This window comes from Nocardia thraciensis (assembly GCF_054782435.1).
In genome coordinates, this window is the sequence record NZ_BAAGSM010000023.1 from 457,180 (window position 1) to 514,648 (window position 57,469).

The window sequence follows — 57,469 nt, forward strand, 5'->3', positions numbered from 1 at the left end:
GGCAGGAGAAGCCGTCGGCGAGGATCACCGTATCCGAGGACGCGGCGCGCAACGCGGGCAGCAGCTGGGTCTCCGCGACGGCGACCGACACGTCGTAATGTCCCCGCTCGGCACCGAAATTGCCTGCCAGACCGCAACATCCGCCGACGGCCCGCACCTGCGCGCCCGCCCGCTCCAGCAGGCGGCGATCGGTGTCCCAGCCCAGTACCGCGTGGTGGTGGCAATGCGGCTGGGCCAGCACCCGCACGCCGGACAGGTCGGGAAGCCGGTATTCCTCGTCACCGGTCAGCAGCTCCGACAGGGTGCGCACCGCCCCCGAAACCGCCCGGGCCTGTTCGGTTCCCACCAATTCGACGAGGTCGGAACGAAGTACCGCGGTGCACGACGGCTCGATCCCGAGCACCGCCATCCCCTGCTCGACATAAGGGTGCAGCGCGGTCACGGTCTGTTCCAACCGCCGCCGCGCGCCGCCGAGCTGGCCGGTGGAGATCCAGGTCAGCCCGCAGCAGACATTCCGCTCCGGGACGTGTACGCGATAGCCCGCCGCGCGCAGCACCTCGAGCAGCGCGGTCGCGACCGCCGGGGTGAAGCTGTCGGTGAAGGTGTCGACGAACAGCACGACGTCCTTGGTCCCGGTCGCCGTCCCCCGGCGCGCGGCACGCCACGCCCTGCGGTCCGCGGACGCACCGATCGCCGGGATATCGCGGCGCGCGTCGATGCCCGCCACCCAGGCGACCATCGGATGAGTTACGCGAATCCCGCTGAGCCGGTTGGCGAGACGAGGCACGCGTCGCGCCAGGCGCAACCACAGCGGCAAGCGGCCCAGCGAATAATGCGACCGCGGCCGGACCTTTCCGCGATACCGCTGATGCAGCACCTCGGCCTTGTACGTCGCCATGTCCACACCGGTCGGGCAGTCGGACTTACAGCCCTTACAACTCAGGCAAAGGTCAAGGGCCGCAATCACTTCCGGCGCCGACAGACCCGCCGCACCGAGATGCCCGGTCACCGCATCCTGCAGAATCCTCGCGCGTCCCCGCGTCGAATCCTTCTCCTCGCCGGTGGCCTGAAACGACGGGCAGATCACCGTGGCCGACGGATTGGGAGCGACACAGCGCCCCACACCGGTGCACCGGTGCACGGCCCCGAACAAACCGTCGGCGTCGTGCGGATAGCCGAACGCCAGCGGCTGTGGCGCCGAAGGGGCTGGTACATAACGGATGTCGGCGGAGGCGGGCAGCGGGTCGACGATAATGCCCGGGTTCAGCAGATTCCCCGGATCGAAGTGCCGCTTCACCCGCCCGAACAGCTCCAGTGCCGCGGGCGAATACATATGCGACAGCAGCGCGCTGCGGGCGCGGCCGTCGCCGTGCTCCCCCGACATCGAACCACCGTAGGCGCCAACCAGTTTCGCGGCCTCGTCGAGGAAATGCTCGAACCGTTCCCGGCCGCGCGCGTCGTCCAGATCGAAATCGATCCGCACATGCACGCACCCGTCGCCGAAATGCCCGTACGGCACCCCCGTCAGCCCGTACCCGGTCAGCAACTCCTCGAACTGCGCCAGGTACTCCGCCAGATGCTCCGGCGGCACCGCCGCGTCCTCCCAGCCCGCATGCGCCGGACGACCACTCGGCGTCCGCGCCACCAGCCCCGAACCGTCCTCCCGGATCTTCCACAGCGCCGCGGCCTCCGCGGCCGACCCGACCAGCCGCCAGTCCAGCGCCCCGCTCGCCGCCGCCACCGCGGAGACCATCGCCTCGAGCGCGGGACGGTCCGCCCCGGCGAACTCGACGAACAACCACCCCGCGCCCCTGGGCATCTCGGGCACGGCGCCCGGCCGCAGCGCCCGGACGACGTCGGTGATCCGACTGTCGAGACCCTCGCAGGCGATGGGAGAGAACGGGAGAATGGCGGGCACGGCCGCCGCGGCGGCGACCATGTTCTCGAAACCGAGCACCCCCATCACGCGGTGCGGTGGATCCGCCACCAGCGTGACGTCCGCCTCGAGCACGACGCCGAGGGTGCCCTCCGACCCCACGAACAGCTTCGTCACGTCGAACCGGTTCTCCGGCAGCAGCGGATCGAGCGCATAGCCGGAAACCTGACGCCCGAAGCGCCCGAACTCGGACCTGATCGTGGCCAGCGAGCCACCCACCGTGGTCCGCAGCGACTCCAGCACCGCCGGGGCGGCGGCATCGGGCCCGGCGAGACTGCCCAGTCGCAGATGCTCCCCGGCCACGGTGAGCACATGCAGCCCGCGCACATTATCGCTGGTCCGCCCGTACCCCAGCGCCCGCGACCCGCAGGCGTTGTTGCCGATCATCCCGCCGATCGTGCACCGCGAGTGCGACGAGGGATCCGGGCCGAAACGCAGGCCGTGCGGCGCCGCACTGCGCTGCAGGCTGGCGTGTGCGACACCGGGTTGCACACGCGCCGAACGGCTTTCGGCATCCACGGTCAGCACCGAATCGAGATAACGGCTGTGATCGAGGACGATCCCGGTTCCGATCGCGTTACCCGCGATCGACGTTCCCGCCCCGCGACTCGTGATCGGCACGCCGTTCGCGGCACACGCGGCCACCACCGCCTCGACGTCCTCGCCGCGACGCGGAAACACCACCGCCCCCGGCGACACCCGATAAACCGACGCATCCGACGAATACAGCGAGCGCGTCAACGCACTGTCGTCGACCCCGATCCCGAGACCGTCCAGCGCAGCGACGACCCCGGCCACAGCATCGGCACTCGGGCGGGGACGGGACACATCCACGGCAGCTCCTCACGGTGTCGGTCCGAACCTCGATCGGCCCTCCGGGCCCACCCCGACTGTATCGGCCGCCCCCACCGCACCCCTTGCCACCTGCGCCGCACAACGATCCGCGGCGGGCCGTCCCCGTCGACGATGTAGTCCGCGAACGTCGTTCCGATTTCGGGAGGAACCACGATCTTCCTCGCACTGCGACGGAATTGAACCCCGACAGCAGAGCCAGAACGTCCGAATGGTCCGGACGCGTCACCGAGGCCGGCACTTCCTCCGCCGGCAGGTCAGGACGGTGGTGCAAATCACGATCTCGGGGGGCTTTTATGCATGGCGGGAGGTTTGCCGCGAGGTTAGCGTGGGTACCGCGAGCGCAGAACTTGATCATGATCCGCTGCAGGCGGAGGCATGCGGTCGACGCCAGGCAGGTCGAAACACCCGGTTCGGCAGGCCTATTCGTCAAACCATCGGATATGCGCGAGCTGTCCAACCTCATGCGGTACGCCGACGGCTACTCGGCGGCGTCCTCGCATGGCCCGAAGCAGCACCGTTCGAAGATCGATCCGAAGCGAGGTGGAGTAGTGATGGACCGGCACAACGATCGACCGATCGTCGTCGGAGTCGACGACAGCCCGTCCGCGATACCCGCCGCGCGCTGGGCCGCGGACCTCGCCGCGCGCGAGCGGACTTCGCTCCTGCTGGTCAGCGCCGTACCGGCCCCCGACTATCCGGTGGCGGCCGGAGGCCGGGCGGAGCGGGATCTGCTGCGGACGTTCTCGTCGGTGGCACGACGGCGGGCCGAGCGGGTAGCCGCTGTCGTCCAGCGCGACCAGCCGAGCCTGTCGATTCGGCAACTGCCCAGGGTCGGCGACCCGGTCCGCGAACTCGTCGCCACCAGTGCCGATGCCCGCATGGTCGTGGTGGCCGGCCCCGACGCCCGCCGCCTGCCGACCCTGCTGACCGGATCGACCGCCGAACGGGTCGCCGAGAAGTCGCACTGCCCCGTCGCCGTATGGCACGGCCGCGTCGACGAGCCGCTGTCGGACCGGCGCCCGGTGCTGGTGGACCTGGGCGCCTCGGTCGGTACGGGTCCGATCGGCAACGCCTTCGAACTGGCCGAACTGCTCGATGTCGACGTGATCGCCATGCGCGGCGCGGCACCGCCCCGGCGGCAATCCGCGCGCCTGTCACCGCAGCAGCGCAACGCCGTGCGCGCCGAGCAACTCGTCGCGGGATGGCAGCGCCAGTACCCGAACGTGCGCGTCACGAACGTCGTCGAACCGGACGCCTCGGCCCGGACGCGGGCCGCACGGGCGGGTAACGCGCAGCTGGTGGTCTCGGGCGACCGCGGCGGCAACCGCCTGACCGGCATGCTGTCGCGCTCGATGAGCCAGAACCTGATGTATCGCGCCCCCTGCCCGATGATCGTCTGCGACAGCCACCAGCTGATCCAGCCGCCGAGCGTGCGCCGGTTCGGCGAATCGTCCAGGGGCAGTGGCAGATCGGCGGAGCGAGCGCGCAACACCGACGCCGAGCTGACGACGACGGGCCCGATCGGCTGAAGCACTCTTCCGCGCCGGTCGCCCCGGAGCGCCGTGACCGCATCGGTAGGCCGACTTTTCCGACGCTGACGACCTTGTACCGCTGGCAGCGATATGGTTGCGCTGGACGGCGGAGATGGTGAACGATCCGGGCGCGCCGACGTCGTCCACCCGACCGCCTCGGTCGCGAACTCGGTGCCGACGACTCATCCACCAGCGCTAGGAGATCCATGGTCACCATCCTCGGCGGCGGTATCGCCGGTACCGTACTCGGCGGCGCACTCGCGCAACGTCAGCACCCGGTCACTGTCTACGAACGGCACCCCGCGCCCGCCGCCGGTGCCTTCATGGTGCTCGACGGCTACGCCCAGCAAGCCCTCGCGGACCTGGGCGTACCCCGCGGAGCCCTCGACGCGGTATCGCACCCGATGCCCGGAGGATTCGGCTTCCACTATCTGCCGCCCGGACGCGACGCCGCCCCCAGCCGCGGCCATCGCCTCTACCCGCGCGGCGATCTCATGCGGGTACTCACCGAGTTCGCGGCCGGTGCGGACATTCGCTACGGACACACCGCCACCGATATCGACACCGAAACCGGAACCCTGTGGGGCACCGACGGCGAACTCCCGACCGACGACCTGATCATCGCCGCCGACGGCATCGACTCCCTGGCCCGTACCCGCCTGGAGCCGACCCGCACCGCCGTCTACGCGGGCCAGATCGTCATTTACGGCACCACCACCCGTCCGGTGCCACTCGATGACGACCCCACCGTCATGCACTTTCACGGCACCCTCGGCGACGGCCCGCTGCCGCTGGCCAGTTTCGGGCACCTGCGCACCGAGAACACCGTGTACTGGTTCACCCGCATCACCCGCGACCCGATCTCCGTGGACGACGTCGGCGCCCACCCTGCCGCCGCGTGGGCGGAGACGATCCACTCCGCCGACCCAGGCGCGGCCGGACTCATCGGCGCCCTCCTGGAAGCCACCGCCACCGTGCACGTCGCCAACTGCCGAAATGTCCCGTTGCACAACGCCCGCCAGCCGGCCGGACGGGTCATCCTGTGTGGAGACGCCGACCACGCCGTCAGCCCCGCCGCCGCCCGCGGCGCCCGCGAGGCCATCGAAGACGCCCTGGCGCTGACCACCGCACTCACCACGGGCGAGTCACCGGCCGAAGCCATGGCCGCCCGTCGCACCGAACTCACCACCGAACGCGAGAAACAGGCCCGCATCTACAGCCGAGCGCTGCCCCAGCCACCCACCGAACCCACCCGCGGCGAGGACGATCCCGACGGAATGGATCGGGTCGGCCGCACGTGATCAGCTGAGCACGTCGGCGACCACACGGAGGGCCGGGGAATCGGGCGTCCGGGGCGTCGGGGAATTATTCGGTGGCCACAGCGACGAACAGCACGAAAGTGGTGAGCACCAGTATCGGAATCACGATGCCCGCGGCTGGTGCCCGGTGTGCCCGCGGGACGGCTGCCACCAGACCCAAACCCGTGACGGCGGCCATCGGTACAGCCATAATCGTGCCGAAAATCATCGCGTAGCCGTGCGGATCCACGGCGGGGTCGCTGGACAGCCGTGACTCGAGCACCATGTGTACGGTCAGCAGCCAGAACAGACCCGAGACAGTTCCGCCGATACCGGCAATCACCGACGCAACACGATGCCCTCTATTGTCGCGGGGCCCTACATCGTCTCGCGTACTCGGACGCGGGTACGGATCCCACATGACGACCACTCTCCTCCCTGCACACCAGGACACCAGGCCCCGCCCGATCGCGCACCTCATCGAACTCGGTTGCTCGGAACTCGGTTGCACAGCCCTGCCGTCGCGCGTTGAGTCGAGGGCATGATCCTGCTGACAGTGCCAGTACTAGAGGACGAGCAGATTCGGTTGCGGCCCTTCGCCGATGCCGACGCGAGCAGCATCGTCGAGGCGGGACGGGACCCGACGATCCCGCGGAATACGACCGTGGTCGCACGCGGCAACCACCGCGACGCCCTCGCCTTCATCCAGCGCCAGCACCAGCGAGCGATCACCGGCCAGGGCTGGTCGTTCGCGATCGCCAACCCCGAAACCGACACCGCCGTAGGCCAGATCGGGCTGTGGCGCCGAAACATCGACCACGGCCGAGCCTCCATCGGATACTGGGTCCTCCAACGCCGCCGCCACCACGGCTACGCCACCCGAGCACTCCGCACCCTCAGCACCTGGGCATCGACCCACCCCGACATCTCCCGACTCGAACTATTCGTAGAACCCACCAACGAACCCTCCTGGCGAACCGCCGAATCAGCCGGCTACCACCGCGAAGCCCTACTACGCCGCTGGCAGAAAATCAACGGCCACCCCCGCGACATGTACATCTACGCCCGCCTACCTTGACCCAGCCAGAGGTGGGGGCAGGAAACCGGGGCTCCAGCACGAATCCAAGTGTGCGCAGAGGGGTTCGAACGCCCGACGGCTGGTGGGTAAAGGCGGGTGGGGACTTCTGTGGGGTCCGGGTGGTGGAGGTTCGTCCAGTTCAGGGCCATTGTGTTGTCCGCGCTATCCGCCTGGCTACGGCTCGTTCGTCCGGGTCTTGGCCACTTCTCGGCCATCTCAAAAGACAGGTCGAGGGTGGCACCAGACGGGGTGGTCCCGATGTGGCAACCACGGTCGCAGGGCTGCGGCCCGGCACGCACATCGAACACGGTCACGACGACGACCCTGCCTCTTTAGTCGGCGTCCGGTGGCAAGCAAGAACAGCTAACCTCGCCCTGATCCTGGGCTGGTCCATCCGTGAAACCTCCCAACCTGCGTCACCATCGGAAGCGACTTGCAGCTCCGTAATATTTGCACAGGCCAAGGCATTGGCCTTCACATCCTACTGTTCGAACTCGACGGTTTCAGAATGCTCGAACAACCCTTTCGCCTCTTCCGCTAGATCATTCGATCCATGTATGCGGAAGAACGTAATCAATCTGTCGATCATAAAGTTTCGCGTACCAACATCCATGTTCTGAAAGAAATCGAGAATCAGCTGCAGCAACTTCTGATAATCATTTTGGTTCAATTCCCCTGTTAGTTGCCAAACGACGTCATCGAACTGTGCGCCCTTCTCCGACAAGTCGAAAAACTTGTCAGGCCGACCATCTAGATACCATAGGCGCGCCATCCGTGGATCGCTGAATATCTCGCTTCGCAGGTGGGCCATATCCTCTAACTGTAGACGACGTTGTTCGGCCCGTAGGTACTGCTCTCGCCTTTCATTCAACAGTTGCTCTTCCATTGCGAGACTACAGGGTTCAGGTGTTAGCCGGGCGGTCACCTCGCTGAGTGTCAAATCCAAGCCCCGAATAGTAGAATTAACGGAAAGGTGTATCGAAAGCTCTATTTCTGCGCGCTCATAATCTAGGACCGAATACTTCTTGCAAATAGCATTTGCTTCACGAACCAGGTGGTCTCGAACTTCGTTTGTGAGTCCCCTGCTCGACCGCGGCTGTCGCCAGTTTGCGAGGAGTTCGGCATTGAAGACGGCGCCATCACGCATACTGCTGATACGACATGAAAACACGGTCTGAAATCGACGAAAGCGCCATGGTTTCATGGCATTCCCATCACCCTAGAATTCTTCTGGTCTATCAGCCGTTCCATTATAGGATCGCGATCCGCCAATAAATGCTCGATTCTATCGATAATTGTCGGACCTTCTATATATCGGATCTGGTCGCGAAGAATATCTTTTGTCGCCCAGGCAACGCGAGCTACCGGCGCAATACCTTGATTGTCGGTCAGAACCTTCTCGATAACCGAAATGAAAACTTGCGGATCAGACTCGGCACGAGCGCACTTCTCCATCCAAGAGATCACCGCCTCGAAAGCTATACTTGCGGTTTCCGGGTTGGTGAGCAGGATCAGCCACGTGCTCGCATACATGTCACTATCGTCACAAGGAGGTGGAACAAGCAAGTGATTCCGAGCCATTAACAAAAGAGTATCCAGACCAAGGCGAGTACGATGGCCGCCATCTGCATATGTCCAGATGTTAGCTTGATCTAGTACAGTTCGCCTCAAATCTTCATCGGAGGCCAGAGCGACAAGCGCCCGCGCGGCTTCTTGTCTACTAAATTCATTACCTTTTTCTGCCATCAATCGGAGACGTGTCAAAGCAATCTGAGGATATGCTCTCCCCATTGGGCCGGAGCATACTCCGGCTATTAGGTGAGATCGGAAGTCCGTCGGCGATTTCGCCCAGCCATACAACGTTCGCCGTATCTCCCGGCCAATTTCCTCACTCATGGCTGCCGCCCCGGAAATATCGATCGCTATATCTTCCATTCCGGCGGTCTGTGACCAAAACTCAACCGCTCTTGCAAGGGCTTCCGCGTCTTTGAATTCTAGCGCCAACGAAGCGAGAGCATAGGCGGGCTGAGGATATTGGCTTGTAGCTGTTACTTCCATCCATTGCTGCAAGGTTGGCCGAAGTGTCGGCCGATCCCGCCATGTGTACGACAAGAAGGAAGCCGAGTAGCCAGGGCGAAGCCTGTAAATATCTCTTTCTCCCCTAGATGCTTTCAATTCGTCAAGTTGACCGGACACTCCATGCCCTAGCAATCCTTTGCCATCTCTAGAGGTCAACCCTATTTTATCAAGAAGTGCTTCCTTAGCATTAAATATTACTTGAGCGGGCGCGCCATCAAGGATGCACGCCGCGATCATCAGAGCACGCTTGTCGACGTGACGCTCCTCAAGAGTCTCTGAGAAGAAGATCTCTATTTCAGTCTTCCAATTCGTGAAGACATCCAAAGCCTCGGAAATAAGATCGTCCTGATCCCCAGAAACACCGATCAGAGACCTTACAATGTCAGCGAGGCGTACCGCCTCCTCCGGACTCCTTCCTTCGAGGTGGTTAATAAGTCTAGAACCATGCCACCAAGGCATGATAGGCTCTTTATCTTCCTCATTCAGAAGGCTTCGTCGGAAGATTGTAGCTATCTGATCAGTTGGAGTGACAGATACGCGCGGGATTGCGAGGTCATGGAGACGCAAGAAATCCCACGTACGCGGTTGTGCTCGGACGATCAGCGCAGCACCATTCGGGAGCGCGCCGTGAAAAACTCGCACTGATTCCTCGACAGCACTCGAAGGAACATCCCTGAGATTGTCCAAGCTGAGGATGTATGCATAACCAGGTTGCATCATTGGGGTAGCAGATGCCTGCTCAGGATCCGGCACTGCGTCTCTCGGCGTCAGACGGTTGTTTACTGCCAGGTTTACTGCCGTAATACGACGACCACTATTCGCCCCTCCCACAAGAGCGATCGTTCGCCGACCCGAATTGGGATCGAATTGCGAGGTCGCTTGGGTCCACTCCGGCACCGGAACATAGAGTTTGCGCAACCGATCGACCGTTTGGTCGTTCATTTCGTGCGATGCAATCGCTTTCGACAGGAAGTAGACGTTCCCGGTGATCGCCATATCCACCGGACCGTGATAGTGCGAAGTGAATGTCACGACTGCCACTCCCCCTTCGGATCATCGATGCTCGATTGAATAAGAACCTGAGGATTGGACGTTGTACCCACGTTACTCTGAGTCACTGGGCCATTAAAGGTGCTGACGGGGCCAGAAGCCACTGGCAAACTAGACTGGTCCACCCTAGAAGCATCCTGCAGAGTAAATTGTTTGGCATTTCCAGTGGACGTCGATGATCTCGAACTGATCGAGGGCCGGGGAACATACATATATGCGCGCTGCGCAAATTCTTTATTTGGTATCACTACCTCGACTGGACGAAACTCAGCAGGATGCATATTTGAATAGCCGAGGGTAACGATCTCCTTGAAGTATCTTTCCGATAGAATTCCGAATACGAGTGTTACATGCGGATGCGCCGCTTCAACCTCTGCCTTTATCACGTCAGAATCGAGTAGCCGGAATGTGTCATTGACAGCTTCAGCTCTCGGCTCGTCGGGTACGGATCCGAATCCGAGCGCCACCCGAAGCCGCAGCAAATTTTGGTTGTACGCCGTGTCGACTGCCCGCTCCTCCAGCACATGCTGCAGATCTGACAGCATCGGAACCAGGAAGGATGAATAGTTCTCGGGAACAGTAACAAAACAGCCATCTCCGGTGTCCCCACGTATATTCTCGGGCTCCCACAGCGCACCAAGGCCGGCTCGACCAAACGAGATCTCAACTGCCTCCATAATCCCACGGCTAACTTCCGGTAGTTGCCTACCTTGGTTGCGCGTGTAGCCGACCGCATCGACAGCGATAATGCCGAAGGACGAAGGTTTCTGGTAAGCCTGCATGACTGGACTCCTCTCGACGAAAACCGACATCTCGACCATGCCTGGTTTGGCTCAGGAAGAATGTCCGCTGCCGGACAAAGGATCGTGTGATCCACGCCACGTGCGCAAGCTCTCAGGGTGGCGAACCATCAGACGACCGTATTGGGTGTCGACCACCCCCGCTTGGCGTAACACCGCGATCTCGGAAGCGAGGGTGGACCGCGCCAGCCCCACCGCCTTGGCCAGGTCTCCCTGAGTTAGGTTGAGTTCTGGACCAGTTACAGCGACGAGGCGCTGGAGACACCGCGCAATCCGCTCTGCAGGCTGCAGATCCAGAGCTTCGGCGTGAAGCTCCTCGCTCTCGCGGTACCGACCAAGAACGTGCCGTAGGAGGACGGCGGACAGGTCGAGTTCGTCGATGAGCTTCTGGAACCTGTCTGCCGTGAGGATGGCAGTGTCGCATACGCCGACCGCGATGACGCTCGCTGATCGGCCCCCACCGTCCAGCACGGACATCTCCCCTAGCGCCTCACCACGTCCCCTCAACGCAAGAAGGATTTCACGCCCATTCCGTTCAGATCTCGCGACCTTCACCGTTCCGTTGACCAGCAAGACAACATGTGTCCCAAGTTCCCCTTGGCGGACGATGCACTCGCCCGGCTGGAAGCGGCGAGGCGCACCGCCGTCGACTAACCGTTGCCATGTATCTGTGGATACAAGCCCGCCAAAGCCGGTGTGTTTCATGCGATCCCCCTCCGATCGTCCCATGACGACGGTATCGCGACGGTACGAGCTCCGGCAGCACAATCCACCACAATCGAGGAGCTAGCCAGGGCGGGGACGGACCGCCCCGGAGAGTCCCGGGGGTACATCAAAGTCTCTGGACTCAACAGTGTGACTCACCGGTTCCAGTGAATGCGTAACTGCTCTGCTTCAACGTGTGCCATCGCCTCAGCGAACCTCGACCGCGCTTGAGCGAGATCTGTGGCCCCATGTTGGCAGAAGGTCAGCGCATTTGATCACGACGAAGCGGCTGCCGTCATCCAATTTGCGGCAAGTCCCGTGCTACCACGACCCTACGAATCCTGCCATCACTGCCTCCAAGCACCGCGGTTCATGCGTTCGAAGTACGCGTCATCCGCGGCTTGGATCTCCTCCTCCGTCTTCGGACTGCGGTCGGCCTCCGGCCGATCCCCTCCGCTGTGTGGCTGCTGGAGTTGATCCCGGATGCGGGGATCCGCTTTGGCGGCAAGACGCTTGACTCTGCTCTGGGCTTCGGTCCGTGCCTTGCGATGGCAGTCGACGATCGCTGTGGTGAGTTGGCTGCTGGTCCACCGCAGCGCTCCCGGGGCGATCTGCAGGTCAGTGATGTCGCCGTCGACGTTCACCTCGACGACGACGCCACGCACCTCCCCGCGGCCCCGAACCGTTGCCACGGCCTTGGCGAGTTGCCGGCTGCTGCTGCGGATCTCGTTCAGTTCCTGCTGGAGCTGCTGCTCCCATTGCTGAATATCTGTCATAGGCGGCCGATCTATCAGAATAGGTGGCGAAGTTCGAGCATCCGGTGCCCCCAAGGCACAAGGAACGAAATCGGCCCCGCGAGGGAGCCTGAGCGAAGCGGTGGACGAAATCAGCTATTCGAAATCGCCCATCGATACGGTCACGGCTGGTAGTCCTGGAATTCCCACTTCCCAAGCTTCCCGATCTTCTGCGCAAGTTCCTGCCACGTCGACGCTTCCAGGCCCTGCAGGTATTCACGCACCTGCCTCTCGATCAGATCAGCATCGATCCGATCGACCACCAACAGGTATTCCCCCGACTCCGGATCAGCTGGATCGACTACGGTATCCCGGGATTCCGGTGTACACACCATGACGTCGAACGACTCTTCGCCCGGTGAGTCCTCGGGGCCGATCATCAGCTGCACGAACAGCGCATCCGCAGGCAAGTCACCGCTGGTCAGATCCGCGTCGGGACTGTGGAGACGTTTCAGTTCAGGCTTCATGGCAAGTCCGTGACATCCATGTGGCCGTTGCCCTGCCATCGACCATTGGGAACATTCCTCCATTCGAAATTGGATTGATACATTCCAAGATTCGGCTTGAAACTCGGAGGCCTGAATTGGCGTAGACCGTCCTCGCTCACCAGCGTTTTTCCGTCTGAGGAGAGCTTAGCATTCGGGCCGACCCACGACCTGCCTGCCACTTCTGCTTCCTGTGCGGTGCCGCTGCCGACACCGAAGTTGCCTTTTCCGTTCTTGGCGTCACGGACGATCCCACTGATTTTCTCCCAGTTGAAGCCCGCCGGTTTGATGCCGCCACCGTCCTTTGACAGTTTCGTCTTGGCTTCATCCACCCATTTGCGGACACGTTCGAACAGTGGTTTAAGGCGCTCGACAAGCGGCTTGATCGCGGCGGTGACGATCTGGGCTGCCTTGGTGGCCAATTCTCCGATGATGGTCGCGATGCGGCGGGTCTTCATCGCGATGCGACCCGCCAGTGCCGAGTTGCCGACCCACTCGGACAGCGATCCGGTGAACGGGATCAATACCGCGAAAGCCGCTTCGGCAGCGACGGTTTCGACGACGAGGTCTTTGAGTTCGTCGAGGATCCGGTGATGCGCCTCATCGAGATGAGTCGCGTACTCGCCACAGGAATCACCGAGAATCTGACAGGCATCAGCGAGGGCAATGAGGTCGCCTTGCCGGTCCTGGCAGGTGGTCACCGCGATCTCGATCTCAGGAGACTGCTGATTTGCCAGCAGTTCCACCGCTTGCGGTGTCTGACCGGCGATAGTGCGGTAATCCGCAGCGGCCGTGTGCCAGGCAGTCTTGGCCGCATTGAGCTGATCCTGGTGCCCGTTCGGCCACCCGAAGCCGACGGCATCCTTGACGAACGACCAGCCGAACGGCTCCGGGATCCCGTCCCCGGCCGCCGCCGGTGCGTCCTCGGGCAGGCACAACGGCACCGACAGCGGCGGCTCCGGTGGCGGTGGCAGGTCACGGCGGTCCGCGGCCGCCTCGGCGACCTGATGATTGTGGGCGCCGACGACGATCAGGTCCCGGATCTGGCCGCACGAGGTCGCCAGCTGTGATGACGTCGAGATCGCAAGCTGGGCGGCTTCGTCGTAGCCGGCCGCCCACTGCGCGCCGACGCTGTCGCTGCCCGCCATGCCCGCATACGCGGTCAGCACGGTCACGAGCGAGGAGTGGGTGGTGACCGCATCGGCGGACATCTGCCCGAAAACCTCACCGGCCGAATGGTATTCGTCGGCCCGGTGCACGATGAGCGGCACTGTCGGCGCGGTCATCCCGGCCACATCCCGACGTTCGTCAGCCCTGCCTGCTGATAGACCGATCGCGCGTAATCCAGCGCGGCACGCAGCTCAGCAAGTGCGGTATTCATCTCGGCCGCGCCCGTCGCCCATTCCGCGCTGGCGGCGCGGTGCGCCTCGGCGGCCTGGCCGGACCAGCCGATGTGCAGCTCAGCGACGCGGGCCTGGATGTCGCGGAGCCGGTCCTCGATCCGCTTCTCGAGATCGCCGGCCTGGTCGACCAGCGACTGCATCCCGGCCAGATCGACACGGAAGTCGCTGCCGCTCATCTACACCGTCCCGGATCCGGTCGCAGTGATCGATGCAGCGCTGCCCTGCTCGGTCCTGCGGAAGCTGCTCGCAGCCTGGCGCAGTGCCGCGGCATCGTGTTCGAGACCGGTGACGACCTGGCGAGCACCCTGCTCCCACTCGTCCCACGCCTCGCCGTGCGTGCCGGCCGCTGGCCCGTTCCAGTCGCCACCGACGAACGACCGCACCTCACGCATCAGATTGCCGAGATCGGTACCGAACTCCCGCGCCGACGCCTCCAGCCAGTCCGCCGCGGCGTGCACATCTTCCGGCGTGATTTCCACAGGATCCGCCATAGTCCCCCTCACTAGATCAGGTCATCTTCGCACTATTAGGACGGCCCACGCGCCGACTTGGATCCACTCACCGCCGAATAGACCGATGAGATGACCCGCGCCGTCAACCATACGAACTCAGAGCCCGGCGCATCCACCAGAATGATCCTCCATGTGGCACGCCTAGTATCTGCCACTGTCAGTCATGCCAAACACACCGCCGGGACGCGACTGATAGATTCGCCCGCATGCCCAGCCCCGACGAGAAGACTGTCGACCTGATCCTCGTCACCTACAACAGCGCGGAAGACCTGACAAGGTTCCTGCCGACGCTCCACGCGGCGGTCGAACCGCTCACTCTCAACGTGATCTGCGTCGATAACGCGTCGGCCGATGACAGCGCCGACGTGGTCGAGCAGCACGGCGGAACCGTTATCCGGAACAGCGAGAATCTCGGCCTGACCCGCGCGATCAATCAAGGCGCTGCGAAAGGTTCCGGTGAGTGGATCCTCGTGGCCAACCCCGACACGGTGCTCTCGCCAGGAGCGATCGCTCGGCTGGTCGACACGGCCACGACCGACGACCGGGTCGGGCTGATCGGGCCACGAATCGCTCAGCTGGACGGGAGGCCGTACCCGACCGGCCGGAAGTTCCCCGGCGTCGCCGTCGGCATCATCCATGCGCTGCTCGGAGCGGTGTGGAAGTCCAATCCCGCGACCGTCGCCTACTTTGGCCGACCAGTCGAGGTGGTCAGCGACGTCGATTGGATCTCCGGCTGCTGCATGCTGTTCCGACGGTCCGCCTTCGAAGCAGTCGGCGGGTACGACGAGCGGTACTTCATGTACTTCGAAGAGGTCAAGATCGCGCTGGACATGCACCGAGCGGGGTATCGGGTGGTGCTAGATCCGGACGTCGAGATCCGGCATCGAGAGGGTGGCAGCACCCGACACGCCCCGTTCCGGAAGGTGTTCAATCACCACCGCTCGGCGCTGCGGTTCTACACCGACTACAACCGGCATCGCCCATGGATTCTGCTGACTCCACTGGTCGCGGCCGGGTTGGCGCTGCGCGGTGCGCTGTCGGCGCTTCGGGCCGCAATCGCGCAGCGCCGCTGACGATTACGGTTCGCCGCAGATCGCGAGGGCGATCTTTTTAGGTTCGGTGAGGTATCCGGATTCCTGGTCATCGACGGACCATCCGGCAACCCATTGCAGGATGTCCCCGTACTGGGCGTCGGTGGGGATGACATCCCAGGTGGGGATGTTGGCAGCGAAGTACGGCGTGAACTTCTGAGCCGATCCCGGAATACGTCGCCGCCTGCGTCGAACCAGAACCGAAGAAGCAACCCCGCCCCGACACCGTGCGGTGGTGGCTCGCCAAGGCACGGGAAAGGAGGATCCTCACCCCTGGAGAACTCACCGGAAAGCCGAAAAACGTACCCAGACAAGGAGATACACAACCATGACAACCGAATCGTGACGCTCGAGATGGTCCGAACCGATCAACTCCCACACCGCCGGCAACGGCGCCAAGAGCTACTGGTTCGCGTCGATGTCGGCGCCAAACCGGACGGCACCCGCGAGCGACAGCGGTTCACCTACTCGACGCTCAAGGAGGCACGGCGCGAATACCGCCGGATCACAACCGAAGTCGCCGAGGGCCGTTATGCCCCTCGCACCACGATCACGGTCGGCGAGTACCTGAAGAACTGGTTGGACGGCAGGCGGGATGTCCGCCGCGTCACGCTGGAGGCTACCCGCAACGCGCTGAAGCCGGTGACCCGCCGACTCGGCAACCTACCGCTGCAGAAACTCACCAAACAGCATCTCGACGACCTGGTGGATTGGCGTCTGACCGAGGAGCGCAGCGGTCACAAGCCACTAGCGAAACCGCCACCGCCATCCTCGAATTCACGAGCAGCCACCCGGACGGCGTCCGATCTTCGGAAGTAGTCGAGAAATTCGGGCCCAACGCCAGCCAGTACCTCACCCGCCTTCACCCGGTCCGGCCACCTCACCCGCGTCCGCCGAGGCCTGTACACGCTGGCGCCGAGAACCCCGCCAGCACCGGAACCCGAAGACGTCTCCGAGCAGACGGTGACCACAATGCTGGTCCAGCTGGCAGCAGCACTCGAAGACGCTGTGCAGCAGAACATCCTGCCCCGCAACGTCGCCCGGCACGTTCGTCGCCCCACAGTGCGGACCGAAGACCTCCAGGTGTGGACCCGCGACGACAGCCGCCGATTCCGCAAGCACGTGCGCTCGCACCGCTTGTACGCACTGTTCCTGCTATCACTGTGCGGACTCCGCCGCTCGGAGATCATGGGCCTCAAGTGAGACGCGGTGGACGTCACCGCCGGCACCGTAGAAATCAGGCAGGGCCGCGTCGTGTCTATGCCCACCCCTACAAGGAAGCCCTCGCCGGAGCGGGCGACGCACTGTTCAGCGACAAGGCTTCGGGAACGTAGCCACCGCACGTTGGCCGGTTCCTGGCCACTTCGCCGGCCAGATTCAAACTAGGGCCACCCGATAATCCCCCGCAGAAGTCCCCGACCTGCAAGAACCGAGTGGGCGCAGAGGGGTTCGAACCCCCGACCGCTGGTGTGTAAAACCAGTGCTCTACCACTGAGCTATACGCCCGGGCCCGCGCCGTGGGAGCGGCGGGGCAGGTGCTGGGTTGCCGAAGGGTGGCGACGCAGCGGGTTATGAATCTAATGCAGCGAGCGCTTTCTCCCAAGCCGCCTGGTCACGGGGCTCGCCGGGGCCGTTCATCTCGGCGAAGCGGATGATGCCGTCCTTGTCCACGACGAAGGTGCCGCGGTTCGGGAAGCCGGACTTCTCGTTGAAGACGCCGTAGGACTGGGCTACGGCGCCGTGCGGCCAGAAGTCCGACAGCAGGGGGAAGGTATAGCCCTGCTCCGCCGCCCAGATCTTGTGCGTGGGTGGCGGGCCCACCGAGATCGCGAGGATCTCGGCGTTGTCGTTCTGGAATTTGGGGAGCTCGTCCCGCACCTTGCACAGCTCGCCCTGGCAGATGCCGGTGAACGCCAACGGGTAGAAGACGATCAGGACGTTCTTGTGCCCGCGGTAGTCCGCCAGGCGCACGTCCTGGTTGTTCTGGTCCCGCAGCGTGAAATCCGGTGCGACCGTGCCCTCTTCGAGCGGCATGCGCAGTCCTCCTGTGATCGGTGGCCGCACGCGAGCACGGCTGTCACAGCGGACAGCGCAGTAAGCGGGCGGCACGGTCCCACTCGGTCACAACCCTAGTCGAGCGATCGGTCAGCGCTGCTTCGAGGGCGTCTTGGGCTGCATGAGCTTGGTCCCGGTCCACACCCCCAGGCTGACCGGCGTGGTGGATGTCAGACCCGCGGTCGGCGCCGACTCGGCGATCTCGCTCGGATCGACGTGGCCGGGCCGGCCCGTCTTGGGGGTGAGCACCCAGATGACACCGTCGTCGGACAGCGGGCCGATCGCATCCATCAGCTCGTCGGCCAGGTCGCCATCCCCGTCCCGCCACCACAGCACGACGGCGTCGACCACCTCATCGGTGTCGTCGTCGACCATCTCGGAGCCGATAACCTCCTCGATGTCCGACCGCAGGCCGTCGTCGGTGTCCTCATCCCAGCCCAGCTCTTGAACCACCATTCCGTGTGAAATGCCAAGCTTCTGAGCGTTGTTCTGCGCGTCCGCCGCGGCGACCACGGTGGTGTCCTCCTCAACTGCCGACAATAGATAGTTGCAAGCGAACATGGTTATCGGCCGCAGCGCAAGCCGATCCGCCCATTTGGTCTCCGAAATGTCGCGTGAACAGCCGCCACCCGAAGCCCCGGAGCTGCGGCGAATCCCGGTCGACGGCCTGTCGAAGACCGGACGGGACGTTCGGGTGCGCCGCGGCCTCAGCGCGCCGGGCAGGCATCGCGCACCGCGGCGAACGCGTCGTTGACCTTCTTGCTGGCGTCGTTGAGCGGACCGACGGGCGCGGTGTAGGTCATCTTGCGGGCCTCGCCCGCCAGCTCCCGCGCCGCCACCGCGTAGGCGGTGAACTTCTGCGCCAGGTCCGCCGGTAGCGCCGGGCCCGAGGCCTGCAGTCGAGTCTCCACGGTGTGCGCGGCGTCCTCCCAGGTCTGTGCGGAGGTGTCGCGCTTGGCGTCCTGGTCCGGCGCGTTGGCGTCGTGGGCGTCGACGAACTCGTTGTACTTGGTCGTCGCCGCTCCGGCCATATCGCGGAACGGAGCGCAGTTCTCGCTGACGGCCTTCGACTCCGCCGCCGCCTTCTGCGAGGAGGTGGCCGCCGCCGAGGACGACGCCATCTCGGTCCGGAACGCGGATGCGTCCGCCTGGTTCACGGTCGCGGTACCGTGGATTGAGCTGGAGCATCCGGCTACCACTAGTCCCGTGCCGACCGCCACAGTCGCGCACGCCAATCCGAACCCACGTGGGTTCAGCAGTTTCATCGTCCTCCCCGCTTCTCGATCCCTCGGCGGTGGTTCATCTGGGGGCGTACGCGGTGCCCGGCGGGGCGGCACAGGCATCGCGGTCGCCTGGAGAACGGTACTGGATTTCCGGCTGACATGATGACCTGGGACGCATCATCGACAAGGATGTGAGATGCGCCCCAGAACTGCGTGACGGATAGCCGCCATCCGCGGCTACCCGGGGTTAGAGCCATCCGCTTGTCCACCCCTGTACGAGGAGCTTTGATTTTGACAGATCTGATGCACCCGATGTCGTCGAGTTCCAACGCCACCGGCGCCCCCACCGGCGCGGAGTCGGCAAGCACACGACCGGCCGGGGCTCGTGTGCGCGTGATCCGCGAGGGGGTGGCGTCCTACCTACCGGACATCGATCCGGAGGAGACCAGCGAGTGGCTGGAGTCCTTCGACGCGATGCTCGACCGCGAGGGTCCGGGCCGCGCGCGCTACCTGATGCTGCGCCTGCTCGAACGCGCCGGTGAGCGCCACGTCGCGATCCCGTCGCTGACCTCGACCGACTACGTCAACACGATCCCCACCGAGAACGAGCCCTGGTTCCCCGGCGACGAAGAGGTCGAGCGCCGCTACCGCGCCTGGATCCGCTGGAACGCCGCGGTCATGGTGCACCGCGCGCAGCGTCCGGGTATCGGTGTGGGCGGCCACATCTCGACCTACGCCTCCTCGGCGGCGATGTACGAGGTCGGCTTCAATCACTTCTTCCGCGGCAAGGACCACTCCGGCGGCGGCGACCAGATCTTCATCCAGGGCCACGCCTCCCCCGGCATCTACGCCCGCGCGTACCTCGAGGGCCGCCTCGGCGAGGATCAGCTCGACGGGTTCCGCCAGGAGTACAGCCACGGCGGACCGGGGCACGGTCTGTCGTCCTATCCGCACCCGCGCCTGATGCCCGACTTCTGGGAATTCCCCACGGTCTCCATGGGTCTGGGCCCGATGAACGCCATCTACCAGGCCCGGTTCAACCACTACCTGCACGACCGCGGCATCAAGGACACCTCCGATCAGCACGTGTGGGCGTTCCTCGGCGACGGCGAGATGGACGAGCCCGAATCGCGCGGCCTGATCCAGGTGGCGGCCAACGAAGGCCTGGACAACCTGACCTTCGTCATCAACTGCAACCTGCAGCGCCTCGACGGCCCGGTGCGCGGCAACGGCAAGATCATCCAGGAGCTGGAGTCGTTCTTCCGCGGCGCCGGCTGGAACGTCATCAAGGTCATCTGGGGCCGGGAGTGGGACGCGCTGCTGAGCGCGGACCGCGACGGCGCCCTGGTGAACCTGATGAATTCCACCCCCGACGGCGACTACCAGACCTACAAGGCCAACGACGGCGCCTACGTCCGCGAGCACTTCTTCGGCCGCGACCCGCGCACCAAGGAGCTGGTGAAAGGCCTGTCGGATCAACAGATCTGGAACCTCAAGCGCGGCGGCCACGACTACCGCAAGATCTACGCGGCGTACGCGGCGGCGCTGGCGCACCAGGGCCAGCCGACAGTGATCCTGGCCAAGACCATCAAGGGCTACGGCCTGGGCAAGCATTTCGAGGCCCGCAACGCCACGCACCAGATGAAGAAGATGACGCTGGACGACCTGAAGGCGTTCCGCGACGTGCAGCGCATCCCGATCACCGACGAGCAGCTCGAGGCCGACCCCTACCTGCCGCCCTACTACCATCCGGGCAAGGACGATCCGGCCATCCAGTACATGCTGGACCGCCGTCGCACCCTGGGCGGTTTCGTGCCCGAACGCCGCGCTTCGGCAAAGCCTCTGCAACTGCCCGGCGACGAGGCCTACCGCTCGGTCCGCAAAGGCTCGGGCAAGCAGAACGTCGCGACCACGATGGCGTTCGTGCGGCTGATGAAGGAGCTGTTGCGCGACAAGGAGATCGGCAAGCGGATCGTGCCGATCATCCCGGACGAGGCCCGCACCTTCGGCATGGACTCGTGGTTCCCTTCGTTGAAGATCTACAACCGCAACGGTCAGTTGTACACATCGGTCGACGCGGAATTGATGCTTGCCTACAAAGAAAGTCAAGTGGGGCAGATCCTGCACGAGGGCATCAACGAGGCCGGTTCGACGGCCTCCTACACCGCGGTGGCCACGTCCTACGCCACCCACGGCGAACCGATGATCCCGCTGTACATCTTCTACTCGATGTTCGGATTCCAGCGCACCGGCGACGGACTGTGGGCGGCGGGCGATCAGCTGGCGCGCGGCTTCATCCTGGGAGCAACCGCCGGGCGAACCACGCTGACCGGCGAGGGCCTGCAGCACAACGACGGCCACTCGCTGTTGCTGGCGTCCACGAATCCCGCGATGGTGGCCTACGATCCGGCGTTCTCCTTCGAGATCGCCCACATCGTGCGCGACGGTTTGCGGCGTATGTACGGAGGCGGTGAACCCGCGCCGGGGTCGACGGCGCTGCCGGGGACGCATCCGCGGATGCGGAACGACTCCTTCGGCGGCGAGAATCTCAACTACTACATCACCATGTACAACGAGCCCTACCAGCAGCCCGCCGAGCCGGACGACCTCGATATCGAGGGTCTGCTGAAGGGTATCTATCTGTACAAGCGCGGTGGCGCCGGGGATGTCCGGGCTCAGATCCTGGTGTCCGGGGTGACCGTTCCCGATGGTCTACGGGCGCAGGAGCTGCTGGCGTCGGAGTGGGGTGTGCAGGCCGATGTGTGGTCGGTGACTTCCTACAGCGAGCTGCGAAAAGAGGCCGTGGCCAAGGAGATCGCGGCGCTGCGCGACACCGGCACCGACCCCGGCGTCCCCTATGTCACGCAGGTGCTGTCGCAGGCTCCCGGGTCCGCGGAGGGCAATGCGGGACCGTTCGTCGCGGCCTCGGACTGGATGCGCTCCGTCCAGGACCAGATCCGCAAGTGGGTCCCGGGCGACTACGTCACCCTCGGCACCGACGGCTTCGGCTTCTCCGATACCCGTCCCGCCGCGCGCCGGGTGTTCAACGTCGACGCCCAGTCGATCACGGTCGCGGCCCTGCAGGCCCTGGCCCGCGCGGGAAAGATCGACGCCGCCAAGGTCACCGAGGCCGCGTCGCGCTACCGCATCGACGACGTGAACGCCGCCGAGGTGTCGACGAGCACCGAAGAACAACTGGCGTGAACTTCCCACCCCGTCGTCCCGGCGCGCCCCACTCACGTCGTTCCGGCGCGCTTTACTCACGTCATCCCGGCGCGCTTTCGGCCGGAATCTCCCGGTGGATCCCCGCCAAGAGCATGCCGGGAATACATGGCAGGTGCACCGGGACGACGGAGCTGCGGCGCGCCGGAATCATGGGGATGCGGGGCCGACGCCCCCGCAGGAGAGTATTGAGCAGTGGATCGTAAACCGCCGCGGCCGCGCCGGGTCTCCGATACCTCGTCCGAGCACGAGGTATACCTCCCGACCGGCGCGCTCTCGCCGTACCAGCAGACCCGCGACCCGCTTCCGGACACCCTGCTCAAGCGGGTGAAGCAGTTCTCCGGGCGGCTGTCGACCGAGGCGATCGCGTCGATGGAGGACCGGCTGCCGTTCTTCGGCGACCTGGATGCCGCACAGCGGGCCGGCGTCCAGATGCTGGTGCAGACCGCCGTGGTGAATTTTCTGGAGTGGCTGCAGGATCCGGAGAGCGATATCCGGTTCAGCCTCGACGCCTTCCAGGTCATCCCGCAGGATCTGGCCCGGCGGCTGACCCTGCGCCAGACGGTCGACATGGTCCGGGTCGCCATGGAGTTCTTCGAGCAGTGGCTGCCCGCGCTCGCCCGCAACGACCGGCAGCTGGTCGCGCTGACCGAGGCGGTGCTGCGCTACGGCCGCGAACTCGGTTTCGCGGCCGCCTCGGTGTACGCCAGCGCCGCCGAATCGCGCGGCGCCTGGGACACGCGGCTGGAGGCGCTGGTCGTCGACGCCGTGGTGCGCGGCGACACCGGGCCCGAAATGCTCTCCCGGGCGGCCACATTGAACTGGGACGCCACCGCCCCGGCGACGGTGCTGGTCGGCACGCCGCCCAAGGACCAGGTCGCGGTGGTGGGATCGGTGCACACCCTCGCCGCGCGGCACGGCCATGCGGCATTGGCGGTAGTACAGGGCTCGCGGTTGGTGATGGTGGTCAGCGGGCACCTGGGCGACACCGCCTACCCGTCGCCGCTACTGGCCGACCTGCTCGCCGAGGCCTTCTCCGACGGTCCGGTGGTGATCGGACCGACCACCCGCACGCTGTCGGCCGCGCACGTCAGCGCGATCGAGGCGATGGCCGGTATGGAGGCGGTGGTGGGCTGGCGCGGGGCGCCGCGGCCGGTGCACGCCTCCGAACTGCTGCCCGAACGGGCCCTGCTCGGCGATCGGGCTGCGGTCGACGCTCTCAACGAGTATCTTGTGCTACCGTTGGCCGCCGCCGGGTCGGCCTTGGCCGACACCCTGGATGCCTATCTGGATTGCGGTGGGGCCGTCGAAACCTGCGCCCGCCAGCTGTTCGTTCATCCAAATACGGTGCGCTATCGGCTGAAGCGGATCGGCGACATCACGGGCCGGGATCCGATGAATCCCCGCGATGCCTACGTGCTCCGGATTGCCGCCACAGTAGGTCGTCTGACACGAACTCGTAACGAATCGCCAACTTCCGCCCCAGAGGCCTCTCCCGCCACCTTTTACGAAGATGGGATGTAACAGCTCGGGCGAATCGGTCGATCCCGACATCCCACGTGCCGTTTTGTGGGGTCCACACAAAAGCGATCGACAAGCTTCATTCGCGTCGACATCTCCGCGGAGGGTCCACACGGTGTTTTGTAGAGACGTGATCGCGTTGTACGCCCCTGGACAGGGCTCTCAGACACCCGGCATGCTCGCGCCTTGGCTCGATCTTCCCGGCGCGCGTGACCGTCTCGAACTGTGGTCCAAGGCCTCCGGCCTGGATCTGGTGCAGCTGGGCACCACCGCTACGGCGGACGACATCAAGGACACGTCGGTGACCCAGCCGCTCGTTGTCGCCGCGGCGCTGCTCGCGTTCGCGGAGATCTCGGAGAACACGGTTCCGGCGGACACCATCGTCGCCGGACATTCGGTCGGCGAGTTCGCCGCCGCGGCCGTCGCGGGGGTCATCTCCCCCGACGAGGCCGTGACCTTGGCCGCTATCCGCGGCGCGGAGATGGCCAAGGCGTGCGCACTGGAACCGACCGGCATGTCCGCAGTGCTCGGCGGTGACGAGGCCGCCGTGCTCGACCGGCTCGCCGAACTCGACCTGATCCCGGCCAACCGCAATGCGGCCGGGCAGATCGTGGCGGCAGGACGGCTGGACGCGCTGGCGGAACTGGCGGCCAACCCGCCGGAGAAGGCGCGCATCCGCGCGCTGCCCGTCGCCGGGGCCTTCCATACCGCGTTCATGGCGCCAGCCCAGGACGCTGTGACGGAGGCCATCGCACAGATAACCGTGAGCGAGCCGACCCGGACTCTACTGTCGAACTACGACGGTAAGCCGGTCACCTCGGGCAAAGACGCCATCGAGAAGCTCGCGGCACAGGTGACCCGGCCCGTCCGGTGGGACCTGTGCACCGAAACCGTCCGCGCGGCAGGGGTTTCCGGAGTGGCCGAACTGCCACCCGCCGGGACCCTGGTCGGCATCGCCAAGCGGGAGCTCAAGGGCACCCCGAATCTGGCGCTGAAGACCCCCGAGGACATCCCCGCGTTGGCCGATCTGCTGGCTAACGGATAGCTTTCCACGCGGCACGCAACGACGCAGGCCGTGACGAGGCGGAAGAAACGATCATTCGTCTCGTTCCGAAGAAGAACACAGACCGAAGAAACCCCAGAGAGTAACAAGAAGGGAGCCACGAAGTGGCCGCTCTGACCCAGGAACAGATCGTCGAAGAGCTCGGCAAGATCATCGAAGAGGTGACCGGTATCGAGCCCTCCGAGGTGACCATCGAGAAGTCCTTCGTCGACGACCTGGACATCGACTCGCTGTCGATGGTCGAGATCGCCGTGCAGACCGAGGACAAGTACGGCGTGAAGATCCCGGACGAGGATCTGGCGAGCCTGAAGACCGTCGGCGACGCCGTCGGCTACATCCAGAAGCTCGAGGCCGAGAACGCTGAGGCGGCCGAGGAGCTCAAGGCCAAGTTCGGCCAGGGCGAGTAAAGGGCCCGATACCGTGACCACTCCTTCCACCTTGAACGGGAACTTTCCCAACGTCGTCGTAACGAGCCTGGCGGCGACCACGTCGATCGCGGGCGACGTCGATGCGACGTGGAAGGGACTCCTCAACGGCGAGAGCGGTATCGACGTTCTCGAGGATTCCTTCGTCGAGGAATACGACCTTCCGGTCCGCATCGGCGGACATCTGAAGGTGCGTCCGGAGACCCTGCTCAGCCGGGTCGAATGCCGTCGCATGGCGTATGTGGAGCAGCTCGCGACCGTCCTCGGTCGCGAGGTGTGGCGCAACGCCGGATCTCCCGAGGTCGACCCCGAGCGGCTCGGTGTGGCGATCGGCACCGGCCTCGGCGGCGGCGACGCGCTCATCGACTCGGTCGACAAGCTGAAGAACGGCGGCTATCGCAAGATTTCGCCGCTGGCAGTTCAGATGGTCATGCCGAACGGGCCGTCCGCCGTGGTGGGTCTGGAATTGCAGGCCCGGGCGGGAGTGGTCACGCCGGTATCGGCGTGTTCGTCGGGATCGGAGGCCATCGCGAACGCGTGGCGGATGATCGTGATGGGCGACGCCGACATGGTCGTCACCGGTGGCGTCGAGGGTTTCATCGACGCCGTGCCGATCGCCGCGTTCTCCATGATGCGCGCGATGAGCACCCGCAACGACGACCCGAAGGGCGCCTCGCGCCCCTTCGACTCCGCCCGCGACGGCTTCGTCTTCGGCGAGGCCGGTGCGCTCATGGTCGTCGAGACCGAGGAGCACGCCAAGGCGCGCGGAGCCACCATCCACGCCCGCCTGATGGGCGCGGGTATCACGTCGGACGGCTTCCACTTGGTCGCCCCCGCCCCCGACGGCAAGGGCGCTGCCCGAGCCATGACGCGCGCCATGCAGACCGCCGGTCTGACCAAGCACGACATCACGCACGTCAACGCGCACGCGACCGCGACACCGATCGGCGACACCGCCGAGGCGAACGCGATCAATCTGGCCGTCGGCAGCCACACCTCGGTCTATGCGCCCAAGTCTGCCCTGGGCCATTCGATCGGCGCCGTCGGCGCCCTCGAGTCGGTGCTCACCGTGCTCAGCATCCGGGACGGCATCGTGCCGCCCACGCTGAACCTCGAGAACCAGGACCCGGAGATCGATCTCGATGTCGTGCGCGGCGAGGCCCGCCGCCAGGAGATCGAGTACGCGATCAACAACTCGTTCGGTTTCGGTGGGCACAACGTCGCGCTCGCCTTCGGCCGGTACTGACACGCTCGGACCGGTTCTCCGCACAGCGGTCCCGGTGGGGCTTTCGGCACTACGCGAAAGCCCCGCCGGGACAACGACTTCCGTAGCCGTGTCAGCGACTCCACACCCCCTCGAGGAGAGAACGCGATGACCACCATGGTCCCCGCCCAGGCGGACGCCACCACCGATCCCCGGGATCCGCTGGGTCGGTTGCAGCGCTTCTTCGATCCGGGAACCGTGCTCCCGCTGCACCCCCGCGACAAATCCGGCGCGCTGGCCGCCATCGGCGAGGTCGACGGCGTGCGCACCGTCGCCTACTGCTCGGACGCCACCGTGATGGGCGGTGCCATGGGCGTCGAGGGGTGCAAGCACATCGTCGATGCCATCGATACCGCCATCGGCTCCAAGCTCCCCGTCGTCGGCATCTGGCACTCCGGCGGAGCCCGCTTGGCCGAGGGCGTCGAGGCGCTGCACGCGGTCGGGCTGGTCTTCGAGGCCATGGTCCGCGCCTCGGGCCTGATCCCCCAGATCTCCGTGGTGGTCGGCTTCGCCGCCGGTGGCGCCGCGTACGGTCCCGCCCTCACCGATATCGTCATCATGGCGCCCGAGGGCCGCGTCTTCGTCACCGGCCCCGACGTGGTGCGCTCGGTGACCGGCGAGAACGTCGACATGGCCACCCTGGGCGGCCCGGAGACGCACGGCAAGAAGTCCGGTGTGTGCCACGTCGTCGCGAACGACGAGGACGACGCGATGAACCGCGGCCGCAAGCTGGTGTCGATGTTCGCCGAGCAGGGCGAGTTCGACATGCTGGCCGCCGAGCACGGCGACGTCGACCTGAAGGCCATGCTGCCCGCGTCGGCCAAGCGCGCCTACGACGTGAAGCCGATCATCAACGAACTGCTCGACAACGTCGACGGCGAATCCTCCTTCGAGGAGCTGCAGGGCGGCTACGCGCGCAGCATCGTCACCGGCCTGGGCCGCCTGGCCGGGCGCACCGTCGGCGTGCTGGCGAACAACCCGCTGCGCATGGGCGGGTGCCTCACCTCCGAAAGTGCCGAGAAGGCAGCGCGTTTCGTGCGGCTGTGCAACTCCTTCGGCATTCCGATCGTCGTCGTCACCGATGTGCCCGGCTACCTGCCCGGCGTCGGCATGGAGTGGGAGGGCGTGGTGCGCCGCGGCGCCAAGCTGCTGCACGCCTTCGCCGAGGCCCGGGTCCCGCGCGTCACGCTGGTGACCCGCAAGATCTACGGCGGCGCCTATATCGCCATGAACGCCCGCTCGCTGGGCGCGACCGCGGTGTACGCGTGGCCGGAGGCCGAGGTCGCGGTCATGGGCGCCAAGGCCGCCGTCGGCATCCTGCACAAGAAGGCCCTCGCCAAGGCTCCCGAGGAGGAGCGCGAGGCGCTGCTCGAGCGGCTGACCGCCGAGCACGAGGCCATCGCGGGCGGCGTCGGCCGCGCGCTGGCGATCGGGGTCGTCGACGACGTCATCGACCCCGCCAAGACGCGCTCCACCATTGCCGCGGCGCTCGCCTCGGCTCCGGCGCGGGCCAGCCACAACAAGAACATCCCGCTGTAATTCGTTGTGCCGCAAGGGCGGGCGGTCCGTCTGGGGTGCCCGCCCTTGCTCATGTTCGGCGCTGTGGACAGATCACGAGCTGTGGACAACTCCCGTCCGCGGGGACCGCGCGGTCATCTGCGGCGCGTAGGCTTCCTGGCATCGCACGCTACGGCACACGAGGGGGATTTCATGTCATCGCTGGAGCAGCAGCTCGCCGCGGCCCGGGCCGAACTCGCCGCCACGCAGCAGGAACTCACGCAGACCCGGGACGATGTGCAGCGCATCCTCGACGACTACGTGCTCATGCAGTACGAGCAGATCGACGTGCGGCACGAGGTCATCGAGCTGCGGTACCTCGTGGACGAGAAGTTGAAGGCCATGGCGGAGGAATTGCGCCTGCTGCGCGACGGGGAGAGTCCGCCCGAGCTATGACGCGACGGGCCGACGGGTGATCGCGTATCCGGGACCATCCGTCGGCCGTCCCCTGCCACGGCCTTACCAGCGTACCGGCGAGGCGCCGCGGACTTCATATATGAAATAGGTAGCCTGCCGGTAACTTGCGCGATACGCAGGCGGTACAGGTAGCGCATAGTTTTGCCCGCCATGACGGTGGTGAGCGATGTTCCCGAGGTCTCGGGGGACGATGATGACGGCGCGCGACCGCCCCGCTCGCGGTGGTACAGCTCGCTCTTCGTGCAGTTGCTCGTGGCGATCGTGGCCGGGATCGTGGTGGGCTGGCTGTGGCCGGGGGTCGGCGCGGACCTGAAACCGTTGGCCGACGGGTTCATCAAGCTGATCAAGATGGTGATCGCGCCGATCGTGTTCTGCACGGTGGTGCTGGGCATCGCGCACGTCGGCGATATGAGGTCGGTGGGGCGGATCGGGGTCAAGGCGCTGATCTACTTCGAGGCCGTCACCACGTTCGCGCTGCTGTTCGGGCTGCTGGTCGGCAATCTGGTCAAGCCCGGCAGCGGGTTCGACATCGATGCGCAGACACTGGCCACGGGCGCCGATCAGCTGGCGAAGAAGACCGGCAACGGAGAACTGCCGCATACGGTCGAATTCCTGCTGAATATCATTCCGGCGTCGGTGATCTCGGCCTTCGCGGAGAATCAGCTGCTGCAGGTGCTGTTCTTCGCCGTGCTGTTCGGGCTGGCGCTGGCGAAGTTCCGCGAGCGGGTGCCGACGATGATCCCGCAGGCCATCGATCAGGTCGGGCAGATCTTCTTCGTCATCATCGGCTGGATCATGCGGCTGGCGCCGCTGGGCGCGTTCGGGGCGATGGCCTACATCATCGGGCAGTACGGGCTGTCGTCGCTGAGCAGCTACGGCAAGCTGATCGCCTGCTGCTACCTCGCCGCGGCGCTGTTCCTGCTGGTGCTGGGGGCGATCGTGCGGGTGTTCGCGGGCGTGCATCCGTGGAAGCTGGTGCGCTACATCAAGGATGAGCTGTTCTTGGCGCTGGGTACCGCCTCCACCGAGGTGGTGCTGCCGCGCATCATGACCAAGCTGACCGAGGCCGGATGTTCGCGGGCGTGCACGGGTCTGGTGATTCCGACCGGATATTCGTTCAACCTCGACGGCGCCACCCTGTACCTGTCGATCTGCGTGCTCTTCCTGGCACAGGCACTGGGCGTGGATCTCAGTGTGGGAGAGCAGGTTACGGCGCTGCTCGTGCTCATGCTCACCTCCAAGGGCATGGCGGGCGTCCCGGGCTCGTCGTTCCTGGCGTTGTCGGCCACCATCTCCGCCATCGGCCACGGCTCCATCCCCGTTGCCGCCGTGGCGGTGCTGCTCGGCGCGGATCGCATCATGGACTCGATGCGGGTGTCGGTCAACCTGCTCGGCAATTGCGTCGCGACCCTGGTCGTCGCCAATTGGGAAGGGCAGCTGGACAAGTCGCGGATGCGCAAGGTGCTGGATGGGTAAGCGGAGGAGATCCCGGCCAAAAGCACGCCGGGATGACAAGGGGGTGGGCTGACGCCAGGACGACAAGAGGCGAGCCGACACCAGGATCACAAGAGACGAGCCGACACCGGGACGACAAGAGGCGAGCCGACACCAGAACCACAAGAGACGAGCCGACACCAGAACCACAAGAGGCGGTCGACTCCGGGACGACAAGAAGAGTTGGTCGACTCCGGCGTGGCACCGTCATTCTGTATTTCCGGCGGGCTTTGGCCGGAATCGAACAGCAGCGTGCCGGGATTGCGGAGGGGGCGGCTCGGTCGGGTCCGGGTCGTCGGAAGTGCCGGTGACGGTGAGTTCGATGAGCATGAGGGCGGGTGTGCCCGCCGAAATGCCTCGGGGACAGTCCAATTCGCGCGATCTGCCGGAACCCGCCAGCCCGCTACCCGGTCGCCGAGGTGGATTGCCCGCGTATCCGCCGAATATCCGAATGCGGCAACGGAATACGGCTCGGGCAGGGCAGCGCCCGCGGGCGTGGTGCGCACCTGCACGGCGTGCGCCCGGGAGTCCGGCCCCACCACCGGCGTGGCGGACACCGTCATCGTCCGGCGGTCGCCCGGCAATCGTGAGGGCGCCTCGGCCTCGACCGTCTGCACGCGCTCGAACGCCGCTGCCACGACCCGCAGCGTCTCCGGCGCGAGCACACGCAGCACCGACCGCCACTGCGCCGGGCGCCCGTCGACAGCCAGCGCGGTCCAGGCATCTCGCTCCCCCAGTGTCTCGATGAGCACCCGCTCCCCGTACACCCCCCGCTCCCTCCGTTGCGTACTGCCACGACTGTGCCACATGACGCGATACCAATTCGGGGCCGATCGGTTCTCGAGCGCACGGCACCGGCCGACCTGCGGTCATCGAGCCCGAATCGTTGTCCGCACCGGACACGGCCGCGACGAGGGCGGCCGATCAATCAGCCCACGTCGCGGCGCAACCAGGTCACCTCGGCGCCCTCGCCGCCCCAGCGGAAGGGCTCGAGGTCGTCGTCCCATGCGGTGCCCAGTGCCCGGTCGATCTCGGCGGCGAGTTCGGCGGGGGTGTGGCGGCCGCGTTCGCGTGCGGTCCGCACAATTTCCCGTAGTCGCATTTCCCCCACCATCACGTCGCCGTTGGCACTCGTGGCGCCGCGCCACAACCCCAGGCCGGGGGAGAAACTGTAGCGTTCACCGTCCACCCCTTCGCTGGGATCCTCGGTGACTTCGAATCGCAACATCGGCCATGCACGCAAAGCCGTGGCTATCCGGGATCCGGTGCCGACCGGGCCGACCCAATCGGTGGTCGCGCGCAGCTGGCCGGGCGCCGCGGGCTGCGATGTCCAACGCAATTTCGCGGGAGACTTCAGCGTCGAGGAGAGCGACCACTCGATGTGCGGGCACAGCGCGGCAGGCGACGAATGGATGTATACGACACCCGCCGTCGCGTCCGCGAACTGATTCGATCCGCGCACCAGTACACCTCCAGCTTCGACGTAGGACGTCTTCCCCAACATCCTGTCGAGCCGGCGTTGCCCGAGTTTACTGGAGTGCCCGATGTTACGGGTGTTACTCCGGGGCCGTGTCGTGCGATCCGTTGATCTCCGCGATCACCGCATCGCTGAACGTCGGCCATACCGCACGCGCCCAGTCGCCGAAATTCTCGTCGCTCAGCGCCACGCACGCCACCCGGAGCTCCGGATCGACCCACAGAAAGGTGCCCGACTGCCCGAAGTGGCCGTAGCTGCGCGGCGAGTTCGCGCCACCAGTCCAATGCGGAATTTTATGGTCCCGGATCTCGAATCCCAGACCCCAATCGTTGGGGCGCTGCGAGCCATAACCGGGCAGCACACCGTTGCGACCGGGAAATTGCACCTCGGTGGCGGCGGCGAGGGTTTGCCCGGAAAGCAGCGACGGATTCAGCAACTCTCCGGCGAAACAGAGCAGGTCGTTCAGCGAGGAGCGCACACCGTGCCCGGGCGAACCCGTGAGAACCGAGGATTTCATTTCGAGAGGTTCGAATACTGCCTCGTGCAGATAATCGGCGAAGGCGAATCCGGTCTGCTCGGCGACGAACTGCGCCAGCACCTCGAATCCCGAACTCGAGTAGATGCGCCGCTCCCCCGGCTCGGCCATGATCACATTGGTGTCGAAGGCCAAGCCGGAGGTGTGTGCCAACAGGTGCCGCACCGTGGATCCGGGCGGCCCGGCGGGCTGGCCCAGCTCGATCGCGCCCTCCTCCACCGCCACCAGGACGGCATACGCCACAAGCGGTTTCGTCACGGAGGCGAGCGGGAACACCCGTTCGCCGTCACCCTCGCTCCCCAGCACGCCCCGCGCGGCGACAACTCCCGCGGCAACATGCCGAACCGGCCACTCCCGAATCTGCTCCAGCGCTCGCACGCGACGAGCCTACGACTCGGCGCGAGGCGCACCCAACCGGGCCCACCGCCGAATCGACACCGCCGCACCCCGATCTCCCGCACCCGAGGGACGGGCCCGGACATTGCCGCACCTCCCGCCGATTCCCGCACCGGCCACCGGGCGTGCAGGGCACTGGCCCGAATTCGGCTCGCGCGGTAAGGAATCGGTGACCGGGTGGTGCGACTGCGCGATATGGCCGCAGACCACCTCGCGACGATTCTCGCGGCGCAGCGCCCGATGTGGCGGCCCGGAACCAGGCACGGCTACCACCCGCTCACCGCCGGGCTGTACCAGGGCGAGCTGATCCGGCGGGTCGATCCGCGGCGCCGTTACCGCGCCGGGCGGCGCGGGCCCGAACGGCGGCGGGCACGCATTTCGCCCTCAGCGGTCACGATTCGGCTCGACGAGGCGAATACCGCCGCGAACCTGCGCATCGTGTCCGCACAGGCCGGCGCTCACTCCATCAGCCCCCGGGCCATATCGAACAGCTCGAGCGTGATGGCGTGCAGGAAGTCGCCGACCTGCTTGGGCGCCTTGCCCGCGAACGCGCGGGCGTGCGTGCCCTCCAGGACGATGCCCAGCTTGAAGCAGGCCAGCACCGTGTACCAGGTGACGCTGCTCAGGTCGCGGTCGGAGAACTTCCCGTAGTGCGCGGTCATCTCCTGTGGCGTCGGCAGGCCGCCGACCTCGCCGAGCTTGCCGACCAGCGCGCCCTTGGTGGTGCCCGGCTCAGGGCGGGTCGCGATCTGCCAGCCCAGATCCAGCAGCGGATCGCCGATGGTCGACATCTCCCAATCGACCATGGCCGCCACCTGCGGGCCGTCGAAGGAGAACATCATGTTCGCGAGGTGGCAGTCGCCGTGCAGTATGCCCGGCCGCCAGTCGGTGGGCCGATTGCGGTCCAGCCAGTCGCCGACCTGCTCGACGCCCGGGATCTCCGGACCGGGATAACCCTCGTTGGCGCCGTAGGATTCGAGCTCGCCCAGCCAGCGCGGCACCTGCCGCTCCAGGAACCCCTCCGGCTTGCCGTAGTCGGCCAGGCCCAGCGCCCGATAGTCGATCGAGCCCAGCCGCGCGATGGCCTCCACCGCCGACAGTCCCATCTGCCGCCGGACCTCCGGATCGCCCGCGTGCAGGGGCGGCAGCTCGTTCTGCGGATTGAAGCCGGTGATCGGTTCCATCAGGTAGAACACCGCGCCGAGTACGGACTCGTCGGGGCAGGCGGCGATCACCTCGGGGGCGCGCACGCCGGTGCCCGACAGCGCTCCCAGCAGCCGGGCCTCGCGGCGGATCACCTCGTTGCTCTTGGCGCGCAGGTGTTTCGGGCCGCGCCGCAGCACGTAGTCGCGCCCGCCGCGGGTGAACCGCAGCATGATGTTCTGGGTGCCGCCGCCCAGCGGTGCGACCTCCTCGAAGTCGCCACGGGGTAGGCCCTGCTCATCCATCCACTGCCCGACGATCGCGAAATCGATGACATCACGATCCACTTCGGCTGGTTGCACCACAGACATGTCCCACATTGTGCACCAGTGGCCTCCGACAACTGCGGGCATATGCCATCAATACGGTGTGCGGGTCGTTCGCCCGGACCCGATACGGTGAGATCATGAGCACGACCCGCTCCCGCACCGGCGGGAGCCTGCGCGAGACCGGTGACCGCCCCGAGCCGATCCGCACGCTGCTCATCGACAACTACGACTCGTTCACCTACAACCTCTACCAGCTGATCGCCGAGGTGAACGGGGTCGAGCCGGTGGTCGTGCGCAACGACGAGACCGACGTCCCGGCGCTGGAGCACTTCGACAGCATCGTCGTCTCCCCCGGCCCCGGACGCCCGGACGTGCCACGGGATTTCGGCATCTCCCGGCAGTTGATCGAGGACGCCGACCTGCCATTGCTCGGGGTGTGCCTGGGGCATCAGGGCATCGTGCTGGCCGCGGGCGGGGCGATCACCACCGCGCCCACTCCGCGACACGGCTATCCCGACCGGATCGGGCATAACGGGGGCGGTCTGTTCGCCGGACTGCCCCGGGAATTCACCGCGGTCCGCTACCACTCGCTGTGCGCCGCGCAGCCGTTGCCCGAGGCCCTCGAGATCACCGCGACCGCGCCCGACGGTGTGGTGATGGGAGTGCGGCACCGCGACCGGCCGCAGTGGGGCGTGCAGTTCCACCCGGAGTCGATCTCGAGCGAGCACGGCGCGGCGATCATGCGCAATTTCGCCCGGTTGACCAGGGAATACACCATTCGCCACGGTTCCGGGTCGAGCATTACGTCCGACTTCGCCGGTCATCAGCGGCGAGCAGCGGAACGCCCTCGGGCGGTGCCGCCGCCGGAGCGCTCGGAGGGTGAGCTGACCGTCCTGCATGCGGTCGTGGAGCGGGCGGTGGATACCGAGGCCGCGTTTCTGCGGTTGTACGAGGGATCCGAGCATGCGTTCTGGCTGGACAGCGCGCACGTGGAACCGGGGTTGGATCGATTCTCCTACCTGGGCGATGCGTCCGGCCCCCTGGCGGAGGTGGTGCGGTATCGGGTGGGCGACGGCCAGGTTCGCGTCGAGGCCCGCACCGGCCGCCACACCGCGCCGGGCACCGTGCTCGACTACCTGGCCCGCCGGCTGCGCCGTCGGCGGCTCCGAATCCCCGATGTCCCTTTCGATTTCACCGGTGGCTACGTCGGGTATCTGGGCTACGAGGTCAAGGCGGACTGCGGTGCCGCGCCGGGGCACCGGGCGGCCACGCCGGACGCGCAGTGGATATTCGCCGACCGGCTGATCGTCGTCGACCATGTCGCGGAACGGACCCATCTCCTCACCCTCACCGATCCGGAAAACCGCGCGGCGGGACAGGATTGGCTCGATCGAACCCGCGCGGTCGTGGCGTCCCTGCCCGGCTGGACGAAACCGGAGCCGCTGGACCTGCCCACCGACGAACGGGGGGTCGCGGCCGGGCTCACCCGGGGCCGGCGCCGCTACCTGGCCGATATCGCCGAGATCGGAACCCAGCTGCGCGCGGGGGAAACCTACGAGGTCAACCTCACCGACACTGTCGTGGTCGGTGCCGACAGCGACGGGCTGACGGTGTATCGCACACTGCGCCGGAGCAATCCGGCTCCCTACTCCGCGTTCCTGCGGCTCGGCGACGTCGAGATCGCGTGCTCGTCCCCGGAGCGGTTCCTGAAGGTGAATCGCACCCGGATGGTGGAGAGCAAGCCGATCAAGGGCACCGCGCCGCGCGGCAGCACCCCCGCCGCGGACGAAAACCTGCGCCGCGCACTGGAACTGGACCCGAAGGCGCGCGCCGAGAACCTGATGATCGTGGACCTGCTGCGCAACGATCTCGGCCGCGTCTGCGAGATCGGCAGCGTCCACGTGCCGAAATTGATGGCCGCCGAGAGCTATACGACGATGCATCAGCTGGTGTCGACGGTGCGCGGACGGCTGCGCCCCGAGATCGACGTGATCGACTGCGTGCGTGCGTGTTTCCCCGGCGGCTCGATGACCGGAGCGCCCAAGCTGCGCACCATGGAGATCATCGACGCCCTGGAAACCGAAGCGCGCGGGGTGTATTCGGGCGCCATAGGCTTCCTCGGTCTCGGCGGCACCGCCGACCTGAACATCGTCATCCGCACCGCGGTCCGGCACGGCGGCCGCTGGCAGACCGGCGCGGGCGGCGCGATCGTGCTCGACTCCGACGCGGAGGAGGAGTACCACGAGATGGTGCTCAAGGCCGCCGCGTCCCTGCGCGCGGTCACCGAGGCCGCCCGGTCGAATTCGGCGGTCGCGCAGGCATAGCGGCGCTCGCGCCTACCCGCCCCGCATTGCCGCGCCTGGTCGACAGCTCGGGTGGAGCGTTCGTGTCAGGGTCGGCTGGCATAGTTCCGATCACCATGAATCGCGCCGAAACCGGTCTCACGCCGGTACCCACCGCCCTGCTGAGCGTACTGCTGTCCTGGCGGTCGACGCAGGTGGTGGACGTGCACGCCCTGCTCCTGTCCGAGGACGGCCGAGTCCGGTCGGCTCGCGACGCGGTGTTCTTCAACGCACCCCGGCATCCGTCGCAGGCGGTGACGCTGGACCAGGAGCCGCCGCCGGGCACGGCGCGGCTATCGGTCTCGCTGCCGCGGACCGAGCCGGAAATCGCCCGCATCCTGGTGACCGGCTCCATCGAGGACGGCGACCTGGCCCACGTCCCGGGGTTGGTATTGAGCGTCGAAGACGCCACGGGGCTGGTGGCCCGTACCGACGTGGACAGCGCCATCGGACCTCCGGCACCAGGAGGCGCTGTCGCAACTTCGACAGCGCGAGGCGACGCTTCGGTCCCGGCTCCGGGCCGGGCGATGGTGTTCGCGGAATTCTGCCGCCGGGACGGTCGCTGGTGGTTTCGTGCGGCCGGCGTAGTCCAACCGGGGCTCGCCGAGCTGTTCGCCGAGCGCGGCGTGCCGATCGAGGGCACGGATCGCCGGATCTCCCTGCGCCGCAGCACAATCGATGAGCGCGTCGGCGACATTCGGGCCGCACCGGCGGATCCCGGCCGCGCGGACTGGCATACGGACCCCGCGGACCCGACCGTGCTGCGCTGGTGGGACGGCGGCACCTGGACGGATACGACCGTGCCGGTAGTGTCACCGAATTCGCGGATCTGCGTCCGCTGCGGCCGCCGCCGCGGCTGGCGGGTGCTCGGCGCGCCCGCGCCCTGCCGGGCATGTGCCGCCGAGATCGAGCAGTACCTGACCGGCTGGCGCGCCCGTGCCTGGCGGGTGCTGACCGGCGACGGTCCGCACGGGCGGGCCTGGGACGAACTGTGGACCGCCCTGCGCTTCCGCCGCATCGACGTCGACACCGGCCGCGCCGCACTCCGCGCGCCGGGCCTGGCCTACCTGGAACGACTGGCCGCCTTCGCCGACGGCGAGATCGGCCCCGGCGATCTGGACGACTTCGAGGCGACGGCGCGGGCGCTGACGCTCACGGGCCCGCTGGTCGAGGACCTGCGCCGCCGCCTGCAGCGCGGGCGGACCCTGTCGCGGCTGCGCGCCGGGGATCTGCCCACGGTGCGGACCACCGACCTGCACCTGGACTCCGAGGAGCGAGTCCACATGGACATCTCCGCCACCCGCGTGCGGCACCTGGCGCGCGGCCCGAAGGCCACCGCCGGGCGACTGATCTGCTCGAACAAGAAGCTGCGCTTCGTCGGGCCCGGGGCGGGCATCGAACTGCCCTGGTCACGCATCGTTTCCGTGACCGCGGCCGACGGCATGGTCGTCCTCGCGGCGACTTCGGCGCGCGGCGGGGCCGAATTCGAGGTCACCGACCCGGATTTCGTCGCCGCAGCCCTGGAGGGCGCCCTGCGCGTCGCCAAACGGCTGGCGCTCGCGCCCGGCCGACGCGACCGCCGCTCCATCCCACCGGAGATCAAGGCCGAGGTGTGGCAGCGCGACGGCGGCACCTGCGCCGACTGCGGCGCCACCCACTCCCTGGAGTTCGATCACATCATCCCGCTCAGCCGCGGCGGCGCCACCAGCCCCGCCAACCTGCAGATCCTCTGCCGCGCCTGCAACCGCGGAAAGGGCGCCCGCATCTGAGCCGATCCGGCCGGCGCCCCTTGCCTACTCGCATCCCTCAGGCGCACCGCCCGCGCGCTGCGCGATGGTTCCTTCCGCGTGGCGCCGGGCGCTGAGACCGCGACGTTCGATCACGCCGCTCGGCTCGAGCGTCGCATGGTCTGCGGAGGCGACGGCCGGTTGATCGGCTGCCCGTCGCACGCCGCTGTGCGCCTCGGTCCGCCGACGCGTGCGCCATTGCACGTGCCTTCCGTCGCGGGATCTCGGTGTCGGCTCGCGGCGCCGAGATCTGCCTCTCAGCATCGCGCCCGCCACCGGGCTCCCGCTATCGGGATTGACCCCTATTCGCCCCTGAAACTTCGCGAACCTGCACTCGCGGCGCGGACCCGGCCGTCAGCTGGCGAGGGCAGGCGCCGACGCCGTTCGGATCGCGGCGGTGACCGTTTCGGGCGATTCGAGCATCACCAGGTGGCCGCACCCCGGGACGGTAACGGCCTGAACCGGGTTCAGGGTGGCGTTGAGGCGGGCCCCGGCGGCCGCGGACAGGATGCGGTTCTTCTCGCCCCAGACAGTCGTGATCGGGGGGAACGTCGGCCCGGGACGGAAGCGGTCGAGTTCGGCCAGGCGCAGCAGGTCCCGGGCGATGGCGGCAGCGGGCAGCAGGCGGCGCGGTTCGGTCCAGCGTTTCCGCAGCCCGGCGACGGTTTCCGAACCCTCGCGCCGCCCGCGCGGTCCCAGTTGCTCGCGCACCAGCCAGGCGGCGGCGATTCCGGGCAGCCGGGTGGCGCCCGCCAGCGTGTCCAGCGGCAGGTGCCGGGCGAGGCGGGCGGTCCGGCCGGTGGAGGTGGGACGCAGGGTGGCGGCCGTCAGCGGGCTGCTGAGCACGAGCGCGCGCACCCGCTGCGGGTTGCGGCGGGCGTACAGCAGCGACAGCGCGCTGCCGAAACAGTGCCCGACCAGCGTGACATCGTGCAGGCCGCGGGTCGCCACGAAGTCCGAGACCAGGCGCAGATAGTTGTCGACGGTATATCCGGAATCGGGCAGGCCGGAGTCGCCATAGCCCATCAGGTCCAGCGCGTAGACATGATGGGTGCGTTGCAAGGCCCGGAACTGCGGTGTCCAGATGGTGCGATCACCGCCGATATTGTGCAGAAACAGGATCGGATCACCCGACCCGGCGTGATCGTACGCGATCGGCACGCCGTGAAAATCGAACACCGGCATCGGGACGCTCTCCTCGTTGAGTAGCGGTGCTGTACTGCGTTTCCGGTCACGAGGACCGTCAACACCGACATACCCCGAGCACGGTACTGCTACTCATACTAACCGGTACCGCACGTCACACAAGGATGGTATACGGGCCCCGATTCCATGGGGCCGAGGCGTTTCCGGGCGGTCAGCGAGGCCCCCGCCAAAGCGTGCGGAGGATGGCAGCGGGTGGGTTCATCCGACCACCCCGCTTGTCATATCGGCGCTACGCATCCACGCCCGCAGTCGGCGCATCCCCGTGTCCCGATCGATGATCGGCTCGTACCCGAAATCCCTTGTCGCCGCGCCGATGTCGTATGTTCCGGTGCGGGTCATCACTGCCACCGTGTAGCGCGAGAGCGGTGGCGACCAGCGGGCGGCGACGAACGGGATGCGCCGCAGCAGCTCGATCACCGCGACGATCAGGTGCACCAGCCGCGGATTCAGCCGCCGCGACGGCGACCGATAGCCGAGTTCGGTGGTCACCTGCGTGAGGAAATCCCAGACGTTCGTGCGTTCGGCATCGGCGATGAAATACGGCTTGCCGCCGACGTTTTCCGAGGCCGCGGCCTTGACGCAGGCATCGACGATATTGTCGACATGGCACAGCGAGGCGTACACGTCGCGGCCGAACGACAGGTCCGGCAGCGATCCCGCGGCGGCGCGGTCGAGCAGTCGCACGATCGGCCCGGACCGGTCGCCCGCACCCCAGATCGCGCGCGGCCGCAGCGCGCAGGTACTGAATCCGGGCGCGTTCGCGGCCAGCACCAGACGTTCGGCCGCCGCCTTGGTCTCGCAGTAGTGGTTGAGGTAGCGGCGCGGATACGGCACCGACTCGTCGATGTCGATCTGGTCGCCGCCGTCGCGGTCCATCAGCGCGCTCGGGCTGGAGACGAAGACGAACCGCGAGGCCCCGCCGTCGCGCGCCGCGCCCAGCAACCGCTCGGTCGCGCGAACGTTCTCCGTCCAGAACTGATCCCGGGTACCGCGCTCGTCCACCCGTGCGGCACTGTGGAATACGACATCCACGCCGGACGCCGCCCGTTCCAGCGACGCCGCGTCCGCCAGGTCGCCGGTGACGATCTCGACCTTGTCCGCCGCCGCGCCCAAGTCGCGCAGATTGCTGGTGGGCCGCACCAGGATCGACACCTCGTACTCGCCGTCGCGCATCAGCCGCCGCACCAGGGCGCCGCCCAGGAATCCGGACGCTCCGGTCACCAGTGCCTTCATCACACCTCCTGAAATCCGCGTCCCGGCTGCGTCCGCCACCAGGTCAACCCGAAAATCTGTGTCATCGCGACCGTTTCGGCACGGGGGCGGCTCGCGAGTTCGTCGGCGGCGAGTGCGATCGGAATCTGCGCCGCATGCCCGACGGTGCTCAGCAGCATGTCGGCCCACCACAGCGCGCGCAGCGTCCGGCTCGCGGGAGCCCGCCCGGTCAGCGCGACCACCAGACCCACCAGCAGATACAGCCAACCGAGTATCGGGACGGCGCGCAGCACAACGACTTTCATGCCTTCGCTCGCTTCCGTGATTGCCGACCGGCCCAGACCGCCAGCTTCTCGCGGCCGATCTTCGCGTTGTGCCGGATATCGACCGGGAATCCCGGATGGAAAAGGAATTCGGTGACCGGCGCGGCCACATCGAACTCTGAACGGCGGGAGCGTAATTCGGTATCGACGGCCTCGCGGTCGGCGCCCGGCTCGAGCTCCACGCACAGCACCGGGCGCTGTGCGCCTCGCGGGCCCACGCCGACCAGCGCCGTGCGCGCTACTCCCGCAATGGTGTTGAACACCTGCTCGACCTGCACGGTGAACAAAGGGCCGTCGGGAGTCACCAAGCGCTGACTCTTGCGCCCGCAGAACCAGATCCGATCCTGCTCGTCGATCCAGGCCAAGTCGCCGGTGCGGTGCCAGACCACGTCGTCGTCGGCGATCTTGCCTGTCGCATTGGCCGATTCGGGCCAGAAGTAGTGGGTGCTCACATTCGGCCCGGACACCACCAGCTCGCCGATGCCGCGGGAGGCGACCAGATCCGCCTCGCGGGCAATGACATCCGACCAGGTGGGCAGCGGGTCGTCGGTGATCGCGACGATGCGCGCCCGCACGTCCTGGGCGGGACGGCCCACGCAGAACCCGGCGCCCCGATGGGCGCGCTCGACGAGACCGCCGAGCAGCTCCCGCGATTCGACGGTCGACATCGGCAGCGCCTCGGTCGCGCCGTAACCGGCGTAGACGCGCGCCTGTTCCGGCAGCACCCGCCGCAGCCCGGCGATGCACCAATCCGGCACCGGCGCACCGCCGGAATAGATGCTCTGCAAGGTCGGCAACTCCACCGCCTTCGCCTCGACATGGCGCAGCAGCGGAATCAGCACGGCGGGTGAGGCGAACATGGTGCGCACCCCGAACCGGTTCACCGCATCCACCACGTGCGCCGGATCGGTGGACCCGACCTGCGAGGGAATCAGCGGCGGCAGCACGCATCGGGATCCGAGCAGCAGTTCGAGGATCCCCGCGACCGGCGCCGTGATCAGCGACGTGCCCGGCGCGACCCGCTCGCGAGCGGCGTCGACCTGATCGATCATGGCGCTGATGTTCCCGTGGGTGAGCACGACCGCCTTCGCGGGACCGGTGCTGCCGGTGGTGTAGGCGATCAGCAGGGGATCGGAATCCGGGGCCGGTTCCCGGCGCGGAACCGCCGCAACGGGTTTGCGTCCCCAGTCCGCCAGCGACGGCCCACGCCAGAACCAACGGCTGCCGACGGTCACCGCGACTCGCACCCTGCGGAAGTAGGCGCGGAAGACGATTCGCACCGCCTGCGCCTGTGGCACTCCCACGAACGCCTCGGCATCGGCGGCCTGCAGGCAGCGCAGCATCTTGCGCAGGCCCATCCCGGGATCGATCACCACCGGCACCGCGCCGATCTTGAACAGCCCGTACAGCACGGCATACAGCTCGGGACCCGGCGTGACCAGCACGATGGTACGGGTGCCGTGCCCCACCCCGGCGGTGGTGAACCGCTCGGCGATCGCGTCGGACCAGTCGTCGAGCTCGGCGTAGGTCAGCTGTCGATAGTCCGGCAGGCCCGCCGCAGTGCGCCCCCAGGGATAGATCACCGCCTCCCGATTCGGTTGCGCGGCAACGACTTCGCGGAATCGGTCGAGTGCCCGCCAATAAGTCGCGGTGGTCACCTCGGCACCTCGTTCCGGTTCGCGCTCGGCGTTTTCCTCACGCGCACACGTTTCACGCGTGCGGGAATGGTGAATACGGAATACGGCACACTGACCCCCTGGAATTGTCGCGGAATGCGAGAAACGGTACCGACGAGGCTACCGCACAGCGCACTAGACCGCTACCGCAGAACCGGCCAAAACCTTTGTGAAGCAATGAATTACATGTGTCTCGCGGTACCGAAACATGTTCGCCGCAACCCCTATGAACCCCTATTCGCAACTCTTCGCTCATTATCCCGAAACCGCAGGTGACACCGCCCTTCTGGGTGGCGGAACAGGAGAACTGACTGTTACAGCCGTGATTCGAGGCTTCGCCGGCCCACCGGTATCCGACTACTGCCTGGTAATCTCGGGCTCGGCATCGGCGCTACTGGACAACGACGGCGCGGTATCGGAAATTCTTCCCGCATACCCTCGGCCGCACCAGAATTCGACTGCATTCGCAAAACAATCCTGAGAGTAGGGGGCCATGCGTACTCGTTTCGAATCGCTGGGCGCGTACACACCCAGCACCGTGCGCTCCACCGAAGACGTGATCTCCAGTCTGTCCGTGCCCAGATCGCTGGATCTGGAGCGCATTACCGGCATCAAGAATCGCCGCGTGCACAATTCCGATCCCGACGACTACGAATCGTCGTTCGCGATGGCGTTGCGAGCGATCGACGATTGCCTGCGCCACTCCGACTACAGTGCCGACGAGATCGACGTCGTGATCTCGGTGTCGATCACCCGCTTCCGCGAACCCGACACCCATTGCTTCGCACCGGCTTTCGCGCTCATGCTGGGCAACGCCATCGGCGCCGCCAAGGCACTGCACTTCGACCTGTCGAACGCCTGCGCGGGCATGATCACCGGCGTGCTGGTGCTCGACCGGATGATCAAGGCCGGAGTCGTGCGCAACGGTCTGATCGTCAGCGGCGAGCAGATCACCCCCATCGCCGACACCGCCGCCCGCGAGATCAGCCAGCCCTACGACCCGCAGTTCGCCGCGCTGACCGTCGGCGACGCGGCCGTGGCGGTGGTCGTGGACGACCGCGGCGACGACAACGACGAAATTCACTATGTCGAGCTGAATACCGCCGCCTACGGCGCCGAGTTCTGCATCGGCATGCCCAGCGAGAAGACCACCGGCATCGCCATGTACACCGACAACCGCCAACTGGCCAGCGAACGCCGCTATCAGCAGGCGCTCGACCGCATGTCGGACTTCATGACGGAGACCGGGCGGACCTGGGAGAGCGAGAAGTACGACTACTGGATCCATCACCAGTTCAGCGGCCCGGCCATCGAGTACATCAGTCAGCTCGCCGAACAGCACTTCGGAACACCGATGCCGCAGGCGCTCAACGTGTTGGAGGAGTACGGCAACACCGCCTCCACCTCGCACTTCCTCGTACTGCACGAACACCTTGCCCAGCAACGGATTCCGCGCGGTTCCAAGGTGCTGCTGGTACCCGAGGCGTCGGGCATCGTATCCGGTCATCTCGCCGCCACCATCTCCCGCTTGGAGGCTTGAGTTCATGAGTACCGCAATCGTTTCCGCGGCCGTGTGCACCGACGCCGATACGGGCAGCTACTTCGAGCTGGCCACCCGCGCCGGGCGCGCCTGCATGGAACGGGCGGGGGTCTCCCCCGACCGCATCGGCGTGGTGATCAACGCCGGGGTCTTCCGCGACAGCAATATCTCCGAGCCCGCCGTCGCCGCGCTGCTGCAGCAGCGGCTGGGGATCGGGCTGGAGTACCACACCGGGCGGATCCCGGCCTTCTCGTTCGACCTCCTGCACGGCGCCACCGGCGTGATCCACGCCCTGACGGTCGCGCACTGCTTCCTCGCCCCCGGCGAGCTGGAGTACGCGCTGATCGTGGCCGGTGACACCCATCCGTCGACCGAGCGGGCCGTGGAGGACTTCCCGTACGCCGCGGGCGGCGCCGCCGTCCTCCTGCGCTCCTCCGGCGCGGGCGGGTTCGGCCAACTGCACGCCACGCAGACAACCGGCGCGGCCGAACCGACCGCCTGGGTGAATTTGGCCGCCGCGGGCACCTCGGGCCGCTCGGCGCTGTCGGTGCGGACCGGCGCGGGCGAGCCCCTGGCATACGCCATCGAGGCGGTGCGGGAATGCCTGGCGGCCGAGGGCCTGGACCGCGGTGACTTCGGCACCGGCAGCGTCGTGCTGCTGGCACCGGCTCCGACCCCCGGCTTCCGTGAGCAACTGGCATATCGGCTGGGTGTGCCGTCGATGTCGGTGGCCGGAGTCGACCCCGCGATCGGCGATCCCTACACCGCGGCGCCCGTGCACGCCTATCTGAGCGCCGCGGACGCGGGCCTGCTCGACTCCGCGCGAGCGGTGCTGTTCCTGGCCGCCGACGACAGTTCCGCGGCCTGCCTGGCGCACCGGCCGCAACCGCTCGAACCGGCTGGCAGCGCCGTCGCGCTGCATACCAAACACAGTGACGTGTAGCATAATTCACGCGGCAGGCCGCCGCCGGCAGGTAGTAGTGGGAAGCGCCCCGGCGGCCGCCGAGAACCGTGCACCGGCTGAATCCGGATGTCACCGACATCCACCGCCGCAACGATGCCGCTCCCCAGTACTATCGCGCCCACATTTGGGCCGCACTCCCTTCAGTCGGGCACATCCGATCGATGAAGGGACTGAGTATGCAGTGGTCGGTCGCTCGGGACCGCACCCGGACATCGATCGTCGCCGGTCCGCGCGAGCAGGTTTCCGCGCGACCACGACGAGCGGACGGGGATCAGACACTCAGCACGCTGTTGCGCGGCGGCGATCCGGAGCGGCTGCGGGTGGCCTCCGCGATGGCGGTGCTGGGCAGCGTGGCCAGCGTGCCGCTCGCGGCCGCTCTGGTGGATACCGATCCGGAACGAATTCGCCGCGTGGTGGCGGATTTCACCGAGGTGGGATGGGCGGCACAGGAACGCTTCGCCCATCCCGCGATCGCGGCGCGCATCCTGCGTGACGTGCCCGCCGAACAGCGTCGCGAGCTACACCGCCGGGCCGCGGAACTGCTGCACCGCAACGGTTTTCCGTGCTCGGTGGTGGCCACGCAGCTGGTCGCCGCCGGTGACGCCCGCACCTCGTGGGCGGCGCAGGTACTGGTGGCCGCCGCCGACCAGGCCCTGGCCGACGACGAGATCGACTGTGCCGCACAGCGGCTGGAGCTGGCCTATCGCGCCAGCCGGCGGGCGGGCGGACGCGCGGCCATCGCCGCCCGGCTGGTCTCGGTCGAGTGGCGGGTCAATCCGTCCACGCGGACACGCAATTTCGGCCGCCTCAAGGCGGCGTTGTACACCGGCCGCGTTCCCTACGCCGAACTGCCGACGGCGGTAATGCACATGCTGTGGCACGGCTATGTGCAGCACGCCGATCACGCGCTGGCCCGGCTGGAGCGCGGCCCGGCGGGGACCCTCACCTTCAGCCCGCACGTCGACTTCCTGTGCGCCTGGCTGCGATACACGCATCCGACGCATCTGGAGCGGAACCGCCGGCTGTTCGCCGACCGGGCCCGGATCGCGGCGGGCGCGGTCGACCGGGAGTCGCCGTACCGGCAGGCTGCCGACCTGCTCTCCGCGCTCACCGTGCAGCACCCACCGGCCGAGATCGCCGTGGCGGCGCAGCGCATCCTGGCGTGTCACCGGCTCGGCCCCGACACCGTCGAGGCGCTGGTGGCCGCCGTCGACTGTCTCATCCACACCGACCGCCTCGATACCGCCGACGCGTGGTGCACCTCGCTGCTGGCCGAGGCCGAGGCCCGGCACGCGCCGACCTGGCGCTCCCTCTTCGCCGCCCTGCGCGCGGAGACCCTGCTGCGCCGCGGCAATCTGACCGCGGCCGCCGAAAACGCCACGCTGGCTTTGAATCTCGTGCCCGCCGAGCATCTGGGAGTGTGGGCCGGTCGTCCGATCGCGGTACTGGTGCGCGCGCTCACCGCCCAGGGCAAGCACACCGAGGCCGCGGCCCAGCTGCGCCGCCCGGTGCCGCGGTCGATGTTCGAATCGCGTTTCGCCCTGCCCTATCTGCACGCCTACGGGCACCACTGCCTGGCGGTCGGACAACCCGATCAGGGCCTGCGGCACTTCCGGCAGTGCGGCGCGCTGATGCGGCAGTGGAACCTGGACTTCGCGTGGCTGGTGCCGTGGCGCAACGATATGGCCGCGGCCCACCTGTGCCTCGGCGACCAGCGCAAGGCACAGGCGTTCGCCACCATGCACCTGGAACTCATCGGTGGGCCGGACCGGCACCGCAGCGGCGGCGTATCGCTGCGGATACTGGCGGCGACGGGCGACGCGCACCGGCGGGTGCCGCTGCTGCGCCGCGCCGTCGCGGTGGCCCGGGCGGGCGCCGACGAACTCGAATTGGCCACGGCCCTCACCGATCTCGGCCGCGCGCACCGCTCGATCGGCGACGCCGACAAGGCCCGGCCACTGCTGCGGGAGGCGGTCCGGCTGGCCGAATCGTGCGGTTCCGGAGCGCTGGTGCGGCGGCTGCGCGGCGACCGCACCCCGCCCGCGCCCGTGGCGCCGCCGCCGGTTCGCGTGGCACCCAGCCGTGTGGACGCGCTGAGCCCGGCCGAGCGGCGGGTGGCCGATCTGGCCGCGCTGGGAAAGCGCAATCGCGAGATCGCCGACACCCTCGACATCACCACCAGCACGGTCGAGCAGCACCTGACCAAGGTCTACCGCAAGCTCTCGGTCGCGCGCCGCGGCGAGCTGCGGTTCGTACTGGCGGCCCATGGACCGGCGGCGAAGTCCGCCGCCGGATAGCGCCCGCCGCCGTGTGTGATCTTCGGCGGCAACCGGTCTCGCTCCTTGACCTCGAGCCGGCTCGAGGTTTCAGAATGCGATCGTCAGAGACATTCGAAGGAAGAGAACGCAATGCCGAAGCTCGACCGCATCATCGAGTCCGCGCTGTACGTCGACGACCTCGATCGCGCACGAAAGTTCTACGGCGGGGTCCTGCAGCTCGAGCCCATGCTCGACTCGGACGTCCTGTGCGCCTACGACGTGGGCGGCGACAATGTCCTGCTCCTGTTCCAGCGCGGCGGATCGCTGGAGAAGAAGGTGCTGCCCGGCGGCCCCGGCCTCCCGCACGGCGAGATCCCGCCGCACGACGGCAGCGGCCGCCTACACGTCTGCTTCGCGGTCACCGAGGACCAACTCACCGAGTGGGAAACCCACCTCGGCGAATACAACATCCCGATCGAGGGCCGCACAGGTTGGGCCCGCGGCGGCCGCAGCATCTATTTCCGCGACCCCGACGGCCACCTCCTCGAACTCATGACCCCGGGCAACTGGCCCACCTACTGAGCATCGGGACTGTGAGTGGGACGGGTGGGGCTCGAACCCACGACCAACGGATTATGAGTCCGCGGCTCTAACCGACTGAGCTACCGTCCCCCGACCGCAGCGCATGTGCGCGGGCGTGATGCATGGTACCGGGTTGGGGGTGTCTGCACCTAGTCGGATCGCCGGATAGGGTTGGGGCGGGGGCGACCGGACGGGAGGATCGGCATGGCGGATCTGTTCGCGAACGTGCTGCGCGGGCATCAGTGGCTCTATGAGAGGTCCGGCGGGCTGGTCGGGCACCGGTTGCTGTTCGGGAATCCGACGCTGCTGCTGCGGACGGTGGGCCGCAAGACGGGGCAGCCGCGCACCAGCGCGCTGACCTACGCGCGGGACGGCAAGGACTATCTGGTAACCGCGTCCAACGGCGGTTCACCGCGGCCGCCTGGGTGGCTGGCGAATCTGAAGGCGAAGCCCGACTGCGAAATCCAGGTGGGCAGGCGGCGGGTCCCCGTGACCGCGCGGGCGACCTACCCGGACGATCCGGACTACACGCGCCGATGGACGCTGGTCGACAAGGTCAATGCGGGCCGATATACCCAGTACCAGAACAAGACCCGGCGGCCGATCGCCGTAGTCGTATTGAGCCCGCGGTAGCCCCGTCCGGCCGGGCGCCCCATCGTGGCGGCACCCGGCCTAGGCGTCACACGGTCAGGATCGTGCGGCCCACGGCCTGCCGCGCCTCGATGACGGCATGCGCCTCGGCCGCCCGATCCAGCGGGAAGGTCTGGCCGACAATCACTTCCAAGCTCCCCTCGGCCGCCAGGGCCAACGCCCGCGCCCCGAGCGCGTCCCAGTCGGCGTCGGAGGCCGTGATATCCATCAGGCCGAGCACCGTGATGCCCTGCCCGGCGGCGTATTCGGTATCCAGCTCCGCGAATCCGCCTGCGGCGTTGCCGTATCCGAGGAAGCGACCCCCGGACGCCGTGGAGCCGAGCGCATTCCGGCCGATCTCCCCGCCCGCGCCATCGAGCACCACGTCCACCCCGGCCCCGCCGCTGAGTTCGAGCACCTGGTCGGCCCATCCGGGCTCCTCGTAGTCCACGACCTCGGCGGCGCCCAGTCGGCGCGCCAGAGCGAGCTTCGCCGCACCGTGCGCGGCGCCGATCACCCGCGCCCCGCTCGTCCGGGCCAACTGGGTGAGCAGCGTGCCGACCCCGCCACCGGCCGCGGTGATCAGCACCGTCCGCCCCGGACGCAGGTCGGCGAGGCCCGCCACCGCCATCGCCGTCGTCCCGTCGTGCACCAGCGCGGCCGCGGTCACCGCGTCCAGCCCGGCGGGCAGTTCGGCCAGCGTCCGCGCCTTCGCCCGCGCCCGCTCCGCATAGCCGCCGATCGGGAGCCCGCCACCGATCGCACTGGCGGCCGTCGAACTTGCCACCCGTTTGCCGACCCATCCCGGATCGACGCCGTCCCCCACCGCCGACACCACACCGGCGACCGCGCCGCCCGGCACGTAGGGCACCTGCAGCGGGAAGAAGTCGGTGCCCCACCCGGCACGCAATCGGGCATCGAGAAACATGACGTCCGCCGCGGCCACGTCGATCACGACCTCGCCGGGCCCGGCAACCGGGTCCGGCGCCTCGCTCGGCACCAGCACATCCGGCCCGCCGAACGCCTTCGCTTCCATCACTCGCATCCTCGACACGTCCCTTCGCTCTCATGGGTGAGGCCCCCAGCCTCATACCTGAAGAATGGTTTAGGTCAAGGGGTGATGTCCGCGCCGTGCCGACCGGGGCGCCGATTGGTGATCGAGCAAAAACTTCGCTACCCTGGTCGCCGAGGGGAGTACTTCCCAAGCGTCATGCCGGTCAGTACGGATTCCGCCATCGGAATCCCCGGGTGACCACCCGAGTCGGGTGAAGGAGACCTCGGGTGTTCCACTATGCCCGAGGAGACCATGTGAGCCCCAGCCCGACCATTCTCGCAGCCCCCGCCATCGAGTCCATCGGCTCGCCGTGGCTGTGGGCCGTGACCATCGCCGGAGTGCTGGCGCTGCTCGCCCTCGACTTCGTCGTCACCCGCAAGCCGCACGAGGTCTCGATGCGGGAGGCGGTCGGGTGGACGATCTTCTACCTGGCGCTCCCGGTCCTGTTCGGCCTCGGCGTCTGGGCCGCCTACGGCGGCACGCCCGCGACCGAATTCTTCACCGGATATCTGCTGGAGAAGTCGCTGTCGGTCGACAACCTCTTCGTATTCATGCTGCTGCTGGCGGCCTTCGCGGTCCCGGCGGCGCTGGCGCAGCGGGTGCTGCTGTTCGGCATCGTCGGCGCGCTGGTGCTGCGCGGCATCTTCATCGCCCTGGGCGCGGCCGCGCTGGCCTCGCTGGACTGGGCATTCCTGCTGTTCGGCGCGATCCTGCTGGTCACGGCCGCGAAGCTGCTGAAGGACGCGATCGGCGGGCACGACCAAGAGGTCGACATCTCGCGCATGCGCTCGGTGCGGCTGATGCGCAAGCTGATGCCGGTCACCGACGACTACCACGGCACCAAGATGACGGTCCGCGAGGCGGGCAAGCGCGCCCTGACGCCGCTGGCGCTGGTGGTGACGGCCGTGATGGCCACCGATGTGGTGTTCGCGGTCGACTCGGTGCCCGCGGTGTACGGCGTGACCGGCGACCCCTACCTGGTGTTCGCCACCAACGCCTTCGCGCTGCTGGGCCTGCGCGCGCTGTACTTCGTGCTGCAGGCGGCGCTGTCGCGCCTGGTGCATCTGGCCTACGGGCTGGCGGTGATCCTGGCCTTCATCGGCATCAAGCTGGTGCTGCACTGGGCGCACGAGATCTGGGAGGGGCTGCCGGAGATCCCGACCGTCGCCTCGCTGGGCGTGATCGTGGTGGTGCTCGTGGTGGTGACCTTGACCAGCCTCCGGGCGACGCGGGGGTCGGGCGAGGACTCCTCCCCCACTCCGGCCTCCACGCCGTAGTCCGGAGGCCATACTGGGAACCGTGCTGTTACAACGGTTTCGCCGCGTAGGTCCCGCCCGAACGCACCGGGCGGTCGATGATCTGCAGTTGCCGGACGCGGTGTTCAAGACCTGCCCGTGGCAACCGCGCGAGCTGGTGGAGACCGGGTTGCGCCAATGGTTGCGGTGCTGCGGTGCGGCCATGCGCGACGATCAGGTGATCGGGATGCCGTCGCACGCGGTCGACGAGGCCTGGCACGGGCTGATCCTGTGCACCAGCCGGTATGCCCGCTTCTGCCAGGCCGCCTACGGCCGCTTTCTGCACCACTTTCCGGAGGGCGACGGCGGCGGTTCCGGCGACTCGATGGCCACCCAGCTCGGCCGCACCGTGGTCGCCTGGTCGATGGTGGCCCGGCCCGGTGAGGAGTGCGTGCTGTGGGATCTCGACGCCCGGGTGGGTGTCGAACGGCCGTGGGGAATCCCGAGCAAACGCGTCGACACCATCGAATCGTCTTTGCGCACAGCGACTTCCCGCTGACCCTCGATCAGGAGCCGCCGCCTCCGCCACCACCGCCGCAACCCCCACCGCCACCACAGCCGCCGCCTCCGCCCCCGCCGGAATCACCGCCACCCCCACCGGAATCGCCGCTGCCGGAGTCGGACCCACCCGACAGGTCGGCGCCGTAGTAGCTGACTCCGGCGCTACCGGAACTTCCGTGGCCCCAACGATTTCGGCGACGCGCGGGCTGGTTGGCCGCCCGCACTATGACCACGAGGCTCACGCAGAACAGGGCGATGACCACCAGCGTTGTCACAATCTCCATGCCAGGGACCCTAGCGGACCGACCCTAAAGGGCCCCTTAACATTTGGTTGGAGGGCAGGTACCTACGTCAGCTTGACGCGGGCGGCGAAGAACCGGGCCACGGCGGGGGCCAGGCGGTTGAAGTGGTACTGCAGATGCGCCTCCGGGGTCACCGGAACCACCGCGCGATCGCGCTCCACCGCGCGCACGATCCGCGTGGCGACCTTCTCCGGGCCGTACCGGCGCATCCGGTAGAGATTGTCGTACCGGGCCTGCTTGCGGGCCTCCTCCTCGGCGGAGACGCCCGAGAACTTGGTCGTGGCCACGATATTGGTGTGCACGATGCCGGGGCAGATGGTGTGGACGGCGATGCCCTGTCCCGCCAGTTCCGCGCGCAGACAGTCGGAGAACATGAACACCGCCGACTTGCTGGTCGAGTACGCGCTGAACCCGCGCTGCGGTGTGTATGCGGCCATACTCGACAGATTCACGATATGCCCGCCCAGCCCGCGCGCGGCCATGGCGGCGCCGAAGGTGCGGCAGCCGTTGATCACACCGCCCAGGTTGACCCGCAGCACTCGGTCGAATTCGCTCGAGCTGGTAGCGAAGAAGTCGCCCGCCTGCCCGATACCCGCGTTGTTCACCAGGACGTCGGGGACCCCGTGCGCGGCGATCACGGCACCGGCGTGCTCGGCCACAGCGGACTCGTCGGACACGTCCAGCCCGTAGGCGTGCGCGACACCCCCTGCGGCCGTGACGAGTTCGGCGGTCTCCTTGGCCGCGTCCAGATTGATATCCGACAGCACCAACTCGGCGCCGCGGCGCGCGAACTCCATTGCGGTCTCGCGGCCGATCCCGCTGCCGCCGCCGGTGATCACCACCAGTTGGTCCTCGAAGGGCCGCCGCTCGCGGCCCACCTCGGCCCGCCGCAGTGCACGCGGCGCCGCGCCGCCGCCGATCGAATCGACGAGTTCGCTCGTGGCCGTCGCCAGCAGCTCCGGGTGGGAGAAGGGCAGCCAGTGGCCGCCGCCGACCTCGCGCCGCCACAGCCGCGCGGTCCATTTCTTCGAATCGTCGTAGCCCGCCGGGCGGACCGCCACGTCGCGGCGCGCGATGATCAGCTGCACCGGCACCTCGGTGCGGCGCTCGCGGGCGTTCAGCAGGCGCTGCAGGATATTGGCGCGATAGATCCGCATCCCGTCGAAGAAGTCCTCCCGGAAGGTCGGACCCAATTTCACGTTCTCCGGGGCGGTCTCGTTCATCAGCCCGACGAAACGCTGCCACACCGCCTCCGCCGACAGCGGCCGCAGCAGCACGCGCGGCACGCCCGGCGCCATGAACAAGAAGGTGTAGCCGGAAGACAGCAGCTGCGTGAACGGCCCCCAGGCGGCGCCGCGAGAGAGCCTGCTGCGCATCCACTTTCCCATGTGATCGAGGTTGGGTCCCGACACCGAGGTGAACGAGGCGATCCGCGCCTCGGCCTCCGGCTCGCACACCGCCTCCCACATCTGCACCGAACCCCAGTCGTGGGCGAGCACATGGACGGGCTTGCCGGGGCTGACCGCCTCGGCGACGGCGAAGAAGTCCGCCGCGAACCGATCCAGGCGATAGTCCTCGGTGCGCCGCGTACGGGTGGACCGGCCGTGCCCGCGGGTGTCGTAGGCGACGACGTGAAACCGCTTCGCCAGCAACGGGATCACCCGATCCCACAGGTGATGGTCGTCGGGCCAGCCGTGGACCAGCACCACGGTGTCGGCATCCGGCTCGCCGTATTCGTAGACGGCGAGCTCGAATTCGCCGCTGCGGACGATCCGCTCCACGTCCGGGACTGGACTCTGTTCGGTCACGATGTTCTCCTTCGGCACTTCTTCGTGCGGGTAGCGGGCTGTCGAGAGCAGGGCCCTAGAGGTCCAGCACCAAACGTTCACCGGCGCAGCGGGATACGCAGATCAGCATCTCGCCGTCGGCCCGCTCGTCCGGGGTGAGCACGGCATCCCGATGTTCTACTGTCCCAGACAGAACCCGTACCTTACACGTGCGGCAGAACCCCTGCCTGCACGAATACGCCACGTCGGGACGAACCTTCAGCACTTCCGCCAGGGCCGACCGGTCCGCCGCCACCTCGACCACCTCGCCGGTGCGGGCCAGTTCGACCTCGAAGGGCGCGCCGTCGACCACGGGCGGCGCGGAGAACCGTTCGGAGTGCAGCTCCACACCGGGCAGATCGCGCACGGCGGCGGCGACGGCGCTGGTCATCGGCACCGGGCCGCAGCAGTACACCGCGGTGTCGGGCCCGGGGTCGGGGAGCAGGTCCGCGGCCGTGGGCAGTCCGTGCTCGTCGTCGGTGCGCACGGTCACGCGGCCACCGAAACTCTCGATCTCGTCGAGGAACGGGACGGTGTCGCGGCTTCGCCCCGCGTACACCATCGACCAGTCGACACCGAGCCGGTGCGCCATCCGCACCATCGGCAGGATCGGGGTGATGCCGATGCCACCGGCCACGAAATGCACTCGGGCGGCGTCGGATCCGTGCCCGGGCAGCACGAACGGGAAGGCGTTGCGCGGCCCGCGGACGGTCACCCGGCTGCCGGTCGGCAGGGCCTCGTGCACCTCCAGGGAGCCGCCGCCCCCGTCGGGGACGCGTCGCACCGCGATGCGGTAGCTGTGCCGGTCGGCCGGATCCCCGCACAGCGAGTACTGGCGGAGCCTGCCCGAGGGCAGCTCGAGGTCCAAGTGCGCGCCGGGCCGCCACGCCGGTAGCTCGCGGCCGTCAGGGGCGATGAGCTGCAGACTGATCACGTCGGTGTCGTGCGCCTCCACGCGACGCTCGACCACCATGAGGGACTGCCGCCGGTCGTCCACGTGTCCGGCCGGTTTCTTGCGATTGACCAGCGTCGTCCAGCGCAGCCGGGACTCTGCCAGGGTGTGGAACACCCGGATCGCCCGGTCCGGCCGCCGCTTTCCGTACAGATCGTCCGGGGGCCGCGCGGGCACGGGCCGCCGAGTGGTCACGAGGCCATCGCCCGCGCGGCCGGTGACTTGGCCAGATAGGCCACGGCCTGGGCGGTCGAACCCACCGCTTCCGGGGTGTACCCGGGCCGCAACACCGTCAGCGCGCTCCGCAGCAGCGAGGGCACGCCCGGCAGCGCGCCGCGCCACATCGAGCCGAAGACCTTCAGCACGAGCCGGGGGTAACGCATATCCGGAAGCGACGGATCCTGCCGCACAAGGTATTTCGTCCCGCGCAGTACCAGGGAGATGAAGATGGGGAACACCACCAGCATCAGCGCGCAACGCCGCAGATAGCCCACGTCGAAGTATTCGGCGACCTCATAGGCGACGAAGCGGTGCTCGACCTCCTCGGCGCCGTGCCAGCGGAACAGGTCGAGGGTATTCGGATCGGCGTCGAACTGCTCGAGGTCGGCGTTGAGCACCCAGTCGCCGAGGTAGGCGAAGAAATGTTCGAGGGTGGCGATGAAGCCGAGGCGCTCCACCAGCGCCTGGAACTCCGCGCGGGCGTCGCGCCCCTCGCGCGGTCCGAGCGTCTTGCGGAACAGGAACTCCATCTGCCGCACATAGGGCTCGACATCGATTCCGTGCGCCGTCAGCACCTCGTCCAGCACACCGTTGTGGGTCTCGGCATGCATCGACTCCTGACCGATGAAGCCGAGCATCTGCTCGCGCAGCTTCTCGTCCTTGACCAGCGGCAGCGCCTCGGAGAACGTCTGGCAGAACATGCGCTCACCCTCGGGGAGCAGCAGATTCAGCGCGTTGATCAGATGTGAGGCGATGGGCTCGGCCGCCATCCAGTGCAGCGGGGTGTCGCGCCAATCGAACTGCACGTTCCGGGCCTGCAGAGCCACTTCGCCGGGATCGATCGGCTCCTGGCGCGCCCGAAAGGGAAGTAGCTTCATCGGTACTCCTGGTGTGTTCCGTCCCGGCAGTCGTTGCCGTTGCTTCACGAACGTAGCAACAGTGTACATATAACTGCGACTGAGAGTTACACCTAGAGCCCGGTGTCCGAGCGGACTTCAGCGCTTGGTCATCGGGCGGCTGAGCTTCTCACCCTTGGCGTTGATGGTCGTCGCCCGGGTGAAGACGTGCCCCGGCTCCACCAGATCCGTCAGGACGATGCGGACCGGCTCGGTGACGAAGTGCCCGGCGGCGCAGTTCGGGTCGCACGTGTTGCGGTGCTGGATGCCGTCGCCCTCGGCCTTGTCGGGCCCCCACGAGGTCCACGCGATCCGCTCGACCCGCAGGCCCAGGTCGGCGCAGGCGAGGATGAGCGTCGGCGGTCGCACGGCGGGTTTGCCGAACGGGCAGTCGATCACCTCCGGGGCCGGGTTCGCCGCGGGCGACTGGCCGACCGGCGCGGGGCCGCCGGAATCCGACCCGCAGCCCGCGATCGCCAGCACCGCCGTCACCACCGTCACACCGGCGAGCCGTCCGCGGCCCGCACGCCTACCCGTCATCCGCACTCCGCACATCGTCCAGCCAGTTCACCGTCGCCGACGTTATCCGTCGGTCCGACCGGATGATGACCCATCCGCGCCGGTTTCGCACGCGGCGCGCGCAACGTCCCCGGCCAAGAGCATGCCGGGGAAGAAATAGGGCTTGCATGCCGGGGAAGTAAGGCTGCTTGCATGCCGGGACAAGGTCACTCAGTTCGCTGCATCGCCGCTCTGCGACCATTCCCAGACCGGATGCAGGGCCTCGGCGAGTTCACGACCGGCCGGGGTCAGCTCGTGTGCCTTGTCGGGGCGTTTCGTCGCCAGCCCGGCGGCCTGCAGGTGCTGCAGGCGCAGCGACAGCATGCTCGACGAGCAGTTGTCCATGCGGCGGCGCAGTTCCAGGAAGCCGAGCGGGCCCGGCTCCAACTCCCACAGCACGCGCAGCATCCAGCGCTGGCCGAGCAGGTCCATCACCGCGTAGGTCGGCGGGTCCGCCGGGCGCGCCGCCCCGGTCCGTCTTGCGCTTCTCATTTCGAACCACCATAGTGATTCTGAAATAGAAGCAATCGAGTGGGGAGTGCATGGTGGGTTCGCAGCGAATCGTCGTGGTGACCGGGGCGTCTCGCGGCATCGGCGCGCAGACGGCGCGTGTGCTGGCGGCACGCGGCGATCACGTGGTGCTCAACTATCGCGAGAAGCACAGGCGCGCAAGGAATCTCGCCGACGAGATCATCGAATCCGGTGGCAGCGCGTCGATCGGCGGGGCGGACGTGTCCGACGAGGCGTCGGCGCGGGCGTTCATCGAACGGGTGGCGAACGACTTCGGGCGCCTGGATGTGTTGGTGCTCAACGCCTCCGGCGGGCTCGAGCATGGCGCCGCACCGGACTACCCGATGGCGATCAACCGGGATGCGCAGGTGCGACTGGCGCGACTGGCGTTGCCGCACATGCCCGCCGGTGGCCGCATCGTCTTCGTCACCAGTCACCAGGCGCACTTCCACGGCCGCAAGCCGGTGCCGGAGGCCTACGAGCCGATCGCGGAGAGCAAGCGGGCCGGTGAGGACGCGCTGCGCGTCCTGATCCCCGAATTCGATTCGCGCGGTATCGGTTTCACAGTGGTGTCGGGCGATATGGTCGACGGCACCATCATCGTCCGGCTGCTGCAGCGCCGAGACCCCGAGGCCGTCGCCGCCCGCGCCGAGCACGGCCCCCTGCCGACCGTCGAGGAGTTCGCCACCGCGGTCGCCGACGCCACCAGCACTCCGGCCGAAAACGGGCACACCGTATACGTCGGCGGCGCCGACTACCTCACCTCGGCGTAGAACCGCACTTTCCGCCATTCCGGCGCGCCTTTGGCCGGAATCGATTGCCTGACCGTCCCGAGTTCGATCCGATCCATCCGCTGAGCTGTCACCGCCGTCGCATCCCGGACCGGATCGTGTTCGACAAACTGCTGCAGGTACTGCGGTTCGGCTGCTCCTATCAGGGCATTGCTGACAACACGTGCTCAGCGAGCACGATCCGCAACCACCGCAACGAGTGGATCGAACTGGGTGTCTTCGCCCGATTGAAGACAACCGCCCTAGTACTCCAGCATCACTTTGTAATGTTTTTGGGTAGCATGTGGTTTCGTGCTGGTTGATGAG

The 57,469-nt window shown here is 67.3% G+C and carries 53 protein-coding genes, 2 tRNA genes and 1 pseudogene (1 of these 56 cut by a window edge); 25 read left to right on the forward strand and 31 right to left on the reverse strand.

Annotated elements, in window-relative coordinates; translation table 11 throughout:
• Positions 1-2,770, reverse strand: partial view of an FAD-binding and (Fe-S)-binding domain-containing protein gene (locus ACYVLQ_RS15725; protein WP_460698197.1) — the 5' portion only. Its footprint begins 83 nt before the window's first position; the window shows 2,770 of its 2,853 coding nt (coding positions 1-2,770); its start codon is at positions 2,768-2,770; the stop codon falls past the left edge of the window.
• 461 nt (positions 2,771-3,231) lie between these two features.
• Here ACYVLQ_RS15725 and ACYVLQ_RS15730 point away from each other — a divergent pair, with 461 nt between their 5' ends.
• Together ACYVLQ_RS15730 and ACYVLQ_RS15735 are read left to right on the forward strand one after the other, a co-directional pair.
• Entirely contained in the window at positions 3,232-4,320 is a 1,089-nt protein-coding gene (locus ACYVLQ_RS15730; protein ID WP_460698198.1) for a universal stress protein, read from the forward strand.
• A 209-nt stretch (positions 4,321-4,529) separates the two neighbouring features.
• Complete coding sequence (locus tag ACYVLQ_RS15735; protein ID WP_460698199.1) at positions 4,530-5,624, forward strand: FAD-dependent monooxygenase; 1,095 nt, start codon at positions 4,530-4,532, stop codon at positions 5,622-5,624.
• A gap of 64 nt (positions 5,625-5,688) precedes the next feature.
• Here the strand turns inward: ACYVLQ_RS15735 and ACYVLQ_RS15740 are convergent, their stop codons facing one another.
• The gene (locus ACYVLQ_RS15740) at positions 5,689-5,964 is read right to left on the reverse strand and encodes a hypothetical protein (RefSeq protein ID WP_460698200.1); all 276 of its coding nucleotides are present in this window, start codon (positions 5,962-5,964) and stop codon (positions 5,689-5,691) included.
• 213 nt (positions 5,965-6,177) lie between these two features.
• Between ACYVLQ_RS15740 and ACYVLQ_RS15745 the strand changes: the two genes are divergently transcribed.
• A complete protein-coding gene (locus ACYVLQ_RS15745) occupies positions 6,178-6,699 on the forward strand; it encodes a GNAT family N-acetyltransferase (RefSeq protein ID WP_460698201.1) in 522 nt (173 codons plus the stop codon).
• Positions 6,700-7,180: 481 nt separating this feature from the next.
• On the opposite strand, the gene ACYVLQ_RS15750 is transcribed toward ACYVLQ_RS15745, so the two are convergent.
• From ACYVLQ_RS15750 to ACYVLQ_RS15790, 9 genes are all read right to left on the reverse strand, one after another.
• Entirely contained in the window at positions 7,181-7,645 is a 465-nt protein-coding gene (locus ACYVLQ_RS15750) for a hypothetical protein (protein ID WP_460698202.1), read from the reverse strand.
• 254 nt (positions 7,646-7,899) lie between these two features.
• Positions 7,900-9,810: a hypothetical protein gene (locus ACYVLQ_RS15755; RefSeq protein ID WP_460698203.1), complete on the reverse strand. Its 1,911-nt coding sequence runs from the start codon at positions 9,808-9,810 to the stop codon at positions 7,900-7,902.
• Positions 9,807-10,610: a hypothetical protein gene (locus ACYVLQ_RS15760; RefSeq protein WP_460698204.1), complete on the reverse strand. Its 804-nt coding sequence runs from the start codon at positions 10,608-10,610 to the stop codon at positions 9,807-9,809. The genes ACYVLQ_RS15755 and ACYVLQ_RS15760 overlap by 4 nt, the downstream gene beginning before the upstream one ends.
• A gap of 51 nt (positions 10,611-10,661) precedes the next feature.
• Positions 10,662-11,333 carry a Crp/Fnr family transcriptional regulator gene (locus tag ACYVLQ_RS15765; RefSeq protein WP_460698205.1) on the reverse strand — a complete coding sequence of 224 codons (672 nt, stop codon included), beginning with the start codon at positions 11,331-11,333 and terminating at the stop codon, positions 10,662-10,664.
• Positions 11,334-11,680: 347 nt separating this feature from the next.
• Positions 11,681-12,109, reverse strand: coding sequence for a YbaB/EbfC family nucleoid-associated protein (locus tag ACYVLQ_RS15770; RefSeq protein ID WP_460698206.1), 429 nt, complete (start codon positions 12,107-12,109; stop codon positions 11,681-11,683).
• A 140-nt stretch (positions 12,110-12,249) separates the two neighbouring features.
• The gene (locus ACYVLQ_RS15775; protein ID WP_460698207.1) at positions 12,250-12,594 is read right to left on the reverse strand and encodes an Imm8 family immunity protein; all 345 of its coding nucleotides are present in this window, start codon (positions 12,592-12,594) and stop codon (positions 12,250-12,252) included.
• A complete protein-coding gene (locus ACYVLQ_RS15780) occupies positions 12,591-13,898 on the reverse strand; it encodes a WXG100-like domain-containing protein (RefSeq protein WP_460698208.1) in 1,308 nt (435 codons plus the stop codon). Before ACYVLQ_RS15780 ends, ACYVLQ_RS15775 begins: the two co-directional genes overlap by 4 nt.
• Complete coding sequence (locus ACYVLQ_RS15785; RefSeq protein WP_460698209.1) at positions 13,895-14,191, reverse strand: WXG100 family type VII secretion target; 297 nt, start codon at positions 14,189-14,191, stop codon at positions 13,895-13,897. The genes ACYVLQ_RS15780 and ACYVLQ_RS15785 overlap by 4 nt, the downstream gene beginning before the upstream one ends.
• Entirely contained in the window at positions 14,192-14,506 is a 315-nt protein-coding gene (locus ACYVLQ_RS15790) for a WXG100 family type VII secretion target (protein ID WP_460698210.1), read from the reverse strand. It abuts the gene before it with no gap.
• Between the two features lie 227 nt (positions 14,507-14,733).
• On the opposite strand from ACYVLQ_RS15790, the gene ACYVLQ_RS15795 reads away from it, so the two are divergent.
• The 3 genes from ACYVLQ_RS15795 to ACYVLQ_RS15805 all read left to right on the forward strand — a co-directional run bounded on the left by ACYVLQ_RS15795 (position 14,734) and on the right by ACYVLQ_RS15805 (position 16,821).
• Positions 14,734-15,600, forward strand: a complete 867-nt coding sequence (locus ACYVLQ_RS15795; RefSeq protein ID WP_460698211.1) for a glycosyltransferase family 2 protein — start codon at positions 14,734-14,736, stop codon at positions 15,598-15,600.
• A gap of 360 nt (positions 15,601-15,960) precedes the next feature.
• Positions 15,961-16,437, forward strand: a complete 477-nt coding sequence (locus tag ACYVLQ_RS15800; protein WP_460698212.1) for a hypothetical protein — start codon at positions 15,961-15,963, stop codon at positions 16,435-16,437.
• 153 nt (positions 16,438-16,590) lie between these two features.
• Positions 16,591-16,821 carry a hypothetical protein gene (locus tag ACYVLQ_RS15805; RefSeq protein WP_460698213.1) on the forward strand — a complete coding sequence of 77 codons (231 nt, stop codon included), beginning with the start codon at positions 16,591-16,593 and terminating at the stop codon, positions 16,819-16,821.
• A gap of 231 nt (positions 16,822-17,052) precedes the next feature.
• Here the strand turns inward: ACYVLQ_RS15805 and ACYVLQ_RS15810 are convergent.
• The 4 genes from ACYVLQ_RS15810 to ACYVLQ_RS15825 all read right to left on the reverse strand — a co-directional run bounded on the left by ACYVLQ_RS15810 (position 17,053) and on the right by ACYVLQ_RS15825 (position 18,830).
• Positions 17,053-17,124: transfer RNA gene (locus ACYVLQ_RS15810), tRNA-Val, on the reverse strand.
• Positions 17,125-17,187: 63 nt separating this feature from the next.
• Positions 17,188-17,652, reverse strand: a complete 465-nt coding sequence (locus ACYVLQ_RS15815; protein ID WP_460698214.1) for a peroxiredoxin — start codon at positions 17,650-17,652, stop codon at positions 17,188-17,190.
• Positions 17,653-17,763: 111 nt separating this feature from the next.
• Positions 17,764-18,186, reverse strand: a complete 423-nt coding sequence (locus ACYVLQ_RS15820; RefSeq protein ID WP_460698271.1) for a DUF3052 domain-containing protein — start codon at positions 18,184-18,186, stop codon at positions 17,764-17,766.
• A gap of 194 nt (positions 18,187-18,380) precedes the next feature.
• On the reverse strand, positions 18,381-18,830 hold the full coding sequence (locus ACYVLQ_RS15825; protein ID WP_460698215.1) for a hypothetical protein: 450 nt from the start codon (positions 18,828-18,830) through the stop codon (positions 18,381-18,383).
• Positions 18,831-19,187: 357 nt separating this feature from the next.
• Here ACYVLQ_RS15825 and aceE point away from each other — a divergent pair, with 357 nt between their 5' ends.
• The 8 genes from aceE (at position 19,188) to dctA (ending at position 29,841) form a co-directional block, all read left to right on the forward strand.
• On the forward strand, positions 19,188-22,100 hold the full coding sequence (aceE, locus tag ACYVLQ_RS15830; RefSeq protein ID WP_460698216.1) for a pyruvate dehydrogenase (acetyl-transferring), homodimeric type: 2,913 nt from the start codon (positions 19,188-19,190) through the stop codon (positions 22,098-22,100).
• A 213-nt stretch (positions 22,101-22,313) separates the two neighbouring features.
• Positions 22,314-23,642, forward strand: coding sequence for a PucR family transcriptional regulator (locus ACYVLQ_RS15835; protein WP_460698217.1), 1,329 nt, complete (start codon positions 22,314-22,316; stop codon positions 23,640-23,642).
• 127 nt (positions 23,643-23,769) lie between these two features.
• Complete coding sequence (locus ACYVLQ_RS15840) at positions 23,770-24,684, forward strand: ACP S-malonyltransferase (protein WP_460698218.1); 915 nt, start codon at positions 23,770-23,772, stop codon at positions 24,682-24,684.
• Between the two features lie 122 nt (positions 24,685-24,806).
• The gene (acpM, locus tag ACYVLQ_RS15845) at positions 24,807-25,109 is read left to right on the forward strand and encodes a meromycolate extension acyl carrier protein AcpM (RefSeq protein ID WP_068016080.1); all 303 of its coding nucleotides are present in this window, start codon (positions 24,807-24,809) and stop codon (positions 25,107-25,109) included.
• Between the two features lie 13 nt (positions 25,110-25,122).
• Positions 25,123-26,373 (forward strand): KasA/KasB family beta-ketoacyl-ACP synthase, encoded by a 1,251-nt coding sequence (locus ACYVLQ_RS15850; protein WP_460698219.1) that lies wholly within the window; start codon positions 25,123-25,125, stop codon positions 26,371-26,373.
• Positions 26,374-26,499: 126 nt separating this feature from the next.
• Positions 26,500-27,930: an acyl-CoA carboxylase subunit beta gene (locus ACYVLQ_RS15855; protein WP_460698220.1), complete on the forward strand. Its 1,431-nt coding sequence runs from the start codon at positions 26,500-26,502 to the stop codon at positions 27,928-27,930.
• Between the two features lie 171 nt (positions 27,931-28,101).
• The gene (locus tag ACYVLQ_RS15860; protein ID WP_460698221.1) at positions 28,102-28,344 is read left to right on the forward strand and encodes a hypothetical protein; all 243 of its coding nucleotides are present in this window, start codon (positions 28,102-28,104) and stop codon (positions 28,342-28,344) included.
• A 171-nt stretch (positions 28,345-28,515) separates the two neighbouring features.
• Positions 28,516-29,841 (forward strand): C4-dicarboxylate transporter DctA, encoded by a 1,326-nt coding sequence (dctA, locus tag ACYVLQ_RS15865; protein WP_460698222.1) that lies wholly within the window; start codon positions 28,516-28,518, stop codon positions 29,839-29,841.
• A gap of 86 nt (positions 29,842-29,927) precedes the next feature.
• On the opposite strand, the gene ACYVLQ_RS15870 is transcribed toward dctA, so the two are convergent.
• The 4 genes from ACYVLQ_RS15870 to ACYVLQ_RS15885 form a co-directional block, all read right to left on the reverse strand.
• Positions 29,928-30,626: a GAF domain-containing protein gene (locus ACYVLQ_RS15870; RefSeq protein ID WP_460698223.1), complete on the reverse strand. Its 699-nt coding sequence runs from the start codon at positions 30,624-30,626 to the stop codon at positions 29,928-29,930.
• 161 nt (positions 30,627-30,787) lie between these two features.
• Positions 30,788-31,321 carry a DUF3145 domain-containing protein gene (locus tag ACYVLQ_RS15875; protein ID WP_460698224.1) on the reverse strand — a complete coding sequence of 178 codons (534 nt, stop codon included), beginning with the start codon at positions 31,319-31,321 and terminating at the stop codon, positions 30,788-30,790.
• A 94-nt stretch (positions 31,322-31,415) separates the two neighbouring features.
• The gene (locus ACYVLQ_RS15880; protein WP_460698225.1) at positions 31,416-32,249 is read right to left on the reverse strand and encodes a serine hydrolase domain-containing protein; all 834 of its coding nucleotides are present in this window, start codon (positions 32,247-32,249) and stop codon (positions 31,416-31,418) included.
• Positions 32,250-32,725: 476 nt separating this feature from the next.
• Positions 32,726-33,781 carry a phosphotransferase family protein gene (locus ACYVLQ_RS15885; protein ID WP_460698226.1) on the reverse strand — a complete coding sequence of 352 codons (1,056 nt, stop codon included), beginning with the start codon at positions 33,779-33,781 and terminating at the stop codon, positions 32,726-32,728.
• Positions 33,782-33,939: 158 nt separating this feature from the next.
• On the opposite strand from ACYVLQ_RS15885, the gene pabB reads away from it, so the two are divergent.
• Complete coding sequence (gene pabB, locus ACYVLQ_RS15890; protein WP_460698272.1) at positions 33,940-36,063, forward strand: aminodeoxychorismate synthase component I; 2,124 nt, start codon at positions 33,940-33,942, stop codon at positions 36,061-36,063.
• 95 nt (positions 36,064-36,158) lie between these two features.
• A complete protein-coding gene (locus tag ACYVLQ_RS15895) occupies positions 36,159-37,850 on the forward strand; it encodes a TerD family protein (protein ID WP_460698227.1) in 1,692 nt (563 codons plus the stop codon).
• A gap of 372 nt (positions 37,851-38,222) precedes the next feature.
• Here ACYVLQ_RS15895 and ACYVLQ_RS15900 read toward each other — a convergent pair whose 3' ends face one another.
• From ACYVLQ_RS15900 to ACYVLQ_RS15915, 4 genes are all read right to left on the reverse strand, one after another.
• Positions 38,223-39,053 (reverse strand): alpha/beta fold hydrolase, encoded by an 831-nt coding sequence (locus ACYVLQ_RS15900; protein WP_460698228.1) that lies wholly within the window; start codon positions 39,051-39,053, stop codon positions 38,223-38,225.
• A gap of 219 nt (positions 39,054-39,272) precedes the next feature.
• Positions 39,273-40,307, reverse strand: a complete 1,035-nt coding sequence (locus ACYVLQ_RS15905) for an NAD-dependent epimerase/dehydratase family protein (RefSeq protein ID WP_460698229.1) — start codon at positions 40,305-40,307, stop codon at positions 39,273-39,275.
• Entirely contained in the window at positions 40,307-40,591 is a 285-nt protein-coding gene (locus tag ACYVLQ_RS15910; protein WP_460698230.1) for a hypothetical protein, read from the reverse strand. Before ACYVLQ_RS15910 ends, ACYVLQ_RS15905 begins: the two co-directional genes overlap by 1 nt.
• Positions 40,588-42,267, reverse strand: a complete 1,680-nt coding sequence (locus ACYVLQ_RS15915) for a fatty acid CoA ligase family protein (RefSeq protein WP_460698231.1) — start codon at positions 42,265-42,267, stop codon at positions 40,588-40,590. Before ACYVLQ_RS15915 ends, ACYVLQ_RS15910 begins: the two co-directional genes overlap by 4 nt.
• 511 nt (positions 42,268-42,778) lie before the next feature.
• Between ACYVLQ_RS15915 and ACYVLQ_RS15920 the strand changes: the two genes are divergently transcribed.
• The 4 genes from ACYVLQ_RS15920 (at position 42,779) to ACYVLQ_RS15935 (ending at position 47,629) form a co-directional block, all read left to right on the forward strand.
• Complete coding sequence (locus ACYVLQ_RS15920; protein ID WP_460698232.1) at positions 42,779-43,825, forward strand: 3-oxoacyl-ACP synthase III family protein; 1,047 nt, start codon at positions 42,779-42,781, stop codon at positions 43,823-43,825.
• Between the two features lie 4 nt (positions 43,826-43,829).
• Positions 43,830-44,768 (forward strand): hypothetical protein, encoded by a 939-nt coding sequence (locus ACYVLQ_RS15925; RefSeq protein ID WP_460698233.1) that lies wholly within the window; start codon positions 43,830-43,832, stop codon positions 44,766-44,768.
• Between the two features lie 182 nt (positions 44,769-44,950).
• Positions 44,951-47,086, forward strand: a complete 2,136-nt coding sequence (locus ACYVLQ_RS15930; RefSeq protein WP_460698234.1) for a helix-turn-helix transcriptional regulator — start codon at positions 44,951-44,953, stop codon at positions 47,084-47,086.
• A 111-nt stretch (positions 47,087-47,197) separates the two neighbouring features.
• Positions 47,198-47,629, forward strand: coding sequence for a VOC family protein (locus tag ACYVLQ_RS15935; RefSeq protein ID WP_460698235.1), 432 nt, complete (start codon positions 47,198-47,200; stop codon positions 47,627-47,629).
• Between the two features lie 16 nt (positions 47,630-47,645).
• Here the strand turns inward: ACYVLQ_RS15935 and ACYVLQ_RS15940 are convergent.
• Positions 47,646-47,719, reverse strand: a tRNA-Ile gene (locus tag ACYVLQ_RS15940).
• A gap of 114 nt (positions 47,720-47,833) precedes the next feature.
• On the opposite strand from ACYVLQ_RS15940, the gene ACYVLQ_RS15945 reads away from it, so the two are divergent.
• Positions 47,834-48,262, forward strand: a complete 429-nt coding sequence (locus tag ACYVLQ_RS15945; protein ID WP_460698236.1) for a nitroreductase family deazaflavin-dependent oxidoreductase — start codon at positions 47,834-47,836, stop codon at positions 48,260-48,262.
• A 46-nt stretch (positions 48,263-48,308) separates the two neighbouring features.
• Here the strand turns inward: ACYVLQ_RS15945 and ACYVLQ_RS15950 are convergent, their stop codons facing one another.
• Positions 48,309-49,295: a zinc-binding dehydrogenase gene (locus ACYVLQ_RS15950; RefSeq protein ID WP_460698237.1), complete on the reverse strand. Its 987-nt coding sequence runs from the start codon at positions 49,293-49,295 to the stop codon at positions 48,309-48,311.
• 272 nt (positions 49,296-49,567) lie between these two features.
• Here ACYVLQ_RS15950 and ACYVLQ_RS15955 point away from each other — a divergent pair, with 272 nt between their 5' ends.
• Positions 49,568-50,590 carry a TerC/Alx family metal homeostasis membrane protein gene (locus ACYVLQ_RS15955; protein ID WP_460698238.1) on the forward strand — a complete coding sequence of 341 codons (1,023 nt, stop codon included), beginning with the start codon at positions 49,568-49,570 and terminating at the stop codon, positions 50,588-50,590.
• Between the two features lie 22 nt (positions 50,591-50,612).
• Positions 50,613-51,107, forward strand: a complete 495-nt coding sequence (locus ACYVLQ_RS15960) for a glycine-rich domain-containing protein (protein ID WP_460698239.1) — start codon at positions 50,613-50,615, stop codon at positions 51,105-51,107.
• Positions 51,108-51,114: 7 nt separating this feature from the next.
• Here the strand turns inward: ACYVLQ_RS15960 and ACYVLQ_RS15965 are convergent, their stop codons facing one another.
• The 6 genes from ACYVLQ_RS15965 to ACYVLQ_RS15990 all read right to left on the reverse strand — a co-directional run bounded on the left by ACYVLQ_RS15965 (position 51,115) and on the right by ACYVLQ_RS15990 (position 56,354).
• A complete protein-coding gene (locus ACYVLQ_RS15965; RefSeq protein ID WP_460698240.1) occupies positions 51,115-51,393 on the reverse strand; it encodes a hypothetical protein in 279 nt (92 codons plus the stop codon).
• A gap of 62 nt (positions 51,394-51,455) precedes the next feature.
• On the reverse strand, positions 51,456-53,219 hold the full coding sequence (locus ACYVLQ_RS15970) for an SDR family oxidoreductase (protein WP_460698241.1): 1,764 nt from the start codon (positions 53,217-53,219) through the stop codon (positions 51,456-51,458).
• 55 nt (positions 53,220-53,274) lie between these two features.
• Positions 53,275-54,384: a PDR/VanB family oxidoreductase gene (locus tag ACYVLQ_RS15975; RefSeq protein ID WP_460698242.1), complete on the reverse strand. Its 1,110-nt coding sequence runs from the start codon at positions 54,382-54,384 to the stop codon at positions 53,275-53,277.
• Positions 54,381-55,286, reverse strand: coding sequence for a metal-dependent hydrolase (locus ACYVLQ_RS15980; protein ID WP_460698243.1), 906 nt, complete (start codon positions 55,284-55,286; stop codon positions 54,381-54,383). Before ACYVLQ_RS15980 ends, ACYVLQ_RS15975 begins: the two co-directional genes overlap by 4 nt.
• Before the next feature lie 117 nt (positions 55,287-55,403).
• Positions 55,404-55,844, reverse strand: a complete 441-nt coding sequence (locus ACYVLQ_RS15985; RefSeq protein ID WP_460698244.1) for a hypothetical protein — start codon at positions 55,842-55,844, stop codon at positions 55,404-55,406.
• A gap of 189 nt (positions 55,845-56,033) precedes the next feature.
• Positions 56,034-56,354: a winged helix-turn-helix transcriptional regulator gene (locus ACYVLQ_RS15990; RefSeq protein WP_460698245.1), complete on the reverse strand. Its 321-nt coding sequence runs from the start codon at positions 56,352-56,354 to the stop codon at positions 56,034-56,036.
• A gap of 53 nt (positions 56,355-56,407) precedes the next feature.
• Here ACYVLQ_RS15990 and ACYVLQ_RS15995 point away from each other — a divergent pair, with 53 nt between their 5' ends.
• Together ACYVLQ_RS15995 and ACYVLQ_RS16000 are read left to right on the forward strand one after the other, a co-directional pair.
• A complete protein-coding gene (locus ACYVLQ_RS15995) occupies positions 56,408-57,145 on the forward strand; it encodes an SDR family oxidoreductase (RefSeq protein WP_460698246.1) in 738 nt (245 codons plus the stop codon).
• 44 nt (positions 57,146-57,189) lie between these two features.
• Positions 57,190-57,408 (forward strand): annotated as a pseudogene (locus ACYVLQ_RS16000) (transposase); the annotation flags it as partial.
• Positions 57,409-57,469: the final 61 nt, after the last annotated feature.

Bases quoted from the DNA above. Each gene is read 5' to 3' on its own strand.
- ACYVLQ_RS15730 (WP_460698198.1), top strand. From the start codon at position 3,232: ATGCGCGAGCTGTCCAACCTCATGCGGTACGCCGACGGCTACTCGGCG.
- ACYVLQ_RS15735 (WP_460698199.1), top strand. From the start codon at position 4,530: ATGGTCACCATCCTCGGCGGCGGTATCGCCGGTACCGTACTCGGCGGC.
- ACYVLQ_RS15760 (WP_460698204.1), bottom strand. From the start codon at position 10,610: ATGCAGGCTTACCAGAAACCTTCGTCCTTCGGCATTATCGCTGTCGAT.
- ACYVLQ_RS15765 (WP_460698205.1), bottom strand. From the start codon at position 11,333: ATGAAACACACCGGCTTTGGCGGGCTTGTATCCACAGATACATGGCAA.
- ACYVLQ_RS15770 (WP_460698206.1), bottom strand. From the start codon at position 12,109: ATGACAGATATTCAGCAATGGGAGCAGCAGCTCCAGCAGGAACTGAAC.
- ACYVLQ_RS15775 (WP_460698207.1), bottom strand. From the start codon at position 12,594: ATGAAGCCTGAACTGAAACGTCTCCACAGTCCCGACGCGGATCTGACC.
- ACYVLQ_RS15780 (WP_460698208.1), bottom strand. From the start codon at position 13,898: ATGACCGCGCCGACAGTGCCGCTCATCGTGCACCGGGCCGACGAATAC.
- ACYVLQ_RS15785 (WP_460698209.1), bottom strand. From the start codon at position 14,191: ATGAGCGGCAGCGACTTCCGTGTCGATCTGGCCGGGATGCAGTCGCTG.
- ACYVLQ_RS15790 (WP_460698210.1), bottom strand. From the start codon at position 14,506: ATGGCGGATCCTGTGGAAATCACGCCGGAAGATGTGCACGCCGCGGCG.
- ACYVLQ_RS15795 (WP_460698211.1), top strand. From the start codon at position 14,734: ATGCCCAGCCCCGACGAGAAGACTGTCGACCTGATCCTCGTCACCTAC.
- ACYVLQ_RS15805 (WP_460698213.1), top strand. From the start codon at position 16,591: ATGCTGGTCCAGCTGGCAGCAGCACTCGAAGACGCTGTGCAGCAGAAC.
- ACYVLQ_RS15815 (WP_460698214.1), bottom strand. From the start codon at position 17,652: ATGCCGCTCGAAGAGGGCACGGTCGCACCGGATTTCACGCTGCGGGAC.
- ACYVLQ_RS15855 (WP_460698220.1), top strand. From the start codon at position 26,500: ATGACCACCATGGTCCCCGCCCAGGCGGACGCCACCACCGATCCCCGG.
- ACYVLQ_RS15860 (WP_460698221.1), top strand. From the start codon at position 28,102: ATGTCATCGCTGGAGCAGCAGCTCGCCGCGGCCCGGGCCGAACTCGCC.
- dctA (WP_460698222.1), top strand. From the start codon at position 28,516: ATGACGGTGGTGAGCGATGTTCCCGAGGTCTCGGGGGACGATGATGAC.
- ACYVLQ_RS15885 (WP_460698226.1), bottom strand. From the start codon at position 33,781: ATGTCTGTGGTGCAACCAGCCGAAGTGGATCGTGATGTCATCGATTTC.
- ACYVLQ_RS15895 (WP_460698227.1), top strand. From the start codon at position 36,159: ATGAATCGCGCCGAAACCGGTCTCACGCCGGTACCCACCGCCCTGCTG.
- ACYVLQ_RS15900 (WP_460698228.1), bottom strand. From the start codon at position 39,053: ATGCCGGTGTTCGATTTTCACGGCGTGCCGATCGCGTACGATCACGCC.
- ACYVLQ_RS15905 (WP_460698229.1), bottom strand. From the start codon at position 40,307: ATGAAGGCACTGGTGACCGGAGCGTCCGGATTCCTGGGCGGCGCCCTG.
- ACYVLQ_RS15910 (WP_460698230.1), bottom strand. From the start codon at position 40,591: ATGAAAGTCGTTGTGCTGCGCGCCGTCCCGATACTCGGTTGGCTGTAT.
- ACYVLQ_RS15920 (WP_460698232.1), top strand. From the start codon at position 42,779: ATGCGTACTCGTTTCGAATCGCTGGGCGCGTACACACCCAGCACCGTG.
- ACYVLQ_RS15925 (WP_460698233.1), top strand. From the start codon at position 43,830: ATGAGTACCGCAATCGTTTCCGCGGCCGTGTGCACCGACGCCGATACG.
- ACYVLQ_RS15930 (WP_460698234.1), top strand. From the start codon at position 44,951: ATGAAGGGACTGAGTATGCAGTGGTCGGTCGCTCGGGACCGCACCCGG.
- ACYVLQ_RS15935 (WP_460698235.1), top strand. From the start codon at position 47,198: ATGCCGAAGCTCGACCGCATCATCGAGTCCGCGCTGTACGTCGACGAC.
- ACYVLQ_RS15945 (WP_460698236.1), top strand. From the start codon at position 47,834: ATGGCGGATCTGTTCGCGAACGTGCTGCGCGGGCATCAGTGGCTCTAT.
- ACYVLQ_RS15950 (WP_460698237.1), bottom strand. From the start codon at position 49,295: ATGGAAGCGAAGGCGTTCGGCGGGCCGGATGTGCTGGTGCCGAGCGAG.
- ACYVLQ_RS15965 (WP_460698240.1), bottom strand. From the start codon at position 51,393: ATGGAGATTGTGACAACGCTGGTGGTCATCGCCCTGTTCTGCGTGAGC.
- ACYVLQ_RS15980 (WP_460698243.1), bottom strand. From the start codon at position 55,286: ATGAAGCTACTTCCCTTTCGGGCGCGCCAGGAGCCGATCGATCCCGGC.
- ACYVLQ_RS15985 (WP_460698244.1), bottom strand. From the start codon at position 55,844: ATGACGGGTAGGCGTGCGGGCCGCGGACGGCTCGCCGGTGTGACGGTG.
- ACYVLQ_RS15990 (WP_460698245.1), bottom strand. From the start codon at position 56,354: ATGAGAAGCGCAAGACGGACCGGGGCGGCGCGCCCGGCGGACCCGCCG.